Origin of the sequence: Streptomyces sp. NPDC046977, assembly GCF_040644455.1 — a bacterium.
Lineage (GTDB): Bacteria > Actinomycetota > Actinomycetes > Streptomycetales > Streptomycetaceae > Actinacidiphila.
The window spans coordinates 55,239-110,929 of sequence record NZ_JBEYWO010000029.1 but is presented as its reverse complement, the minus strand read 5'-3'; the positions used below and the strand labels follow the sequence as shown (position 1 = coordinate 110,929).

Sequence of the window (55,691 nt, the reverse complement as noted above, 5' to 3'; positions counted from 1 at the left end):
GATGACAAGGTCGCGGATCGACCACTTGTTGGCGGCGGCCAGCTCCCGCCACTCGCGTGCGGTGGCCAGCGGATCGCGGTACATGCGGACCTGCGCGCGCCCCCGGGAGACGGTGTGCTCGCCGGGGTCGGGGTCGATGTCCGGCAGCGGGCCGTCGGGGTCGTAGCCGGACAGATCGCGGTTCCAGACGAATTCCAGGTGCTTGATCGCGGTTGCCCCGCTGACCTGGCGGCGGCGCACCTCGTGGGCGATCTCCGCGGCTTCGGCGTCGGTGTCGCCGAGCACGAAGGTCGCGGCGGGCAGGATCAGCAACTGCTCAGGGCTGCGGCCGTACTTGGGCAGGCGGCCCTTGACGTCCCGGTAGAAGGCCCGGCCCTCGTTCAGCGTGCTGTACCGGCTGAAGATCGCGTCCGCGCCGGACGCGGCGAACTCGCGGCCCTGTTCGGAGTCGCCGGCCTGGAAGATCACGGGCCGCCCTTGGGGACTGCGCGGGACATTGAACCGGCCCTGGATGTCGAAGTGCTGCCCCTTGTGCACGAAGGCCCCGGCCCCGGCGTCGCTCAGGAAGACGCCCGCCGCCTGGTCGGCGACGACCTCGTCGCCGCGCCAGGAGTCGAAGAGTTCACCGGCGGTGGCGAGGAACTCCCGGGCACGCGAGTAGCGCTCCGTCTGGGGGAGGAAGCCGCCGCGGCGGAAGTTCTCGCCGGTGAAGGCGTCCCAGGAGGTGACGACGTTCCAGGCGGCACGCCCGTCCGACAGGTGGTCGAGGCTCGCGAACTGGCGCGCCACCTCGTAGGGCTCGTTGAAGGTGGAGTTGATCGTGCCGGTCAGACCGAGGCGTTCGGTGACGGCGGCGAGCGCGGCCAGGACGGTGAAGGTGTCGGGGCGGCCGACCACGTCCAGGTCGTGGATCCGCCCGCCCTGTTCCCGCAGGCGCAGCCCCTCGGCGAGGAACAGGAAGTCGAACTTGGCCCGCTCCGCGGTCCGCGCGAAGTGTGCGAAGGAGTTGAACTCGATGTGGCTGCCGGCCTCCGGGTCGCTCCACACCGTGGTGTTGTTGACACCGGGGAAGTGCGCGGCCAGATGGATCTGCTTCAGCGGCTTGCTCATGGCGTACAGGTCCTCCCGGTCAGGCGGTCGCGGCGGCGTAGCGGTTGGCGGGGCGGGCCAGACCCAGCAGGCCGCGCAGGGTGTCGGCCTCGTACCGGACGCGGAAGGCGCCGCGGTGCTGGAGTTCGGGGACGAGGCCCCGGGTGATCGCCGGCAGGTCGTGGCCGATCACGGCGGGGCGCAGCCGGTAACCGGTGAGTCCGGCGCCCTGCCACTCCAGCAGGAGGTCCGCGAGCGCGCCGGGGGTGCCCGTGAAGATCTTCGCGTCGCTGGTGTACGGGGACCCGGCGAGGCCGTCCAGGCGTTCCCTGCGGGCCCGGGCCGCGGCGGGGTCGTCGTCGAGGAGTACCACGAGGTCGCCGAAGATGTGCAAGGGCTCCCGCCCCCGGCCGGCCGCCTCCTGTTCGGCACGGATCTCCGCGACGACCGCCCGGGCCTGGTCGCCGTCGTGCGGGGTCACGTAGCCGATGTCCGCGGAGCGCGCCACGAGGCGGAACGGCACGGTGCGATGGGCGAGAGCGCTGACGACGGGCTGGCCCTGGGGCGGCCGGGGAGTGATGGAGGGTCCCTTGACGCTGAAGTGCGGGCCCTCGAAGTCGATGTAGTGCAGCTTGCTCGCGTCGATGAAGCGACCGGTGGCGACGTCGCGGATCTCCGCGTCGTCCTCCCAGCTGTCCCAGAGCCGGCGGAGCACTTCGACGTAGTCGGCGGCCTCGTCGAAGAGGTCGGTGAGCAGTGCGTCGACGGCCGGGGTGCCGGGGCCGCCGGTGCCGAGGGCCGGGATCGTGCGCCGGCCGAAGTGCGCGGCCTCGTCGGGCCGTGCCGAGACCTGGACGCGCAGGCCGGCGCGGCCGGAGCTCACGTAGTCCAGCGTGGCGATGGCCTTGGAGAGGTGGAAGGGCTCGGTGTGGGTGGCGACCACGGTCGGGACGAGGCCGATGTGCCGGGTCACGGGGGCGACGCGGGCGGCGACGAGGACGGCGTCGAGGCGGCCGCGTACCTGGTCGGTGCGTGTGTCCGGCTCGGTGGGGTGGGAGGACTGCGGGCCGAGGGAGTCCTCGATCGTCACGAAGTCCAGCAGTCCGCGTTCGGACTCGGTGACGACGTCGTGCCAGTAGCGGGCGGTGAGCAGTTCCCGGGGGCGGGACTCGGGCTCACGCCAGGCGGCCGGGTGCCAGCCGGCACCGTCGAGGGCCACGGCCAGGTGGAGTGGGTTGTCCGGGAGGGAGGACGCGGGGTACGGCGGGGAGAAGTCCGAGGACACGGAGGGAGCCTTCCTGATCGACCACATGTCTCACCGGCCCTCGTCCGGAGGGCCGACGGCGGAGAAGGGGGTCAGGAACTACAGAGGGAGCCGGCGACGCGCTGCAGATCGATGTGCGCCCGGGAGTAGAGATGGACCCGGTGGATCCGGCGGGGTGAGGTGGGGACCGTGGCGGGCACTCGGTTCGCTGTGGGCACGGTCGTCACCTCCGCCGTGTACGGTCCGGGCAGGCGTCGGTGCGCCTGCGGCTCTCCTTTCAGCACAACAGCGCTCATGCCCGGCTCTGTTCCCCCGGAGCGCCCGGAGTGCGGACGATCAGGAACGTCGTGCGGCGGCGCAGAGTGAATCCGATGGACTCGTAGAGCCCGATCGCACCGGAGTTGACGGCCGCAGCGTGCAGGAACGGGGTGTCCCCGCGGTCCCTGATGCCCGCGGCGACGGCCCGTACCAGCCGGGTCGCCAGGCCCCGGCCGCGTCGCGACGGGTGCGTGCAGACGGCGCTGATCTCCGTCCATCCCGGGGTCCGCAGCCGTTCGCCGGCCATGGCGACCAGCCGTCCGTGCTCCCGGATGCCGAGGTAGGCCCCGAGCTCCACGGTCCGGGGAAGGAAGGGGCCCGGCTTGGTCAGGCCGACGAGGTCCAGGATCTCGGGCACGTCGGTGGGGCCGAGGGCTACCGCCTCCGGCGCCGGCTCGGCGCGCAGCGAGGTGTCGACGAGCTGGACGCCTTCGCCGCTCTCGACGAGCTCCCACCCGTCGGGGACCGTGCGCGCCCCGCTGACCGCGACAGCGGCGCCCCGGCCGGCCAGGAGGGCCAGATCCTCCCAGGCCCGCGGATCGGCCGGGTCGGACAGCGCGGTGAACGGGGAGACGTCCGCGGGGTAGCGGGCGGCCAGGCCGACGCGTTCGGCGAACCGGGCGTGCGGACCGGTCAGCGCCGCCCATGCGGGGTTGTCGAGGACGTGCGGTGGCGCGGCCGGGCGCTGGGCGCGGTCCGCGGGGATGCTGAGGGACATGGCTGCCGGATCTCCGTACGGTCGTGCGGCGGACGGGGCGTCAGGAGTTGTCGAGCGGCAGACCGGGCGGATCGACCTCCGAGGTGGCGACGGCCTCGTTGGACAGGTTCCAGGCGGCGAGCCACTTCGCGTACTGGCCGTTCTCGATCAGGTGGTTGATCGCGGCCGCGATCGGCTTCGCGAGGCCGCTGTCCTTCTTCGCGGTCGCGGCGATCAGGCCCTGCAGATTCGCGCCGGCGCCGGAGTACTTGCCCGCGTTGCGGGTGGGGTTCGGCGTGCCGGCGTCCTGGGTGATGTGGTAAGCGATGCCGGGATTGGGGCCGAAGTAGGCGTCGATCTTCTTGCCGCTGAGCGCCAGATAGGTGCTGTTGTTGTCGGGGAAGTACTTGACGGTCAGGTCCTTGCCCTCGCCCTGGAGCTTCTTGCGCCACTCGAGGAGGATCTTCTCCTGATTGGTGCCGGCGCCGACGGCGACCGTCCTGCCCGCGAGGTTCCGGTAGTCGTCCGCGAAGTCCCAGGTGCTGCTCTTCAGGACCTCGAAGGCCAGATTGTCCTGGCGGTAGGAGGCGAACTCGTACTTGCGCTTGCGCTCCTCGGTGTCGGTGACGTTGGAGAACGCCACGTCGACCTTGCCGCTGTCGATGCCGACGAAGAGGTTCTCCCAGGTGGAGTTCTTCACCACGGGCTTGAGCCCGAGGACCGCGGCCACCAGCCGGCCGAGGTCGGGTTCCGCTCCGGTGAGGGTCCGCTGGTCGCTGCCGACGTACGCCAGCGGCGGGAATCCGGCCGGCAGCGCGCCGATGCCGACGACCAGCTCCCCCTTGGCCGCGATCTCCTTGGGCAGACCGGCGCTGATGGATGCCACCTCGGGCACCTTCAGCGTGGTCTCCTGGGCGGCGCCGTTGGACAGGCTGCCGACGGTGACCGTACCGGCGGACGAGGAGCCCGAGCCGGTGGTGACGGACGTACCGCTGTCGTTCCCGCACGCGGCGAGTCCGCCGGTGAGGAGGGCGAGAACGCCGGCGGCCGTGACGGTACGGATGAGTCTGCCGCGAGGGCGGGGAAGGGTGTGCATGACCGTCCTTGGTCGTGGGTCGCAAGTGGGCGGGAAGAAGCCGCGGATCAGAGCACCTTGCTCAGGAACTCACGGGTCCGCTCGTGTTCGGGGTGGTTCAGCACCTGTTCGGGCGGGCCCTGTTCGACGATCCGTCCGTTGTCGAGGAAGACGATCCGGTCCGCGACCTCGCGGGCGAAGCCGATCTCGTGCGTCACGACCAGGAGGGTGGTGCCGCCGGTGGCCAGGTCCTTGATGACGGACAGCACCTCGCCGACCAGCTCGGGGTCCAGCGCGGACGTGGGCTCGTCGAAGAGGATGACGCCGGGACGGAGCGCCAGGGCCCGGGCGATGGCCACCCGCTGCTGCTGCCCGCCCGACAACTGCCTGGGGTACGCGTCGGCCTTGTCGGCGAGCCCCACCCGGCCGAGCAGGGTGCGGGCCAGTTCGCGGGCCTGCGGCCTGCGCAGCCTTCCGGTCGCCACGGGGGCGGCGGCCACGTTGTCCACCACGGTCAGATGCGGGAAGAGGTTGAAGTTCTGGAAGACGAAGCCGATCCGGCTGCGCTGGGTGAGGATGACCCGCTCGCTCAGCTCCCGGAGCCGCTCGCCGTGCCTGCGGACGCCGATCAGCTCGCCGTTCAGGCTGACGTGGCCGATCTCGGGCTTCTCCAGATGGTTGATCACACGCAGCAGGGTGGACTTTCCGGAGCCGGAGGGCCCCAGGACGACAGTGACCTCTCCCGGACGCACCGTCAGACTGACCCCGTCCAGCACCTGGTGGGCGCCGTACCACTTGTGGACGTCGTGGACCTCGACCGCGGCCGGCCGGATGTCGGTGCTCATGGAGTGGCCCCCGTCCGGATCCGGGCCGGCAGGTGGCGGAGCGCGGCACGGAGTTTCTGCACGGGAGTCGCGGGAACGATGCGCAGAGCGCCGCGCGAGTAGTACCGCTCGACGTAGAACTGGACGACGGAGACGACGCTGGTGAGGATCACGTACCAGACGGTGGCTACCAGCAGCAGCGGCACGATGTCGCCCGGGTAGGTGCTGCCCATGCTCTGCACCGAGCCGAAGAGGTCGAGCAGCGAGACGTAGAAGACCAGCGAGGTCCCCTTGATCAGGCCGATCAGCTGGTTGACGTAGGTGGGGACGACGGACCGCAGCGCCTGGGGAAGGACGATCCTGGCGAACTGGTAGCGCTGGGGCAGACCGAGCGCCGCGGCCGCCTCGTGCTGGCCCTGGTCCACCGAGAGGATGCCGGCGCGCACCACTTCCGAGGCGTAGGCCGCTTCGTTGAGGCTCAGCCCGATGACGGCGACCACCATGTCGGTGGCGAGCCTGGACTCGTCGAAGGTGAGGAAGGCCGGGCCGAAGGGCACGCCGAGGCTCAACGTACGGTACAGAGCGCTGAAGTTGTACAGGAACAGCAGCACGACGATCAGCGGGACCGACCGGAACAACCAGGTGTAGGTCCAGCTGACGGCCCGCAGTACGGGACTGCCGGAGAGCCTGGCCAGCGCCAGCACGATGCCTCCGAGAAGACCGAGCACCGCGCTGTACGCCGCCACCTCCAAGGTGATGAGCAGTCCGTCGAGGATCACCGGGCGCACGAACCAGTACCCGAAGCGGTCCCATTGGAAGAAGGGGTTGCTCAGCAGGCCGTGCCCGATCTGGGCGGCCAGGACGAGCACGACCGCCGTGGCGATCCACCGGCCGGGGCGGCGCAGGGGCAGCACCCGCTGCTCCGCCGGCGGTCGCGGTGCGGGACCACGCACGTCACCGGGCTCTTTCGCGGGCGCCCGGGCCGGGGGCGCCGAGCGGTCGGACACAGCGGTGCCAGGGGGTTCACTCATCGGGGACTCCAGCGGACGGGTGCACCCGGTCGCGCAGGCGACGGCCGACCGCAGGGCGAACGACACCTCGGCGGTACGGAGTGCACGGGGAGACGAGCGGAACGGGGCAGAACAGGCGGGCACACCCACCGCGTCAGCGGGAGGTGCCGGCGTTCAGGGAGTGGTCGTCAGCCTTGACAGCGCGCGCGACAGGGCGCGGAACACAGGCGACACAGGGCACTGCTGACGCGGGCCAGACCGACGGGCCGCTGCGTGTACGCCGGGACGAGGCCGTGGCGCCGCCACGCTGCCGTCCCCGGGGTCGCGTACATCGCGTCACCGCCACCGTTCCGCCCCGCTCGGGGCCTCGCGCCTGCCGAAAAGTCGTCGGGACAGCCCGGACAACCTTCCGCCTGGGAGGCGTTGGCGCGGCCGGCCTGAGCCTGCCGCCGACGTCCGGGACCGTTCTGCGGCGTAAGTTAGACACGGGCCGAAGAGAATGTCAACGACGCTGTCTCGCATGCCGGATGCCGCGGTGAGACGCCCCTCGCCTTCTTGACGCGCCGCGTCCGGCGGCCCAACACTGGTGCCGACGGTCACGATTGTCAGCGCCCGTGGTGCCGTGTCGCGGCTCCCACGGGTCATCGGCCCCGGCCCGCTGACCGGCAACCCTCACATCGCGGTGGGGTGCCCCGGGTGACGACCGGGTGCCGCCGGCGCGGCGGGACAAGCGCGGTCCCGCGTCACGCGGGCCCCGAGCCGGGGAGGCGGACATGTCCAGAGCACGGTCCGCGCTGCTCACCCGCCGGCTGCACATCGACTTCCTGCGTGTCTGCAGCGCGTTCGGCACGACCGGCTGACCTCGGCGAGTCCTCACGCAGTACCGACTCAGGGGCCGGGTGCGAGCACGCACCGGCCGTCAGCCGTCCCGCCCGCCGCTGCCCGAGGGCAACCGGGGGCCGCCACGCCCTGGAGAGCGCATGCCCGAGACGACGATCTCACGTGATCCCGGTTCCCCCGCGTCCTGTACCGCGCTGCCCCGCACGCCCCGTCCGGACCGCTTCCGCAGCCGGATCGGTGCCGACGCCGCCGGCGGCTTCTACCCGGCTCCGCGCCGCTACGAGCTGTTCCTTTCGGCGCGAGGCCCGCAATCGCGGCGGGTCGCCGTCACCCTCGACCTCCTCGGCCTCCGGGACACCGTCTTCACAACGGTCGTTCCGGCGGCGCCGCACGAAGCGGCCGCGCCCGCGGCGTTGCGCGCGGCGTACGAGGCCACCTGGCACGGCTACGACGGACCGCTGACCGTACCCGCCCTGTGCGACCGGTGGACCGGACGAGTCGTCAGCAACCACACCCCGGACATCCTCCGCGACCTCGCGGGCCGCCTCGGGGACGCGGCACGCCTGTGTCCCCTGGACCTTGCGACCGAGATCGGGACCGTTCGGGACCTGGTGGAGCAGGACATCGCGCGCCCGGCGGAAGAGGCGGCCACGGCAGCACCGGCCGACCGTGCCAAGGCCCTGGAACAACTGCTCACCGCGCTCAACCTGCTGGACCGCCGACTGGCATGCGCACCGGGCCCCTACGCCCTGGGCGAGCGGCTGACCGCGGCGGACGTCGACCTGTGGGTCGCCCTGTCGGACCTCCCGGACGGCGTGCTCTCCCCGTACCGGCACCTCGCGGCCTACGTCCGCCGCCTCCCACGGCAGTACGCGGCTTTCGGGTTTCCCCGGCCGGAGGAACGTACAACCCAGGGAGGCTGATGCCGCTCCCGAAGCACCTTCCGGACGGGCACCACTAGGGTGCTGGGTTCACGAGACCGCCAATGTCCCACGGGAGATCCACGATGCCGAACCCCATGGGGTCGACGTACGCCACCGTCCGACCGCGGGCGAAAGCCGCCGAGGGAGCGGGCAGCAGGGCCACCGGTCCGGCCGTGGTGTTCAAGCCGGTTGAGCCCGCCCCGGCGGTGGCGGCATGACCCGGCCGGCGGGCGGGATGCTGCACCACGTCGAGATCTGGGTGCCCGACCTGGAGCGGGCCGTCGCCTCCATGGGCTGGCTGCTGGAAGCCCTGGGATACACGCTTTTCCAGAGCTGGGACGAGGGCCGCAGTTGGCGGCTCGGAGCGACCTACCTGGTATTCGAGGAGTCCCCCGCCCTGACCGCCGTCCGGCACGACCGGTGCCGGCCCGGACTGAACCATCTGGCGTTCCACGTCGAAGACCACCACACCGTGGAGAATCTGGCCTCCGAGGCAACGCGGCACGGCTGGAGCCTGTTGTTTCCCGACCGCCACCCGCACGCCGGCGGCGAGCGGGCCTACGCCGCCTACCTGGAGAACACCGACGATTTTGAGGTCGAGCTCGTCGCCATCGACCCGTCGGAGCCGGACTGACGACGCCCCCCAGTACCGCAGGGACGTCAGCGCAACGGCAGGAAGATCGCCAGTGCGACAGAGGAGCCGATCAGGAACCCGACGACGGTCTGCGCAACCGTGTGGTCGCGCAGCACCACCCGGGACCAGCCGACCGCTATCACGGCAAAGAGGAGGGGCACCATCGGGGCGCCGTAGACGGCGGTGAGTATGGCCCCGGCCGCCCCGACCGCCGCGGTGTGCCCCGACACCTTCCACCAGATCGTCACCAGGCCGCCGACCGTGAGTCCACTGAGGATGGCCACGACGAGCGCGGTGAGTTCACGCGGTGCGCCCAGCAGAGCGAGAACGACCACGCTGAGCACGGCGCAGGCGATCGCGGTCGCCAACGGGATCGCGCGCTGACGCCGGATCCGCACATGTACGTCCGTGAACCGTCCGGCCCGCACCCCGAGGACGACCACGGTCATCGGCACCCCGACGGCGCCCGCCGCCGCCCCCGCCGCCCAGGCGAGCCCGGCGCCGTGCCCGCTGTGCCACCCCACCGCGAGCAGCATCACGGTGAGGAGGTACGCGGGTGCCAGGACGTCCGTGATGAGCTTGGCCAGGGACCGCACGGCGGGTCGCGGGGACGCGGGCCCTTCCTGCTCGAGGCGGACGGCACGGTCCCGTTCACGGATGATCACACCCGGCATTGTCGTACAGCGGGAATACCGCGCTTCAGCCGGGCCGCCCGCTGCTGGGGCGCTCCACTCGGCGAACGAGCGTGACCGCCGGATTCCTCACTGAGGACCGCTCGCGTCAGGAAACGCGCGCTCGGGGTGGCAGCGGGGGCAGGGCGTGATGTCGGGCATCGCCAAAGCGATGCCGAGTTCGTTCTGGGAGAGCCAGCCGCCGGCCGCGTCCGGGCAGTCCCCCCGGTGGAGCACCGCACGGACGGAGCCGCCCTCGCCGTCCGGGAGATGCTGCAGGCGCCAGCCGGCCGAGCCCTCGGCGTTCGGGCCCGCGCGGCGGGACGTAGCCGAAGGGGCAGCGGGTGGTGACGGCCCTTCGATCTCGCGGATCCTCGCATCGACCGCGTCGAGCTGCAGTTGCAGGTACACACGGATGACCCGCAGCCGGTCCAGATCCGGAGGGAGGTCGCCCATGCGTTCGACGGTACGTTCGGCGGGCGTGTCCGGCCAGCCAGGCGCCCCCCCTCAGCTCCGCTGAGCGGGACCGCCCTCGAGGTGTGCCCGACGCCCCGCCGCGCCCGTGCCCGGCACCCGGGGTGACATCCCGCCGCGAACGGCGGACATCGCCTGGGGCCCTGTTTGTGCGAAAGGGGCACCGGTTACCCGGAGGCGACGGAGCTGCACGAAGACGAAGCTGGAGACATGCCATGGCCGATGAGCCGGGCCCTGTGAAGAAGATCGTCGACAAGGTGACGGAGGTGGCCGCCGAGCTCACCCCTGCGGGGCGCGCGGAGATCCCGGGGGTTCCGGCGAGCATGCCCCCCACGGTGGAAGAACCGGTCACCCCTCACGATCCGCTGCCGGCCAAGCCCGACCAGGCCGTTCCGACACCGCTCAGCGCGACGGGCCGCCCGGACGGACCCTCCAGGACGGTAAGGGCCCAGGACGGGCCGTTCCTCACGAACGCGCAGGGCGCCCGTCTGCCGGACAGCGACCACTCGCTCAAGGCCGGACCGCGCGGCCCGGTGCTGCTCCAGGACCACCACCTGCGCGAGAAGGTCATGCACTTCGACCACGAGCGCATCCCGGAGCGGGTGGTGCACGCCCGGGGCGCCGCCGCGCACGGGGTCTTCCGCGGCTACGGCACAGCGGCCGAGGTGTGCAAGGCGGCCTTCCTCGCCAAGGACGTCGACACGCCCGTGTTCGTGCGGTTCTCCACCGTCCTGGGCTCGCGCGGCTCGGCCGACACCGTGCGCGACACCCGGGGATTCGCCACCAAGTTCTACACGTCAGAGGGTGTCTTCGACCTGGTCGGCAACAACATCCCGGTGTTCTTCATCCAGGACGCGATCAAGTTCCCCGACGTCATCCACGCCGGCAAACCGCATCCGGACCGGGAGATCCCGCAGGCCCAGAGCGCCCACGACACGTTCTGGGACTTCGTGTCCCTGCACACCGAGGCCGCCCATCACACCATCTGGGCCATGTCCGACCGCGGCATCCCGCGGTCGTTCCGCACCATGGAAGGCTTCGGCATCCACACCTTCCGCCTGGTGAACGCCGACGGCGCCACGACGCTGGTGAAGTTCCACTGGAAGCCGAAGGCCGGTGTGCACTCCCTGGTGTGGGAGGAGGCACAGATGATCGGCGGCATGGACCCCGACTTCCACCGCCGCGACCTCGCCGACGCCATCGAGGCGGGCGCCTTCCCGCAGTGGGAGATGGGGATCCAGACCTTCCCCGACACCCCGGAGCAGACCTTCCAGGGGATCGACCTGCTGGATCCGACGAAGATCGTCCCCGAGGAGCTGGCACCGGTGCAGCCCGTCGGGCTGCTCACCCTGAACGCCAACCCCACCAACTTCTTCGCCGAGACGGAGCAGGTCGCCTTCCACGTCGGTCACCTGGTGCCCGGTATCGACATCACCGACGACCCACTGATGGCCGGACGTCTCTTCTCCTACCTCGACACCCAGATCACCCGGCTCGGCGGGCCGAACTTCGCGCAGATCCCGATCAACCGGCCGCACGCCCCGGTCAACGACATGCTGCGCGACGGCTTCCACCAGGACGCGGTGCACGTCGGTGCGGCTCCCTGCAAGCCCAACTCCCTCGACGGTGGCTGCCCGTTCTTCGCCGGAGCCGAGGACCGCGGCTACATCGAGCACCCCACGCCGATCGCGGCGAGCGCCAAGGTGCGCGAGGCTCCGGCCTCGTTCGACGACCACTTCAGCCAGCCCCGGCTGTTCTGGCACAGCCTGAGCGCCGTCGAACGCGAGCACACCATCGCCGGCTTCACCTTCGAGCTCGGCAAGTGCTACGAGCAGGCCATCAGGGAACGCGCCCTGAAGATGCTGGCCCGCATCGATCCCTACCTGTGTCGGCAGGTCGCACAGGGACTGGGCCTGCCCGCCCCGCAGGCCGCGGAACCGCTCGCCGATGTCCGGCCCAGCCCCGCGCTGTCGCAGGTCGGCCACACCTGGCCGACCGCAGGCCGGGTCATCGGCATCGTCGCCGACGGTGCGGCCGACCTGGGCGCCGTGGAAGCCGTCCGCCGCTCCGTACTGGCCAACAGCATGGTCCCGCTGATCATCGGGCCCACCTGCGGCACTCTCACGCGAGAGGGTGCCGACTCCGTCACGGTGCAGCGCAGCTTCGCCACGGCGCGTTCCGTGGAGTTCGACGCCCTGCTGCTGGCCGAAGCTCCCGGCCCGGCGGCCGATGCCCTGGGCAGCCGTGACGCGAAGGCGGGCGGCCCGTCTCCTGTCAGCGCCCCCGTTGACCCGCGCGTCGTGCTGATGCTGCAGGAGGCCTATCGGCACGCCAAGCCGATCGGCGGCTGGGGCGCCTCGGACCCCGCCCTGCAGGCCGCCGGGATCGCCGTCGGCTCGGCCGGGGTCGTCACCGGCTCCGACGGCGAAGCGGTGCTGCGCGAGATCACCACACTGCTGGGTGCCCATCGTGTCTGGGAGCGATTCCCGGTCCCCTCGGATTCCGGGGCTGCCTGAGCACTCCGTCCCACCCCTCACAGCGGCGTCCTACCGCCCGGCACTCGCCGGCCGTAGGACGCCGCTGTAGGACTGCGGGCCGGCGACCGGCACTCTCAGCGGAGGGGGGTCTGACGCCCGCGACGGCCCCGCGCGACGATGTAGACGAAATCGAGCACCAGCACCACGATGCCGATGATCAAGAGGTAGAACAGTCCGTGGGTGACCGCGCCGATCAGGCCCAGGACGACTGCCACGATGATGAGGAACAGGAAAAGCGCCATGCCAGTGCACCTCCTGGGCGCGGCGAATGCTGATCAGCGGCGGGCGAGCTTTCGTTCGCCGCCGGCGCCGGGCTGGTAGGCCATCTCGTAGTACCGGAAGATCTCGATCTCCTGTTCCGCCGGCAGGATCTCGTCCGTCCCGATCGACGGGGCCTTCTTCACCAGCCCCTTGGAGAGTGCGACCCTGACATAGCCGGGTCCCACGGTCACCTCGTCCAGGGGGACGAAGACCAGACGCTGCCGTGTGGGCAGGCCGGTACGGACCGTCGCCATGGCCGGTTCGTCGGTGGCCGTGTCCACATAGACGGCCTCCAGCGCGCCGATCTTGTGACCCTTCGGGTCGACGACGTCGCGGTCGCGCCACTCGCGAATATCGGCTGAATGGATCATGTGCTGCTCCTTGCGGCCGCTTCCACCCGCAGCCCTATGAGGCCGCCGGACCGATTTCCCCCTTCTTTGACAGTTCGGTCAAAAAATCGTGACAGCGGGCGGCTCGCCGGGAGTCTTCCTGCCTCACGCCTTCGAAGAAGTCCGCGATATCCGTTTCCCCGGCGTTTTTCGCGTCGCGGACGTACTGACCGTAGTCATGTCCCGCTTTCAGTGAGTGGTACTGCAAGGACACCAGGTCGTACGCCACATCCTTGAAGCCCGTCTCGCCTGTCGCCATCGTCCGCCTCCGTTTCCTCACGACACTCTTCGCCTACCCCGGACACGGGCGACAAACAGGCCATTCCACATCGAACCCGACGGGGTCACGGCCGCTTGACCTGCCGGAGCTCGGTCCACAACGCCACGACGGGACCGACGGCTGCCGCCGCATACCCACCCGGGCGGAGACCGGAAGCCGGTCCCGCCTCGCGGTTGGGCCAGGAGCCTGCCCAACTCCCCCACCGCGGCGCATGATTGCCCATGACGTCAGCCATCCGCAGGGGGACATCATGCGCCGCTCCACGGTCACTGCCCTGGCCGCCATCCTCGTCGCCGGGGCCGCCGTCGGCTGTACGGACAGCGGCGACGGACGGAACGTCAGCAAGAGGGAGAGATTCCTCGACGCCGCGCATGCGGCGCACTTCGAGAGCTGGGCGGAGAAGGGGCCCCCTGACGACGAGCTGGCCCCGTTCCCGCAGAAATGGTGCGATGCGCTGGCCGCCGGCCGCGGCACCGATGACATCCTCAATCCAAGAGTTCTGTATCCCTACGGGCCGCAGTGGGGCACGAAGCTGGAGGACGCGAAGAAGTTGCTGGTCCTCGGAGTCGGCGTGAACTGCCCGGAGATGAAGGACCGGGTGGTGGAGGAGCTGGGGCCGGAGGACACGTCGTCACCGGTGGGCTGACGTCGGCGTGCGGGGCGGCGAGGCGCGGTCATGCCCGTCGGACGACCAGCACGGCGAGGTCGTCGAGGCGGTGCATCGCGATCGCGTCGTCGAGGATGCGGCCGGCCGTCTCGTCACAGCTGAGTCCGTCGCGGAGGGCCTGGGCGGCAAGGGTCCCGGTGCGCTTCAGTCCGTCGTCGAGCGTGAGGTCCGGCGCTTCGACCACGCCGTCGGTGACCAGGACGAGCGCGGTGTCCTCGTCCAGGGTGAAGATCTCCTGCGGGTAGTCGGCGTCCGGCATGATTCCCAGCACCGGTCCCACGGGCAGCGGGTGGATGTCAAAGCTTCCGTCGTCGTGCGCCCGCAGCAGGGGTACATGGCCGGCGCTGGCGCCCGTCACCTGCCCGTCGTGGGGATCGATGTGCAGGATCGTGCAGCTCGCGAACCGTGACGCGCCCATCTCCACCAGCAGTTCGTTGGTGCGCGCCAGCACGGTGCCGGGGGCGGACTCGTGGGAGGCGATCGCGCGCATGGAGCCGCAGATCCGGCCCATGCAGGCGGCCGCGTCCGCGTCGTGCCCCTGGGCGTCGCCGATCTCCAGGGTCACGGTGCCGTCCGCCACGGCGAAGACGTCGTACCAGTCACCCCCGACGTCGAGGCCCTCACTGCAGGGCCGGTAGCGGGCGGCCACTTCGAGGCCGGGCAGACGCTCGGGCAGCTTCGGCAGCATGGTGCGCTGGACCGCCGAGGCCAGATCCACGCGGGCCTTCTGCGACCGGATCCGTTCCAGCGCCTGGCCCGCGAGCTCGGCCAGCGTGACCATGAAGGCACGCTCGTCAGGAGTGGGGTGGTGCCCCTTTCCGTACGCCACCAGCCACGCTCCGAGCGGCCGCTCGCCGCCGGGCCCGAGGGGTGTGATCGACACGGCGAAGTCGGGGCCGGGCCAGTGCAGGGCCGCGTCGCCGGGAGAGGAGAGGCGGAGGTACGCGTCCTGGTCGGGGATGAACACCGGCGTGCCGGTACGCAGCGCCCGCGCCAGTGGGAGCCGGTCGTCCAGCGACACGTACTGCGAGGGAGCCGCGGACCGCCATGCCGGCAACCCCGCATCCGTGCAGAGCCTGATGTGACGGTCGTCGACGAGCGCGAGCGCGGCGCCGGCACCGTTGAAGGTCGCGGCGAGCCGGGTCAGCACGACCCGCCGCAGGTCCTGCTCGGTGGCCGCGGCGACGAGCGCGGAGGCGAACTCGCGGATGCCGTCCGCGCGGCGGCGTTCCGCGCCCACCGCGGCCAGCATCTCCTGGCGGAGGGCTTCCTGGCGGGTGTCGTCGCGGATCGTGCCGAAGACCTGCTCCGGGCCGTCGAACCCCAACTGGATCCTGCGCGTCTGGCAGGCGAGGTCGTGCCAGTCACCCGCCGCGCTCCGGAACCGCAGCGGGGTCCAGGGGTGGGTGTGCGCGTCCAGCAGCCGCCGCAGGGCACCCCAGTCCCCGGGGTGCACATGACGCACCACCCAGGGCAGCGACACCGAACCGTCCGGGATCAGCGCGCCGACGGCGTCCGCCCCTCCCGTCCACTCGATCCGGCCCGCCTCGGGCAGATACGCGCACAGCCCCAGGCCGGCGGCCTTGGCCGACACCCCGTAGGGGATGAGCAGACTGCCGAGATCGTGGTGAACGTTGAGCGAGTGCATCCACACCAGGGGTTCGCCACCGGCCGCGGTCGTCAGCCGCGCCTCGACGAGGGTCACCACGGACACATTGCCGGGCCTGGGCAGCTCCAGCACCCGCATCGCCAGTCGCTGGTCCTTCGCGTGCTCGACCAGCCGGTGGACCGCACTGCGCTGGCTCGCCGGCACCAGCTCCCACATGCGACGGCCCACGATCCGGTCCACCGGCTTGCCGAGTGCTTTGGCCATCGGGTCGTTCAGGAAGCGGACGACACCGTCCTGGCACAGCAGCGCCGAGGCTTCCGCCCTCCGCAGGAGTTCGTCCGAGGCGTCCACCAGTGGCTCCCCGTGATCATCACGCGATCACTGCACGGCTCTGGGTGCGTTCATGCTCCTCACTATTGTCCCAGAAGAGTGACGCGGGTCACATCCGCACGGAAGGGCCTCGGACGGCTACGGTCGGTCACGGGCCGGACCCGGGACGAGGATCAGGGCGCGACGTGCGCACAGATGACACAGGCCACCACTTTGTGCCCTGCCGTGCCCCACCGTATTGGCGCCCACGGTCCAGTCCGTCGGGGTCGGCGACCCGGACGGCGGGCTTTCCGCTGACATCAAGAAGCGTCCGCCCGGCAGGGCGGTGAAGGCCCCCCGTACGGACCGGAAATGGTTCGGAGTCAAGAAAGGGCTCCCGTCCCGTCAGGGATACGTCAGGGGATCTCGCGTCCGGCTGGGGCGTGGACTTCAATGAATCCGCTCGGTCCCGATCTCGGTACCGAACGTCAATACCGGTGCCGGTGAGGTCAATTGACCGTACCCACGCACCAGGAAAGGGGTGGGCATGAAGATGATCCAGGCGATGGTGAAGAAGCTGAAGCCGGCCGAGAAGCTGGCGCGCAACGCGTGGCCCTACCACGTCATCTGATCCATCACCGCCGGTGGCGGGCCGATCCAGGGTTCGGCCCGACACCGGCGGCGCCATGTCGGGCCCCACTTTTGCCGACCGGCCCCGAGTTCTCTGCTTTTCGTGGGGAACGCATTCCCCTCGCCACCCCACCCACAAGGAAGCGGATTTCTCATGGAAGAAACGGTGACCACTGCGGCACGCGACCATGCGGTCGTGTACGCGCCGCAGATTCAGGAGCTGTTGGCGAGAAAAGAAAAGGTCTTCCGGATCGACGCGACGACGGTGGGCGTGTCGGACGTGCAGCTGATCGCCGCCGTCGTCGCCGCGCGGCCCGTACTGGCCCCGGAGCGCTCGGTGTTCAAGCCCGCCGCGGGCGCGGACATCGACCACGACAGCGCGACGCGGACGATCCGTGCCCTCGGGCAGGACGTCACCACGGCTCTCCAGGCCCCCGCTCCCCCGGCGCACCGGCTGTCCGGGCCGTGGCCCGACGCCGCCACCGCGTATCTGCGGCAATGGCTGTTCTCCTCGGACCCGCTGCCGGTCTCGCTGCTGTCCAAGCGCGGCGTCACCCGTTCCGACACGCTGTCCCGGATCGCCGACCGGGCCGTCACCGCCTGGCCGGGCGCCGACGGCGGAGGCACGGCGCTGGCCCGGCAGATCCGGACCGCGCCGAGCGTCCAGGACAAGCGGCAGGCCGTCGCGCTGTACCGCCGTGCCTCCGCCACGCTCAGCGACGGTGTCGCGGCGCTGGCGACGAACGCCCTGTGGCTCATGAACCGCGCGGACGCCGAGGAGGTCGCCCGGTGCGGCCGCACCGCGGTGCTGTGGGAGACCCTTCGCCTCCTGCCGCCCGCGTGGATGCTCTTCCGTACCGGCGGCGACGCCTATGCGGGGCTGCACCCCGCCATCGGCCCGCAGGACGACATCGCCCTCTTCCCACTGCTGATGCACCGCGACCCGGAGTACTGGACGGACCCGCTGGTGTTCCGGCCCCAGCGATGGTCAGGGGTGGACGAGCCCGAGCGGACCCCGGGGTTCATGCCCTTCGGCTTCGACGGTGCGCGCTGCTGGGCGCGGCACATGGTCGTGCCCCTGGCCGAACGGCTGCTGGACGTCGCCCTGGAGCAGGGGATCGCGATCCGCGGCGCACAGCGGGGAACGCACGTTCCGCTGCGCTCGCTGCTGTCCGTCAGGTTCGAGGCGGGTGCCGCCCTATGAGCACGCCCTCATCCACGCTGGCACGCTGGGTCGGCGACGTCGGGACGTTCACCAGGGAGCGGTGGCAGCGCGGGCCCGCGGTCTTCACGCCGCAGAACGTCGTAGCGCCTTTCGGCCTCGATGAGTTGGACGCCGCCTTCGACGGCGGGCTCCTGCGTACGCCGTACCTGGAGATGGTGCGCTCCGACAAGGTCGTCGTCCCGCCCGCCGCGTACACCGCGCCCCGCGTGGTGCACGGCGCGACGTACGACGGCTTCGCCGACCGGGCCAAGGTCCTCTCCCTGCTGCGCGACGGGGCGACACTGCTGCTGCGGCGCGTCGACCAGTGGCACCCCGCGACGGGCGAGCTGGTGGCCCGGCTGTCCGGGGAACTCGACCGCCGGGTCGAGGCGTTCTTCTTCGTCACCCCCCTCGGCGGTCAGGGGCTGGCGGTCCACCGGGACGATGCCGACGTGTTCGTCCTCCAGGTCGCCGGACGCAAGACCTGGTACGTCCACGACGCGCCGGCCGGGCCCGACTGGGCCCCCGGGGAACTCGCCGACGACGAGCACTCCCCACGGCTGCTCCGCGGCGTCCTGGCTCCCGGCGACGTGCTGTACGTACCGCGGGGCTTCGCCCACCGGGCCGTGGGAGCCGCCGGACTGTCGGCCCACCTGTCGCTCACCGTCCGCGACATCAGTCTGAGGGACCTGCGGTCGGCATTGGAGCGGCTGGTGACCGAGGGGCTCGATGTCCCGGCACTGCCGCTGGGCGAGACCGCGATAGCCGACGCCTGCGAGGCGCTGCTCGCCCACTACCGGGCCAGGCTCGGAGCCGTCAGCGCGCAGGACGTGCGCGCCGCGGCGCGGGCACAGCAGGCACTCCCCCTGACGGGAACCGCCGTGCACGCCGCGCCGGAAACCCTCGTCGAGGCGGCCCGCACCTGGGAGACCGCACCCGCGGAGACCCGGGTGGGCCTGGGATCCGTCGGCCGCACGTGGCGCAAGCTGCGGGACGCCGCGAACGCCGAACGCTGAAGCGCCGCCGGCCCACGCGCCGGCAGCCCCTCTCATCTCCGGAGACCCCATGCCCGTCCATGTCACCGCGCTCACCGACCCCCACGCGACCGCCACCAGTCACCGCCTGGTGTGGCTGGCCTCCGACGACGACGGCATGCCCCTCGGTACGGCCTTCCTGCGCCTGTTCACACGGACCGGGCAGGAGCAGCTCGCCGATCTGCAACTGCACGTCCACGCCCAGGAGCAGTGCGACGAGACCGGCATGCTCCTGCTGGACCCGGCCCTTTCCGCCGCCCGCAAGCACGGCCGTCGCCGCGTGATCAGCCACGTCAGAGCGGACTCCCGCAGCGAACGGCTGCTGACCGCCCGTGACTTCCGCAGGGTGCTCGCGCTGACCTCCGCCCGCCTGCGCCTCCCCGTGGCGGATCCCGCCGCCCTGACCCGCATCACCGAGGAGCCGCACCCGGGCTATCGCCTCGCGTCCTGGGACGGCATGGTCCCGGACCACTTGGCCGAGACGTTCGTCGCGTCACGCCACGCCATGAACGACACCCCCACCGGCGGGGTCGACTTCAGCGCCGCGCCGTGGAATCGCGAACGCGTGCGGGCCGCGGTCGACGCCGTGACCAAGCGCGGGGACGTGCTGCACACGGTCGTCGCGGTCCACGTGGCCGACGGAACGATCGCCGGCTTCACCGAACTCGCCGTTCCCGGCGACGGCAAGGGCGACGCGCGGCACTACGGAACCGCCGTCCTCCCCTCGCACCGCGGCCGCGGCCTGAGCCGGTGGATGAAGGCCGCCTCCATCCGCCACGCCGGCCTGCGGTACCCGCACCTCGGCGGCCTGCTGACCGACACGGCCGACACCAACCCGTACATCCGGCGCGTCAACGACCTGCTCGGGTACCGGGCCACGCACACGACGTACGAGTACCAACTCGACCTTTGATGAAGGCACCGCGAGGTCTACCCAGGGGCGGTACGAGATGAACGGGTCATTGTGGGCATACCGTTGACGTCAGGTCCCGCGCGCAAGGCGGATCAGGGGGTCACGGTGACAAAGGTGTCCGCGATGCGGTCGGCGTCGGTCGGGTGGGAGGCGATGGCGATGATGCGCCAGGTACCGGCGGCGTGACGCCGGACCTCGAAGTGGACTCCGAGACGCTCGATCTCGGTGTTGTCGGCAGTACGGCGCGACCAGATCACGTCGATCCCTGCGGAGTGCGAGCTGTAGGCGGTCACCCGGCTGTCGGGAACATCGGTGTGGGTGTATCCGGCAGCCCGCAACGGCTCCTGCTGCGAGGCAAGGTAGACCAGTACCGATTCCGGGTCGGGACACCAGTCGTACAGGGCGCGGGCCGGGTCGGGGTCGTCCCTTGAGACGCTGAGCGGAGGGACCCAGAAGTCCAGAACGACCCGGGGATCGGCGGACGGGTCCGCAGCCACGGCGGTCCATGCCGGGAGGTACTGGTGGAAGAACCAGTCACAGGCCTCCTCGGCCGCACGCGCCACGTTGTCCTTGTACTGCTGGAGGTCCACTTTCGTTCCCTCGCCTTCCTCGCACCCCGGGCACGAGCGTTGCCCGGGCCCGCGATTGCCCCGACGCCATTCTGACGAAACGTCAGACGATAGGAACCCGACCCGCCGACCCACACCGGGAGCGGCCGCCCCACCGGCCGCACGCCCGCGTCATCCCCTGGACGTCATCGTCAGTGCAGGCCGGCCCTCGGGGCGTGCGCGGGCATCCGGTGCGACGGCCCGTCGCCGGTTCACCGAGTGGACGAAGGCGAGGGCACGGCGCCGCGGCCCGGGGTGTCGGGGCCGGGGCGCCGCGCGGGCAGGCCCACGCCGTCCGGCGTCACGCCACCGGGGCGTGGAAGTCGATCGGGTACTGGAACTGCCAGGCGTTCTTCTCGGGCTTCATCAGCTTGAACATCGTCGGCAGCAGCGCGTCGCGGACCACCCGGCCGACCGGGCCCGCGGCCTTGCGGGCGTTGGTGCGGGCGGTCTCCTTGATGATGCGCTCGACCCGGGGCCGGCGCAGTTCCTCGTAGCGGGTCAGTGCCTGGGGGAGGGGCAGGTCGCGCAGGCAGCGGGCGAGTTCGACGGCGCTCTCCGCGGCGAGCGAGGCGCCCTGGCCGGAGCTGGAGGAGGGCGCGTGGGCCGCGTCGCCGGTGAGGACCATCCGGCCGCGGCTCCAGCGGACCGACTTCGGCATGTTCTCCGTGCTGCCGGCGAAGAGCATCGTCTTGGGGTCGGTGGCCGCGAGCAGCGGCCCGGCAGGGGTGGCGTCGCCGTCGCAGACCTCCGCCAGGTGCGCGAGCCAGTAGGCGCCGCCGCGCTCGCGCTGGTCGTTGACCGAGAGCGGTTGGGGCACCGGCAGGTTGATGAACCAGATGCCCGTGCCGTCGGCGAGGACCTGCCAGGCGAAGAAGCACCGCTTGCCGAAGGTCATGTGCATCCTGCCGTCGGTGGGCGCGAGCCCCGTGTCGGCGACCATCGCGCCGAACCCCGCGGTGCCCGCGAACTGCGGTGCGGAGGCGGCGGGGTCGATCAGGCGGCGGACCGTGGAGCGCAGTCCGTCCGCGCCGATCAGTACGTCCGCCCTCGCCGTGCCGCCGTCCTCGAAGTGCGCGGTGACGCCGTCGGCGTCCTCGGCCGCGTCGACGATGCGTTTGCCGTAGACGGTGGTCACGCCCCGCTCCTCGGCCGCTTCGCGCAGGGTGCGGAACAGTTCCGCGCGGATCACGAAGCGCGTGGGGTCGATTCCGGGCAGCGTGCCGAATTCGGCAAGCTTCTTGCCGTTCCAGCTCTGCAGCACGATGCCGTCCATCTCGGTGCTGACCGCGCGGATCGCGTCGCCCACGCCGATCGCGTCGAACGCCTGGAATCCGTTGGGCGCGAGGCCCATGCCGCCGCCGACCTCGTCGGCCGGGCCGTCGTACGCCTCGAAGACCGTTGCCTCGATGCCCGCCTGATGCAGCGCCATCGCGGTGACGGGGCCGGCGACACCGCCGCCGATGACCAGTGCGGAGCGGGCCTTGCCGTTCGTCGTGCCAGTCGAGTTCGTCATGGATCGATAGTTGCACTGCAACTAGTCGCTAGTCAACTAGTTCGACCGTGGGTAGCATCGAGCCATGAGTACAGCGCCCCGGAGTTCCCCCCTCGCCCTGACCGTCCTGGCCCTGCTGCACTACAAGCCGCTGCACCCCTACGGCGTCCAGCGCCTGCTGAAGGAGTGGGGCAAGGACCAGGTCGTCAACGTCGGCCAGCGCGCCGGCCTGTACCGGACCATGGACCGGCTGCTCGGCGCCGGACTGATCGCCGTCCGCGAGACCGGCCGGGACGCGCAGTACCCGGAGCGCACGGTCTACGAGGTCACCGACGCGGGCAGCGAGACGGCACACCGCTGGCTCGACGAGATGCTCTCCACACCGAAGCAGGAGTTCCCCGAGTTCCCCGCCGCACTGTCGCTGCTGATGATGCTGACGCCGCAGGCGCTCCGCGACGCCCTGAGCCGCCGCGCCGAGGCCCTGGAGGCGGCCGTCGCCCGGTACGAAGCGGACCTCGCCCGGGAGGCGGACAGCGGGCTGCCGCGGATCGCGACGCTGGAGCTGGGGTACGTGCACACGATGGCGGCCGCGGAACTGGCATGGGTCCGCGGTGTGCTGGCCGATTTCGCGGACGGACGCCTGGACTGGTCACCCGAGGAACTGCTCGCGCACGCGGGCGAGGACGGGTGACCCCGGCCGTCAGTGGGACGGCGGGGCGGCGTCCCGATCACCTACGATCGGCAGTCAGCAAACCCGATATACGCCTCACAGTGTGATGAACGGCGCTCTCGGGAGGCGACGCCACCGCCGGTCCGCGATCGAGCTGCGGACCGGCGCAGCAAAGGAGTGACTCCATGACCCGCAGGCGTTTTTTCATCACGGGCGCTTCCAAAGGCATCGGCCGGGCCCTCGCCGAGCAGCTGGCCGAAGAGGGCCACACCCCGGTGGGCATCGCCCGCAGCGCACCGAGCTCCTTTCCCGGCGAGTTCCACGCGGCGGACCTCGCCGACCGCGCGGTCACCGATCGGGTCCTGGCGGAGGTGCTGGGTACGGGACCGGTCGACGGCGTGGTCAACAACGTGGCCGCGGTGCGGCCCGCGCCCATCGGGAAGGTCGAGCTGCCCGACCTCGACGCGGTGCTCGACCTGAATGTGCGCACCGCGGTCCAGATCGTGCAGGCCGCCCTTCCCGGGATGATCGAACGGTCGTGGGGCCGCGTCGTCAACATCACCAGCCTGGTCACCCTGGGCCTGCCCGACCGCACCTCGTACGGTGCGGCCAAGGGCGCGATGGAGTTCCTGACGCGAGGGTGGGCCGGCGAGCTGGCCGCGCGCGGGATCACCGTGAACGCCGTCGCGCCCGGCCCCACCGAGACCGAGCTGTTCCAGGAGACCAACCCGCCCGGGTCGGTCTCGGCCGCCCGCTACCTGGCGACCGTGCCCATGGGGCGGCTGGGGCGCCCGGAGGAGCTCGCGGCCGCGATCGCCTTCCTGCTCTCCGAGAGGGCGGGCTTCGTCACCGGCCAGATCCTGCGCGTCGACGGCGGTGCCAGTCTCGGGCGCAATCGCGCCTGAGAACGGCCGCGGCCGGGGCACTGGAGCCGCCCGCGGCGGCGTACAGCTGCCAGGCGGCGACCGGCGCGCCGAGGCCGTCGGGAATGCGTCCGGGGACATCCTTGATCAGCCCCGCGGCGCAGGCGAAGCCGGTCGCCGCGGCGCAGCCGAGCACGGCCGCCCGGGCCGCACGGCGCGCGCCCGGCGAGCCACAGGACGGCCGCCCGCACGGCCGGCGGTGGGCGGGCTCCGCTCAAGGGTGCGGCACCCGCCCCGGCGCTGTCACAGAACCGGCCGCTCCCCGGTCTTTCGGTGCAAAGGCGGACAACCCTCCGCCGTCATACCGCCGACTCCCCAGACCTCCGAGGGCAGCACTCGATGACCATGATGAGCAGCCGCGACGCAGTGACACTCGGTAAGCAGTTGAGCGCGTCCGACGACTTCGACACGGCCATCGCGCTGCTCGACGAGCAAGGGACAGTCGCCGCATGGACCCACCCCGCCGAACAGCTCGTCGGGTACTCCGCCGGGGACGTCGTCGGCCGGTCCGCGGCACTCGTCCTGCCGTCCTTCACGGAAGCGACGACGACCGCGGCCTTCGTCGAGCGCTGCCGTGCCGAGAACGGCTGGTCAGGGACGACGGCGGTGCGCCATCGGGACGGCCGTGTGCTCGACGTCAGCGTGCGGATCACGATGGTGCGCGGACAAAAGGGGACAGCGCGGTGGCTCGCGTCCATGACCGAGACCGTGCCGTTGTCCGGCGACGCCGTGGACGGAACGGTGCGCGGGCCGCTGCTGGCCCGCGCACCGATCGCTGTCGGTATTCGCGACCGTCACCTGCGCTGCACCTACGTGAACGACGTCGCCGAGAGCCACGACGGAGTCTCCCCCGGCCGGCGGCTCGGACGCCGGTTCACCGAAGCCATGCCCGGTGCCAATGCCGAGGCGATCGAGGCGGTGATGCGGCAGGTCGTCCAGGGCAGCGACGCCAGGATCCACGAGTACCGGACATGGGAGGAGACCCGCGAGGGCTCGGGCTCCCAGTACGCGGCCTCGTTCCAGTGCCTCCAGGGCGCCGACGGCGAATCGCTGGGGCTGTGTGTGATCAGCGCCGACGTCGCCGCGAGCCGGCAGATCCGCGACCGGCTCGCCGTCCTCAGCCGGGCCAGCGCGCGACTGGGCAGCACCCTCGACGCGATGCAGGCGGGTCAGGAGCTGGCCGACCTCTCCGTGCCGCTGCTCGCCGACTACGTCGCCGTGGACCTGGAGCACTCGGTCTCGTTCGGGGAGGATCCCCCGGTCGGCGTCGCCCCGGTCGGCAAGCTGCCCACATTCCGGCGGGCAGGGCTGGCTTCCCTGGCCCACGGCGTACCGGAATCCCCTTGGGCGCGAGGCGAGTTGATCGAGCTGACGGCCGATTCGCCCTTCACCGCGGCCGTGCGCGCCGGGAAGTCGCACATACAACCGGTCCTGGCCACCGCTGCCGGCACATGGTCCGACGCCGTGCCGGACCTGGCTCACGGAGTCCGCGACCACGGTATGCACTCGATCATGGTCGTGCCCATCCAGGGCCGGCACACCCTGCTGGGCGTGGCACTGTTCGTCCGCACGACGGATCCCGCGCCCTTCGACCATGTCGATCTGCTGCTGGCCGAGGAACTCGTCGGCCGGACCGCCCGGACGCTGGACGCCGCCCGTCGGTACGCCAGCCGGCACACCCTCGCCCTCACGCTCCAACGCCACCTGCTGCCGCGCCACTTGGCGGGTGGCACGGCGGTCGACGTGGCGTCGCGCTACCTGCCCGCGGACATCGAGCACGGTGTCGGTGGCGACTGGTTCGACGTGATCCCGCTGTCGGGCGCCCGGGTGGCGCTGGTTGTCGGCGACGTGGTGGGGCACGGTCTCCAGGCCGCGGCGGCCATGGGCCGGCTCCGTACCGCCGTCCACACCCTCGCCGGCATGGAACTGCCGCCGGAGGAACTGCTGGCCCACCTCGACGACACGGTCCAGCGGCTGACCGAGCAGGACGGCGATTTCGTGGACGGGGCCACCCCGGTGGGGGGCGTCGCCACCTGCCTGTACGCCGTCTACGACCCGTCCACCCGCCGCTGCACCATGGCATCGGCGGGACACCCCCCGCCAGTGGTCGTCGACCCGCAGGGGCGCTTCTCCTATCCCGACCTGCCCACCGGAGCGCCTTTGGGCGTCGGTCTGGGCGACCCCTTCGAGTCGGTGGAGCTGGAACTGGAGGAGGGAAGTCTCCTCGCCCTGTACACCGACGGCCTGATCGAAGCCCGCGGCCACGACATCGACGAGGGCATGCACCGGCTCGGCACCGCTCTCGCGCAACCGGGCCGAACCCTGGAGGACCTCTGCGACACCGCGACGCGGAGCGTGCCCGGCCGGACGCCGGGCGACGACGTCACGCTCCTCCTCGTCAGGACCGGTTCGCTCAGCCCGAGCCGGGTGCTTTCCACGGCGCTGCCCAGTGACCAGTCGGCCGTGCGCAGCGCCCGCGACCTGGCGGCACGTCAACTGGCGGAATGGGGCTTGGGGGATCTCGAGGACGCGACGAAACTGATCGTCAGCGAGCTCGTCACCAACGCGATTCGCCACACCACCGGGCACATCGAGCTGAGGCTCATCCAGCACCAGGTCCTGACCTGCGAGGTGTCCGACGCCGGTCCGTGCATCCCGCGCCCGCGCCAGGCACGCACCATGGACGAGCACGGCCGCGGCCTGTCCCTCGTCACCAGCCTGTCCCGCAAGTGGGGCTCCCGCCCCGTCCCCGGCGGCAAGGTGGTCTGGGTCGACCAGGACCTCCCCGTCCCCGACGCACGGCAGGCGGGTCTCGGCTGCTGACGGGGCTTTGGAGCCACTGATGTATTTGCTTTCCCCAACAGAGGAAGTAAATTCGGGCAGTTTTGCCGAAATGCGAAGGGATTGATAGAAGAGTAGTCTTTTTCGACGGCGCCAACACCGTGGATACACAGTGCGTTGCGACAGTCACCGCTCGCAAGATCCGTCGAGAGGGGCCCTGGATGAGCATGACGGAGATGCTCAGGTTCCGACGCGATCCGTTGGGGTATATCGAGGAATTCTCTCACCGCAGTCCATCGGGAGTGTTCCGTCTCCCATGGGGCACCTGGTGTGTGGGCGATTCGGACCTGGCGCTCCTGGTGCTCCGCGACCCGGTCTTCAACGCGGAGAGGTCCACCTTCTTCGGGGACCTGCTGCCCTCGAGGTCAGCCCAGACCGAGTTCGGCCGCGCCGTACGAAAACTGATGCGGGCGCGTTTGCCCGAATACCGGGAGAACGTGGCCAGGGCCGTGGCGGGACTGCCCGAGACCAGTCATTGGCCGGCAGCCGGAACCAGGTTGGCGTACCAGTGCACTGCGGACATGCTCCTGCACCCTCATGTCTCACCACCGTTGCACCGGTTGATGGATCAAGCCGTACGCGTCGGCATATTGCTGCGCGCGCCCCGCCTGACGCAACGGGCACGGGTGGAACTGCTGCGTCCGAAGCTGAAGCGGGCCTTGACCGAGCACGTGACGCTTCGCCGGGAAGAGGGCATCCGCGCCGACGAACCGCGCGACCTGCTGGACACGGCGATCGGCGCATGCCCCACCGAAGTCACCAGCCGCGCCCTGGCCGAGCTGTACTTGCAGATGTACTCGGCAATCGTCGAGACCGTCGGCCACGCGGTGGCGTGGTCACTGCTGCTGGCCTGCCTCCACAACACACCGGGTTACCCGTCGCCATGGCCCGCCGACTGGATCGCCCGCGAGGCCGCACGACATCGTCCGGTCGTCTGGATGGTCGGCCGCCCGGTCCCCCACCCCATCGAATTCGGTGGGATCCCCTTCCAGACCGGCACGGTCCTGTCTGTCAGCCCCTACCTCTTGCACCATGACAAAAGCCGCTGGGCCCAGCCCGACATGTTCCGACCGCAACGCTGGGCCGAAACAGACGAACACGGCCCCTACCTGCCCTACAGCGCCGGCCCGTTCATCTGCGCCGGAGCGGCGGTCGCGCACACCATGATCGTCGACACAGTGACCGCCCTCATGAGCGACGCGCATCTCACCGTCGCAGGCGGCAACTTGTCCCCGTTCGTGACCAACGCCGCGATCTGCCGCCCCTTCGCCCTCCACCGAACCACCAAGGCCCCGGCTCACACGCTCGAAAGGAGGTGAACAACCATGATCGCTGCTCTCCGGCGCATCATCAGGAACACCCCCGTCTCCAACTGGGACCCGTCGTGGGGGTGACCTGGCCGAGTGGCCTGCACGTCGAACGAAAGCGCGTGCAGGCCACTCGCCTTGTGCTGGGCCAACTCGCCGGATCTCGCGCTGGTCTAGGGTCGGCCGCATGGCTGAGCCCACCTATCTGACCGCCGTCCGCGCGTCGTACGACACGGTCGCCGCCGCTTACGGCGAACGCGTGCCGCCTCCGGGCGCGATGGACCCGCTGTCGCGCGCGATGCTGGCGGGGTTCGCCGAACTCGTACGGACGGCCGCTCTGGGGCCGGTCGCGGACCTGGGATGCGGGCCCGGCCGTGTGACGGCGCACCTGGCCGGGCTGGGAGTGTCCGCCTTCGGCGTCGATCTGTCACCGAAGATGATCGAGCTGGCCCGCCACGCCTATCCGGACCTGCGGTTCACCGAGGGCTCGATGACCGCCCTGGAGACGGGGGACGACGAGCTCGGCGGCATCCTGGCCTGGTACTCCACCCACCACACGCCTCCGCAGTGGCTCCCGGCGGTGTTCGCCGAGTTCCACCGCACGCTCGCGCCCGGTGGCCACCTGCTCTGGGGAGACTACGTCGGCGATGAGCTGCTGCGGCGGACCCACGGTTACGGCCATCCCGTGTCCTTCGAGTCGCATCTGCTGCCCCTGAACCACATGACCGGCCTGCTGGAACAGGCCGGACTCGTCGTCACCGCGAAACTGGAACAGGAGCCCGGCGGACGGGTGAACAGACCGCACGCCTGCCTCCTGGCCCGCAAGCCGGAAAAGCCCTGACGGGCCCGTTCCGGCGGCGAGGAAGGCGTGGGGGGCCGGCCAGGGTCACCCACTTCACACGGCCTTTCCCCAACCGGTGGGGTGCACCAGGTCGCGCTGGTACCAGGTGCCCGCCTTGCCGCCGAGGTGGGCCGGGTCGACGGGGCCGACGGGGACGAACCCCGCTTTGCTCAACACCGCTTGAGACGCGGCATTCTGGAGGACGGTGGCCGCTCGCAGTGTGCGCAACCCGTACTCGGCCGCCGCCAGTTGGCACAGTTCCCGGACGGTCGTGGTCGCCACGCCCCGGCCCGCGATGTGCTGCGCGACCCGGTAGCCGAGTTCCGCGGTGCGGTCCTCGATGTCGACCAGGTTGAACCTGCCGAGCACCGAGCCGTCCTCGGCGGCGAGCACGTGGAAGGCGCAGATGCCGGCCTCCTGCTCGGCCAGCAACGCGTTGAACCGGTCGGTGAACCGGTCGAAGAAGTCGTCGCCGCGGTCGGGGACCGAGGCAGCGAAGTAGGCGCGGTTCGCCAGCTCGAAGGCGAGGACCGCCGGGGCATGGCGGGCATGCAACCGCTGCAACTCGGGCATTGCCCGACCCTACCCGGGTGGTGCGCCGAGGCCACCCGGTTTTCTCCCGCCGCAGACAGCCTCACGGCCCCCGCACAATTCCGCCGCCAAGATGCGCGTCCGAGGCATGCGTACCTACGATCGAAGAAGGGCACGTGGGGGGTCGCTGACCAGGTCCGATGTCACCTCTCACAGGACCCCGTACCCCGGCGGACGGCCGGCGCGGGGCCGGCAGGGAAGGCCGATGATGATCGACTTGCATGGCCGCAGCGCCTTGGTCACGGGATCGACCTCGGGAATCGGTGAGGCCATCGCCCGGAAGCTCGGCGATGCCGGAGCCGATGTGGTGGTCAACGGGCGCAAGGCCGACCGGGTGGACGAGGTGGCGAAGGACCTGGGCGCCCGTGGCATCACCGGGGATGTCGGCACCGCACAGGGGGTCGCGGATCTGCTGGATCAGCTGCCGGACGTCGACATTCTCGTGAACAGCGCCGGCGTCTTCGGCACCACGCCCGTATTCGAGATCGAGGACGACGACTGGCTGCGGCTGTTCGAAGTCAATGTGCTTTCCGGTGTACGGCTGACGCGGCATTACGCGCCGCGGATGGTGGCCCGGGGCTGGGGTCGTGTCATTTTCGTGAGCAGCGAGGCGGGGGTGCAGACCCCGACGGAGATGGTGCACTACGGCGTGACGAAGTCCGCGCAATTGGCGTTGTCGCGGGGCACCGCTCAGGAGGTTGCCGGGACCGGTGTCACGGTGAACTGCGTGCTTCCGGGGCCGACCCTGACCAGGGGGGTGGAGTCGATGCTGGCGCAGCTGTATCCGGATCTGTCCGACGAGGACCGCGAGCGCCGGTACGTGGCCGGTGGCCGGGCGTCGACGTCCCTGCTCAAGCGTTTGATACGTCCTGAGGAGATAGCCAGCCTCGTCACCTACGTGGCGTCTGACGAAGCGTCGGCCACCACTGGGGCCGCCTTGAGCGTGGACGGCGGTCTGGTGCCCACCATTTTCCCCTGAATATTCCCCCTGACCTGCGCGGTCGAAGTCCGCGCCATCAGAAGGGACACGCTGTGAAACTCGAACAGATCCTCCCGGCGCACCTGGGATTCGGATGTGCGCCGCTGGGAAACATGTTCCGTTCGGTTCCCGAGGACGAGGCCGCCGCCACCGTCGACGCGGCCTGGGACCAGGGCACCCGGTACTTCGACACCGCGCCGTTCTACGGCTCCGGACTGTCGGAAATACGCCTGGGCAAGGCCTTGTCCGGTCGCCCGCGCGACGACTACGTGCTCAGCACCAAGGTCGGCCGCGTCATCCTGGACGAGAAGGAGGACCCGAGCGCACGTGATCTCGGCGAGAAGGGCAACCTCTTCGCCCACGGACGCCCGAACAAGATGCTTCACGTATGGACCGCGGACGCCACGAAACGCTCCATCGAAGACAGCCTGAAGCGCCTGCAAACCGACCGCCTGGACATCGTGTGGGTGCACGACATCGCCCAGGACTTCCACGGCGACATGTGGCTGCAGAAAATCGAGGAAGCCCGCACGGGCGCCTTCCGTGTCCTCACGAAGTTGCGCGACGAGGGCGTCATCAAGGCCTGGGGACTCGGCGTCAACCGCACCGAACCCATCGAGATCACCCTCGCCCTCGAAGAACCCCAGCCCGACGGGTTCCTGCTCGCCGGCCGCTACTCGCTGCTCGACCACGCACACGCCCTGCAGCGACTGCTGCCCATGGCCGAGGAACAGGGCGTCGGCATGGTCGTCGGAGGCCCCTACAGCTCCGGCATCCTCGCCGGTGGCACCCACTTCGAATACGTCACCGCCCCACCCGACATCGTGGCCAAGGTCGCGCGGCTCAAAGAACTCACCGACAGGCACGGCATCAGCATCAAGGCCGCCGCCCTGCACTTCTCCCTCGCACACCCCGTCGCCAGAGCCGCCATCCCCGGCGCGACCCAGCCCGCCCACACGATCGAGGACCACGCCGCACTCGACGAAAAGGTACCGGCCGGCTTCTGGACCGACCTGCGCGCTTCCGGCCTGGTCAGCCCCGCGGCCCCCCTGCCCGGCGGAGCGTGAGCGACCCCCGCCCCACGATTCCGGAGGAGAAGCCATGGCATCGACATCCGTCAGCAGGGTCGTCCCGGCCACTCCCGCACGCGTGTGGGAACTCGTCGGCGGCTTCGGCTCCCTGCCCGACTGGCTGCCCTACATCCCCGAGAGCTCCTTCTCGGAGGGCGGCCGCGTACGGCACCTGAAGAACCCCGACGGCGAGCCCATCGTGGAGCGCCTGATGGCGTTCGACGAGGAACACCGCTACTACAGCTACCACATCGTGCAGGCACCGTTCCCCGTCGTCGACTACCTGTCCACCCTGCGGGTCCACGAGATCAGCGGCGACGAGAACGCGGCCGAGGTCCAGTGGTCCGGCCGCTTCGTCCCCAAAGCCGGCGCCACGGAGGACGAGGTCGTCGACCTCTTCACCGGCATCTACCGAGACGGCCTGGAAGCCCTGCACAAGACGCTCGGCGGCTGAGGGCCGTCCCACCGCCGGCCACGACTGGACGGTCTGGCACGATCGCCGCTGTGACCGTACGCATGGACACCGCGGACTGGGCCGGGCTGTTCCACGCCCTGGGGCCCGCGTCCGACACGCCACGGCATCTGGAAGCGCTCCTCGGCGATGACCCAAAAGCGTTCGTCGACGGGTACACACACCTTTGGTCGACGACGATTCGTCGCGACAGCAGGGTGTGGCCCGCGACGGCGCCGACCGCGTTGCTGGTCAGCCGGTTCCTGGACGATGCGTCGCTGTGGCCGGACGATCCTTCGATGCCGGATGCCATGCTCGCCTACCTGTACAAAGTCGGCGTCGCCGCCGATCTCGGCGACCGGGCCGCAGAGATCCGGGCCCAAGTGGCGGGCCGCGTGTCCGATCTGCGGGACTGGACGGCCGTCCATCTGTCAGCTGATGCCGATGGCCGGGCCCGGATGTGGGAGGACGGCACAGGGCTGGGCGGGCTCGTTCTCGACCAGGCGGCGGTCGCCTGCTTCGACGTGGTTCCCGAGATCCTGGCACGAGTGCTGCCGCACCTGGCTTCGGGACGTACCAGGCGCAGGACGTGCGCAGCCGTTGCCGTCGGTGCGCCGGCCCGGCATCCCTCGGCATCGGCGCAGCGGCCGGCGCTCGTGGAGCAGTTGGCTTCGTTGAGCCGGGCCGCCGATTCCCCCTACGACGTGGCTACCGTTGTGATCGCCATCGGCCAACTCGGCGGCGACACACGGGGCTGGCTCGGGCATCCGCATCCGGGTGTTCGAGGCTGCGCCGCCCTGGCGCCCGGGCTTGCGGGCGACGAGACGGCGGCGCAGGTCCTGCGGGAACTGGCGCGGTCACCCGGGGCGTTCACCGAGTCGTTCGGCGACATGGCCCCGCCCTTGCAATTCCAGTCCGGGCCGTACCAGGACCTGCTCGCGCAGGGGTTCTTTCGCCCGGGTTGAGGCGCCGGCGGGCCTCCCGGCGCGCGCTCGCCGCGACCCGGGCCGGGGCCGGGGCTCACGGCCGGGGGCCGTGGCCGCCCCGGGCCGAAACGGGGCTCGGTGCAGGCAACTTGGGCACAAGCGCACATCATGTCGGAAACAACTCCGCGGCGTTGCGGATCCTGGCGACTTCCCGTCGTGTGTCGTATTCACGCCCACAATACTTTCCGTGAACATTCATAGGCCACGGAAATCTGGTGTTCACGTAACGAACACGTGAAGACACGCATTCCGCCGCGAACCTTCAGAAATCCCAGCTCACGCGACCCGTTACAGCAACGGTTCCCTCACGCACCGTCACCAACCCCGCCCAGCCTCCCCATTGACATGGACAGGACCGATCTCGCTAATGGGCCCGGGTGAACGCCACGGCGTTCACCGCCGCCCGCGAGCCGTACACGGCTCGATCCCAGCAAGCACGCATGGGAGTCACGTTGAGACCAGCGAGAACCAGAAACCCTGTCCGCCGGACGGTGACCAGGGGCCTGGCCGTCCTCGGCGCCGCCGCCATGGCGGTGCTCGGAGTGCAGGCACCGGCATTAGCCACGGGTGTCGCGGACACACACTCCGCCACCCCGGCCGCCGCCGGCCGCGCGTCCTTCGAACCGACCTGTGACACACCCAAGCCCGGCCAGTTCAGCTGCTTCGCCCTGCGCCGCACCGATGTGAAGGCGTCCAAGGGCCTGATGCCAGCGGCGGAGACGCCCGCCGGCTACGGTGCCGCCGATCTGCAGAGCGCCTACGACCTGCCGTCCGACGGCGGTGGCGGCCAGACCGTCGCCATCGTGGACGCCTTCGACGACCCGACCGCCGAGGCGGACCTCGCCGTCTACCGTGCGCAGTTCGGGCTGCCCGCCTGCACCACGGACAACGGCTGCTTCCGCAAGGTGGACCAGCGCGGGGGCACCGACTACCCGGCGCCGGACCCCGGCTGGGCCGGTGAGATCTCGCTCGACCTCGACATGGTCTCCGCGATCGCGCCCAACGCGCACATCCTGCTGGTCGAGGCCGACGACAACAGCTTCGAGAGCCTGTCGGCCGCCGTCGACCAGGCCGTCGCCCTCGGCGCGAAGTACGTCTCGAACTCCTACGGCACGGACTACCGCGGCGGGAACGGCGAGGACCCGTCCGAGACCACGGACCTGGACGCGCACTACAACCACCCCGGCGTCGCGATCACCGCGTCCACCGGTGACTACGGCTACGGTGTGAGCTACCCGGCCGCCTCGCAGTACGTCACCGCGGTCGGCGGCACCACGCTGACCCGCGCGCCGTCCACGACCCGCGGCTGGACCGAGGCCGCCTGGAACCTCGCCGGTTCGGGCTGCTCGCTGTACGAGCCCAAGCCCGCCTTCCAGCACGACACCGGCTGCGACAACCGCGCGCTGGCCGACGTCTCCGCCGTCGCGGAGGACGTCGCGGTCTACCAGACCTACGGCCACAACGGCTGGGCGGTCTACGGCGGCACCAGCGTCTCGTCGCCGATCATCGCCTCGGTGTACGCGGCCGCCGGCACCCCGGTCGCCGGCTCGTACCCGAACGCCTACCCGTACGCCGCGGGCACCGGGATCAACGACATCACCACCGGCAGCAACGGCAACTGCTCCCCGGCGTACCTCTGCACCGGCGGTGCCGGCTACGACGGCCCGACCGGTCTCGGCACCCCGGCCGGTCTGTCGGCGTTCCGCAGCGGCCCGCACGGCGTCATCACCGGCAGCGTGACCGACAGCGCCACCGGCAAGGCGATCTCCGGCGCGACCGTCACCGCGGGCGACAGCGTCGCCCACACCGACGCCACGGGCGCGTACTCCCTGACCGTTGCCACCGGCACCTACGACATCTCCGTCGAGGCGTTCGGCTACTCCGACGGCTCGGCCGACGACGTCGCGGTCGACGACGACGCCACGGTGACCAAGAACTTCACCCTCGCCGCGGTGCCCAGCCAGACGATCGCCGGCAAGGTCACCGACGGCTCCGGCCACGGCTGGCCGCTGTACGCCAAGATCACCGCGGACGGCGTCCCCGGCGCGGTCTGGACCGACCCGGCCACCGGTTCGTACAGCCTGGAACTGCCCCAGGGGCACTCCTACACGCTGCACGTCGCGTCGGCCACAGCCGGATACCAGGCCGTCAGCAAGACCGTCACCGTCGGCGGCTCCGCGCAGACGGTGGGCATCTCGGTCCCGGTCGACTCCTGGACGGCAACCCCGCCCGGCTACCGGATCGACGTGACCGGCACCAACGAGCCGTTCGACGCCACCGACGCCCCGCCCGCCGGCTGGAAGGTGGAGAACGCCGAGGGCACCACGGGCGGCTGGGAGTTCGACGACCCGGGCAGCCGCGGCAACCGCACCGGCGGTGACGGCGCGTTCGCCGTCGCCGACAGCGACCACTTCGGCGGCGGGGCCACGCAGGACTCCTCGCTGCTCAGCCCGGTCTACGACTTCACCGGCAAGAACGACCCCGAGGTGGCCTTCAGCACCGAGTACAAGTCGTACAACGGCCAGTCGGCGACAGTCGAGGCGACGGCCGACGGCGGCAAGACCTGGAGCAAGATCTGGTCTGCCGGTCCGGACGTCACCGGTGACCGGATCGAGGCCTCGCTGGCCGACTTCGCCGGCAAGCCGGCGGTGCAGCTGCGCTTCCACTTCACCAGCAGCTTCGGATGGTGGTGGTCCGTCGACAACGTTTTCGTCGGCAACCGTCAGCTCACTCCCGTCCCCGCCGGCCTGGTCGTGGGCAACGTGACCGACGCCAACAGCGGTGACGGCATCGTCGGAGCCACCGTCACCAGCCAGGACAAGCCGTCCGAGAAGGCCATCACGGTCGCCACGCCGGACGACCCGAACCTGCCCGACGGCTTCTACTCGTTCGTCTCCACCGCCTTCGGCAGCCACCCCTTCACGGCGGCCAAGGCCAAGTACACCTCGCTGACCAAGAACGCCAAGACCGGGGCCGACAGCGCCGTCCAGGCGAACTTCAAGCTCAAGGCCGGCAAGGTCACGATCACGCCCGCCTCCGTCTCGGCGTCCGTCGCCTGGGGCGGCTCCGCTTCGCAGAAGCTGACCGTCAAGAACACCGGTGGCGCGGCCGCCACGGTCAAGCTCGGCGAGCAGTCCGGCGGCTTCACCCAGCAGGACAAGGGCGCCGCCCTGCGCACCGTCAAGGGTGACTACACCGCACTGTCCAGCAAGGCCCACGCGTCGTCCGCCAAGGCCGCGCCGTCCGCCGCGACCCCGGCCGACGACGCTTGGCAGACGGCCCCGGACCTCCCGACCGCCCTCATGGACAACGCCGTCGACACCCTCGACGGCAAGGTCTACTCGGCCTTCGGGTACAACGGTTCGACCGACGTCAAGGACCTGTACGTCCTCGACCCGGTCGCCGGCAGCTGGACGAAGCTCGCGAGCGCGTCCGACACCCGTGAGGACCCCGCGCACGGCTTCATCGACGGCAAGCTCTACGCCGTCGGCGGCTGGGGCCCGAGCGGCGCCCCGGACGCGAAGCTGGAGATCTACAACCCGCAGTCGAACAGCTGGACCACCGGTGCGTCCGCGCCCAAGCCGTACGCCGGCTCCGGCACGGCCGTCCTCGACGGCAAGCTGTACATGATCGGTGGCTGCGGCGCCGACTTCTGCGGCACCACGGACGCCAGCGTCTACGACGCGAGCACCGACAGCTGGTCCCAGATCGCCGCCTACCCCGAGGCCATCTCGTGGGAGGCGTGCGGCGCCATCGACGGCCAGATCTACTGCGCCGGTGGTCTGGGCGGCAACGAGAACGACGTCGTCCACACCTACTCCTACGACCCGGGCGCCAACAGCTGGACGCAGCTCGCCGACGTCCCGGCCGCCCAGTGGGGTACCTCGTACGCCGCTGCCAACGGCCGTCTGATCCTGGTCGGCGGTGTCGGCAACAACGCCCTGACCAACCGGAGCCAGGCCTTCGACCCGAAGTCCGGCACCTGGGGCACCCTGCCCAACGCCAACGTCGCCACCTACCGCGGCGGCGGCGCGCCCGGCTTCTACAAGGCCGGCGGCGGCAACGCCCCCGGCTCGCCGATCAGCAAGGTCGAGGTGCTGCCCGGCTACGACCAGGGCGGGGCGAGCGACGTCGACTGGCTCGCCGAGAGCGTCCAGCAGCTCACCCTGCAGCCCGGCGCCAGCGCGGTCGTCACTGTCACGCTCGACGCCACGGCCGCCTCGATCACCCAGCCCGGTGACCTGACCGCCGGCCTGAGCGTGGGCACCGACACGCCGTACTCCGTGCCGCGCATCCCGGTCGCCCTGCATGTCGCACCGCCCAAGACCTGGGGGAAGATCGCCGGTCTCGTCCTGGGCAACACGGCCACCGGTGGCACCGCGCCGCTGGCCGGGGCGACCGTCCAGATCGACAGCTGGGCCTCGTCCTACACGCTCACCACGGCCGCGGACGGCACGTACGGACTGTGGCTCGACGTCCGCAACAACCCGCTCACCGTCATCGTCGCCAAGGACGGCTACCAGCCGACCGTCACGACGATCAAGCTGAAGAAGGGGGAGACGGTCACCGGCAACTTCACGCTGAAGCGCAAGTAGCCGGAGGAAGCGTCGGAAACCGCGCCGGCGGCACCAGGAACGGGCCGCCGGCGCACCCCGGACGCGAACCCCGTTGAGGCAGGAGGGCCGGCCCCGAAGGGCCGGCCCTCTCGCGTGGGCGAACCACTCCCGCGACGGGTCGTTTGAGACGGGACACCATCACTCCCGGAGCGCAGGTCGAGTGGTCAGACCGCCGCTCCCAGCAACTCCCGGAACGCCTCGGTCCCTTCGGGCGTCACCTTCACCGCCCGCCCGGAACCGACGCGCCGCACCCACGTCCGTTCCAACGCCGTGGTGCACAGGGCCGCGCCCAGCGCTCCCGCGAGGTGGGGTCGGCGCTCGGTCCAGTCCAGGCAGCTTCGCACCAGAGGCCGCCGGGCACCTGGAGGTTGCTCGAAGCCGAGATGCTCGCTCAGCCATGCCCGGCCCGCCGGGGTGACGGCGAGCCCGGAGTCGGCGGCGACCAGGTCTCGGGCGATCATCGCATCCGCCAGGGCAACGCCCAGCTGCCCCGCCAGGTGGTCGTAGCAGGTGCGGGCCCGGGCTTCGGCACTGAGCCGCACCGATTCCCGCAGATTCTGCGGGCACGGGGTGTCCGATGCGTACGAGGCGAGGGCTTCGACGAGGGCGGCCGTCTCCGGGTCGGCCAGCCGGACATAGCGGTGCCGGCCCTGGCGTTCCTCGGTCAGCACTCCGCCGGCGATGAGGCGGGAAAGCTGCTCGCTGGCGGTGGAGGCCCGCACCCCCGCGTACCGGGCGAGCTCGCCTGCGGTCCAGGCGCGGCCGTCGAGCAGCGCCTGGCAGAAGGCGGCCCGGGTGCGGTCGGCGAACAAGGCGGCGGTCTCGGCGAGTGGGGGCACAAGGTCATGATGCCGCAGGGACGGTTCGGGGAGCGGCGAACTGTCCCGGCCCTAGCGTCAGGGCCATGACGTCGACGATCCATGAGTTCAACCGCTATGAGGACGTGCGAGCGGCGCTTGCCGACCCGGCACTGGTCCCGGAGCTGCCTGCTGCCGACGACGGTCCCGTCGGGGCGAGTGTCGCGTGGCTGCGTGCCACCGTGGCCCGATTCAGCTCCGGTGAGCAGCACCGGCGGCGGCGCGCTCTGGTGGAGGCCGAACTGTCCCGGCTGGAGCCTGCCTCACTACGGCGGGCGGTGGCGGCGGGGCCGGAAGGGCAGGTACGCGTGCGGGTGGTGCAAACTCTCGCCGAGGCCCTGGGGATGCCGGAACCCAGGATGGTCGCGGAGGCGGTGACCGTCATTGCCGGGACCTACTTCGGGGGTACGGACGCAGCCGCCGACGAGGCGGTGGCCCACCTCATGGCGCGGCTGGCGCCACGGAACGCGGATGAGGACGGCTTGGAGGCCGCTGCCAACCGCATCGGGCTGCTGGTGCAGGCCTGCGCGGCGACGGCTGCCCTGGTGGAGACCGCGGCCGACAGCGACGTACCGCTGGCCCGGGTGCTCCGGGAGGCTTCGCCGGTATCGGTGATGCGCCGGGTCGCCACGCGTTCCACCCGGGTCGCCGGTCGTGAGATCGCCGAGGGCGATGTGGTTCTCCTGGATCTCGCGGCCGCCCATCGTGTGCACCCCGTGCCGCTCGCCTTCGGCGCACCACCGCGGGTCTGTCCCGGCCGGGCCCATGCACTTGCTCTGGCCGACGGACTGCGCCGACGCCCGCTGACCGACTTCGCCCGCCTGCATCACCAGGCCACCCCGCTGCTGCTTCCCAACGCCTGGGACCACGCCTCTGCGGCCGCTCTGGCGGCGCAGGGCTTCGCGGCGATCGGCACCACGAGCCTGGGCGTGGCGGCAGCCGCCGGTCTGACGGACGGGGCGGCCGCGACCGCCGAAGCGACCTCGGCCCTGGCCCGCCGACTCGGACGCGGCTCCTTTCTGTTCACCGTCGATGCCGAAGGGGGCTTCAGCGAGGACCCGGAGGAGGTGGCTGAGCTGGCCCGGAGGCTCCACGAGGCGGGAGCCGCAGGCATCAACCTCGAGGACGGCCGCCCGGACGGCACCCTCGCCCCCGTGGAGTCGCACGCCGCGAAGATCGCCGCCGTCAAGGCCGCCGTGCCGGAGCTGTTCGTGAACGCCCGCACCGACACCTACTGGCTCGGACGCCAGGAGGAGGAGACGGCGGCGCGCCTCGCGGTCTACGAACAGGCCGGTGCGGACGGGGTGTTCGTGCCGGGGCTGTCGGACCCGGACGAAATGGCCGCGCTGACGGCAACCCTCGTCGTCCCGCTGAACATTCTGTACTCGCCGACCGGACCCGCCCTCGCCGACCTGGCCGCACTGGGTGTGCGCAGGATCAGCCTCGGCTCGATGCTCTACCGCAGGGCCCTGGCCGCGGCGGTGAGCACCGCGACGGCCATCCGCGACGGCCGGCCGGCGGACCTCACAACCCTCTCCTACGCACAGGTGCAAGCATGGGGAGAGCCTTCCCCTCACTTTTTCTCGTGAGATGCGGCTCTACAGCGATGCGCTGAACAGGCCCCACCTCACGGCTGCCGCCTTCTGCCGCCTTCACCGGACCGGACGGTGCGACTCTGGGACCCGGGCACCGGCCGGTGCGTGCTGACGATCCCGGTCCACCACGAGGTGCTCGGCAGCGCTCACACCGGCGGCGGGCTGCCGGCGGTCGCCGTGCCCTCCGGAGTCCTGGCGTACCGGATTCGGGCGCGATGACGGCGCCGGTACGACCGGCTGCCGGCGGGGTCCGGCGATTGAGGCGATTCGGCCGCGTCCGAGGCGCTCGGCGTCGCAAGGCGAATTCCGCGCGCCCCGCTCCTTTCCACCGGGCCGGCGCCGGCCGCGTCAACCGGCACGTAATCCCGCCCCCGAAGGGGTCAGTAAGGCTTTCCCCGGGCGGATTTGCTGCCCGGGTCCGGGTCTGGGATCTTGTCCGGGGCGGCGACGTCGAGCGACGCACCCCCGGCCGGCACCACTTGACCCCGAGGTCACCGCCGGGCCGACAGGTGGGTCGCGGCCGGGCCGCGAAGAGCGGCCCGCCGCCCTGTCCTTGGCTGTACGGAGAAGGGAAACAGCGTGAATACCGAGAAGGTTGTGGCCCGGCGTCTCACCTCGGAAGAGGTCGCCGAGCTGAGCCACCAGGACGCGATATTCGTCTCGGCATCGACGGAAGACCTCGCACTCGACTGCTACGCCCCGGCTTTCCTTGTGAAGCCGGGCAAGAGCTTCGAGGGTGGCTCCTTCACCGCGAGGACGATCTTCGGTGAGGAAGTGCACGTTCTTCCGGACAATGCCGAGGAGCGCGGCATCCGGGTCGCCGACGAGGCCGGGGAGGAAATCGAGGTTCTCCAGAGTGCCGGTGTCCTGCTGAACCTGGCCCTCTTTGTGCCCGACGGGACCAAGGAATCCCTGGAGGCGCTCTACAACGCCGCGCGGGAGGCATTCGGCGCGGGAATCGTCCAGCGCTGGAGCGAGGAAGTCGTCGCGGTGCCGGACGTCAAGGTCGACCTGTTCGAAGAGCCGGCGCGCGGGCGCAAGAGCACGAACAACCAGAACCGTGACCGCCGCGCCCTGGACATCTACCCCACCCGAGTGCGCTTCATGGAGCCCAGCGCCGGCTGGAGGTTCATCCTCGAACCGCACCAGGAGACCGTCGACGACATCCCGACGATCTGAGCTCACGGCGGCCCCGATGGGGCGGCTCCGCGGCAGAAGGCCCCCTCGGACACGCAAGGCCGGAGGGGGCCTTCGCGTTTCCGCGCGTCAGGCGCCCGTCCCCGTGGCCGTGTTCGCGGCGTGGGAGGTGTCCCAGTCGATGCCGGTCAGCTGCTGCGAGCGCTCCCACAGGCGGCGTCCGAGCTCCGGGTCCTGAGCCGCCGCCGACAACGGCACCGGGTGGGGGTGCCCCGACCGTCCGCCCCGGCCGTCGGGCCCGATGTAGGTGCCGGCGGCGAGACCGGGCTCGGTCGCCGCGTACAGCTGCGGCAGGGCTCCCATCTGCGGGCTCTGCGCGAAGAGTCGGCCGGACAGACGCATGAGCAGTCCCGTGATCCCGGTGCCCTTGCTCTGCATCGGCGTGTTGCTGTAGCCCGGGTGCGCGAGAACGCTGGTGATCGGCGACGGCACCGCCTGCTCACGCCGGGCCAGCTCCACAGCGAAGGCCGCGTTCGCCAGCTTCGATGCCGAATAGGCCGCGAGGGGCGTGTACGCGCGCGTCCACGCGACATCGTCCAGATCGAGTTCGCCCTTCTCGTGCAGGTACGAGGTCACGGTGACGACCCGCGGCGACGGCGAGCGTCGCAGCACCGGTGCCATCAGCGCCGTGAGCGCGAAGTGGCCGAGGTGATTCGCCGCGAAATGACGCTCCGCGCCCTGCGCGGTGACACCGTGCCCGACCATGGAGACGCCCGCGTTGTTGATCAGCGCGTCGACGGACTCCTCCCGGCCGATCTCCTCCGCCGCCCGGTGGATCGAGTCCAGGTCCAGCAGATCGACCTGCCGCACCTCCGCCTCGGCCCCCGGGTACGCGCTGCGCAGTGCGGACGCCACCTGCTCTCCCCGTGCCGCGTCGCGCACGGCCAGCAGTACCCGGCCGCCGTGCGCCGCGAGCTCGCGCGCCGTCACCAGCCCGAGTCCGCTCGTCGCACCCGTCACGACGAAGGTCCGGCCCTTCTGCCCGGCCATGCGCTCCGCGGTCCATCCGCCGCCGCCCGGCTTGCCCTTGTCCGTCCTGGAACCCGTCGTCGTCATGTCGCGATCTCGCATTTCTCCTCGAAGCGGCCTCGGTCAACGCGCCTGAGCAGGGCTGGGCCGTGGAAAAAAGCTAAACCTTTCCATTAATGTGAAGGTCAAGCCGGCGGCGGCGCGATCGCCCGCCGACACCACGAAGGAGAGTGCATGAAGATCGGAGACCTTGCCGCGAGGACGGGCGTCGCACCGCGGCTGCTGCGCTACTACGAGGAGGTCGGCATCCTGCACCCCTTCCGGGGCGCCAACGGATACCGCACCTACGGCGAACCGGCCATCGACCGCGTCCTGCAGATCCGCGAACTCCTCGAGGCCGGCCTCACGACGGACATGATCCGCGAGGTGCTCCCCTGCCTCGATGCCGGGAAGGAGAGGACCGACACCTCAAACTGCCCGGCGGCCAAGGACCTGGACGGACTGCGCCGCCAGCTCAGCAGCATCGAACGCCGCATCGACGTCCTGCAACGCAACCGGCAGGCGATCCAGAGGTACCTGAGCGCCTGCGCGGACTACGCCGTCGCCGCACCCGCGTCCGCCGCCGGAACCCCGGAGCCGGCCGCGGGCTGAGCAGGCTCGACGGGGACGCCCAGCCGCCCGGCCACGGTGGTGAGCGCCGTCCCCAGCGGGAGCGCGACCCGGGTGAGCGCGTGGCGGTCGCCGCGGGTCGCGTCCCGGTTGACGATCAGCACCGGCTTCCCGGCCTGGGCCGCCTGGCGGACGAACCGGAGCCCGGACATCACCGTCAGTGAGGAACCCAGCACCAGCAGCGAGGCCGCCTCGCCCACCAGCGCGCGACACTCCTCGACCCGCTGCTGCGGCACGGCCTCGCCGAAGAAGACCACGTAGGGCTTGAGGACACCGCCGCAGACCACGCAGGGCACCACGTGGAAGTCCCCCACCTGCTCGTCGGTGAGGTCGGCGTCGCCGTCCGGGTTGATCGCCGCGGCCACCGGCTCGAAGCCCCGGTTGGCCTCCTCCAGCCGCCGGGCGAGCTCGCCGCGCGGGCTGAACGCGCCGCAGGAGAGGCAGACCACCCGGGCCAGGCTTCCGTGGAGTTCGACGACCCCCTCACTGCCGGCGGCCTGGTGCAGGCCGTCCACGTTCTGGGTGATCACACCGGACAGCAGGCCGCGCCGCCCGAACGCGGCCACGGCGCGGTGACCCGCGTTGGGCCGGGCGCGGCCGAAGGTGCGCCACCCGAGATGGCTGCGCGCCCAGTACCGGCGCCGCGCTTGGGCGTCCCCGGTGAAGTCCTGGTAGGTCATCGGGGTGTGCCGGCTCAGGCTGCCGCCCTCGCCGCGGTAGTCCGGGATGCCCGACTCCGTGGAGATGCCGGCCCCGCTGAGCACCAGCACACCGCCGGCGCCCAGCGCGTCGGCGACCGGCTCCAGATCCGTGGTGGCCGCAGGCAGGTCCTCGGTGGGGGTCCAGCTCAAGGTGGGGCGCATACGCATGCCGCCAGGGTACGGAACCGACGCCCGCCGGCGGCTGCCGCCCCGGTACGCCGGCCGGTCAGGGGACGACGATGACCGGCCGCTGGGCGCGGTGTGCCAGGGTGCGGGAGATCGAGCCGAAAAGCCTGCTGCCGGGCCCCCGCGACTGCCCCACGATGATGGCGCGTGCCCGGTACTTGCGGCCGGCCGTCTCCAGCTCGTCGGCGATGACGCCGCTGCGCCGGACCAGGGTCCAGGGCAGATCCGCCAGGTGTTCCTCGCGGGCGAGCCGGCGCGCCAGCGCGCGCATCCCGTCACGCCCGCCCCGCTGGACGCGCGGCGCCTCGAACCCGAGGAAGGACGCGAGTGCGTTCTGCCTCGTGACATGGACGACGATGAGCACGGTGCCGGCACGCCGCGCCATCCCGGCCGCGTAGGACAGCGCCCTCCTGCTGGACACGGAGCCGCTGTAGCCGACCACGACGCCGTACCTGTCCACGGTCGTGTGAACGCCGTCGAAGCCGAACGCCTGCTCCCAGGCACCGGCCGACCACGGGAACGGGCCGTCGCCGTCACGTTCGGGAGCATCATGGCCTGCCATGAGAAACCTTTCCGGGAACGTCGTCCGGGACGAAGCGCGACTGCTTCGCCGTCCTCAGGCACGACCGGGAACGCCGGTGATCCGTGACAACCGCCCGCCGGGGACGCGCGGCCGTACGGGCACCCGGACGCCTCGGCGCAAGAAGGCCGCGGGAGTTGAACGCCCGGTGCGACCCCTGTGATCCATCGGTGACACTCGGTTGCCGGCCTGTGACAGCGATCCGCAACCCGCCCCGCCAGGGGTGACGTCTTCTTGATCGAGAGCGCGGGTCGCGTCGGCGGACCGGACACACGCACCGCGGACCGTGTCCACCGAGGGCCGCGCTCCATCCGTTGCACCACGATCGGAGGACAACAGTGAAGTCTTCACCCCTGGCGATTGCCGGCCTCGTGCTCCTCGCCGCGACGGTCACCGCCTGCGGCTCGTCGGACACTTCTTCCTCGGCCTCGGGCACCTCCGCCCCGGCGACCGGAGCGGCCTCGGGCAAGGACTCCTCGCAGGGCGGCAAGAAGGTCGACGCGTGCACACTGCTCGAGCCCGACGAGATCACGCCGATCATCGGCGAGAACGACGGCGGCCACCCCGATGCCGGGGTGGGCGAGAGCGTGTGCAACTGGGAGAACCCCGACACCTACCAGTCCGTGACGCTGAGCATCGGCTCCCCGAACACGGCCGGTTCGGAGCAGATCGACAACTCGATGATGACGGGGTTCACCCTCGGCGACCGCCTCTGCACCATCCAGGTCGTCACCCTCAAGCGGGACGCGGACAAGAAGACCGAGGCGAAGCTCATCGCGCTGCTCCAGGACCGCATATGAGCCCCTGATGCCGAGGCCGCGCCGACAGTCGTCGGCGCCGAACACCTTTGACATGACAGGAGCGGATCGGCCGGGTACGGCCATCGCGCCGTACCGGGCCGATCCGTCGTCCGGCACGCCGCGCTTCACGCCCGCCCGGCGTCCTGCTCCCGCCCGGACGTGGCGGACCAGGCCGCGAGCAGCTTCAGGCCGTCCGCCGCGGCGGTTCCGGGCGGCGCGCTGTAGACGACGACGCTGAGGCCGCTGTCGTCCGGCAGGCTCATGGTCTCCTGGTCGAGCTCCAGGTCACCGACGAGCGGATGGTGGAGACGTTTCGTGGTGTCGCGGAAGACATGCACGCTGTGGGACCCCCACAGCACCCGGAACGCGTCGCTGCGGGTGGACAGTTCACCGATCAGGTTCGACAGCTCGCGGTCGTGGGGGCTCCTGCCCGCCTCGACGCGCAGCGCGCCGACGGCGAAACGGGCCATGCGCTCCCAGTCGACGTAGAACCGCGTGGCAGCGGCGTTGAGGAACGCGAACCGGGCGACGTTCGCCCCGCACGCCGGGTCGGCGAACATCTCCGCGTACAGAGCCCGGCCCAGCGGGTTGGCGGCCAGCGTGTCCAGCCGGTTGTTCATCACGTACGCCGGCAGCTCCGGCATCCCCTCGACGATCCGCGCCACGCCGGGCCGCACCGCCGGACGGGTCTCCCGCCGCGGGGACCGCGCCTGGGGCGCCGGGCCCGCGGCGCGGGCGAGGTCGCGCAGGTACATGCGCTCGGTGTCGTCGAGCCGCAGCGCCCGGGCGAGGGCGTCCAGCACGCTGTCGGAGACACCTTTCAGATTCCCGCGCTCCAGGCGTGTGTAGTACTCGACGCTCACCCCGGCGAGCGCGGCGACCTCGCCCCTGCGCAGTCCGGCCACCCGCCGCTGCCCGTACACCGGCAGACCCGCCTGCTCGGGCGTGATGCTGTCGCGTCGGGAACGGAGGAATGCGCTGACTGCGTCCCGGTTGTCCATGAGGACAGGGTAGGCAGGCGGCGCGAGGGGTGGGGGACCCTGCCAGTACCCCTCACGGCAAGGACTCCCCCGTCGCCGCCGTCCGGCGTTGCATGGTGCGTGCCCCGATCCTCCGGGGCCCGAGTGAGAGGACGCACAAGATGAACGAGCGGACCGAGGCCGTGACGGACCCCGCGGACGTCGTGCGCGGGCTGTACGACGCGTTGAGCAAGGGGGATGTGGCGGGTGTGCTGGCCAGGCTCGCCCCCGAGGTGATCGTCGACGAGCCGGCCCCACTCCCGTACGGCGGTGTCCACCGGGGCCGCGAGGCCTTCGCGCAGTCGGTCCTGGGCGCGATGACGGCCCACGCCGACGTCGCCATCACCGACGCCCAGGTGTTCCAGGGCCCGGCCGGCGTGGTCGGGACACTCACGGGGACCCTCACGGCCCACACCACCGGCGAGGTGTTCCCGCTGACCATGGTGGAGATCCACCAGGTCGCGGGCGGCGTGGTGCACAAGATCGACGTCTACACCAAGAACCCCCACGAGCTCGCGGCGTTCTACGAGCGCGCCGCGGCGTCCACCCGCACCCCGGCCCGCTGACCCGGCCGCCCCGGAGCCGCCTTCGGCCTCGGCTCCGGGGCATCCCTGCGCGGAGTTCGTTCTCCCCTCCGGGCCGGCCGGAACGGTCAGTCGCGGGGTATCGGTGCCAGGCCCTCGATGAACTCGGTGGTCGTCAGCAACTCCGGAGTGAGCCGGATCCCGGTGACGCGTTCGGCGAGAGCGAAGGTGGCGGCGGTGACCACGTCCAGATCATCGATGGCGCCTTCCTCCGTCGCAAAGCCCACTTCGCGCATGGCTGCCACCAAGCAGTCGGGGTCGCTGCCACCCCGGTCCCAGGCAAACAGCGGCTCAAAGTGCAGTTTCGGCTTCCCGTCCTCGAACCAGTCGAAATGATCGACCGCGTTGACATTCCGATAGTGGGACACGGCCGTGCGCCCGACCGACAGACGCGACAGGACTCCGTCGAGCGTCCCGATGTAGCCGTTGGGCTCCACCAACACCGACCAGTCGTGGAGGGGCGCCACACCGAGATAACCATGGGTCCCCTCATGCACCTGGGCCGTTTCGTAGGCGTGCTCGTCCAGCGCCACCACGCCTGTGCTGTGCCCCTGCACCTCGGCCCTGAGGATCCGAAGCACCTCCGGTGGTGTGATTCCGCGGACCAGCGTGATGCAGTACGCCTCGGCAAGACGGGCGAAATCCGCCTCGAACCAGCGGTAGTCGTCGGCGGTGGCATGCGTCATCGCGCAAGCGTCCCACCCTCCGATCCGCACATCCCGGCCGGGTCAGGTCCGCCCCGTGCAGACGTGAAGTCAGTGAGGCTTTCTCCATCAAGATCACCACAAGTACGCTGTGTGCGACTTCGCGAGAATGATGCGGTCGCGGACGGGTGACGGCTCGCCAGTGATCGCAGGCCGTGTGACCACGGGAGAAACATGCCCTTCTTCAAAGCCGTTCTACTCGACTGGGTCGGAACACTCATCGTTCCCAAGTGGGGTCCCACCCGGACGGGGCACAGGGGGGCTTCGTGGATCCAGCACTCATTGCGGCAGCTCGGGCGTGACTCGTCCGAGGCGGAGGTCCAGCGGATCAGTACAGCCCTGAGTGTCTCGGGCGAGCTCCCCCATGTCGTGCAGGGCTGGGCGGGAGCGGACTTGTCGGCCGCAGCACACCGTGACAGCTACGAACGCTGGATCAATGCCGCAGAAGTGGACTCGGTCCTGGCCGACGAAATGTACGCGGCACTATCCGATGCGGTCGGCAACGCCTTCGCCTCCGATGTCGAACCCACGCTCGCGGCGCTCAAGGCAGCTCAACTGAAGGTGGCCATCATCAGCGACATCCATGTCGACATCCGCCCGGCTTTCTCGGAGCGCGGTCTTGACGTGTACGTCGACGAGTTCGTCTTGTCCTTCGAACACGGCGTGTCCAAGCCGGACCCCGCCATCTTCCGCGTCGCCCTCGGACTCCTCGGGGTAGAGCCCGAAGAGGCACTGATGGTCGGCGATCGCTCCAGCCATGACGGCGCAGCCGTCGAAGCCGGGATCGCCACCCTGCTCGTCCCGCCGTTGACGAAGGTGACCGAGGAACGACTGCACCTCGCGCTGGCCGCCTGCGGCATCCCCGCGTGCTGACGGCTTGACCCGCGAGATGCCCTCGCTGTTGATCGATCACGGTATGCCGGGGACACAAGCACACGCGAAGCCCCTGCGCGCCGGATTGGCGACATCGTCGGCGCCACTCTTGTCCTCCCCGCTGAGGAAAAACCATCGACTGCACCGCTCGCTAACCCACCTCGGGCCGGCGGCCTGTTCTCGACCTGTCTGTGCTTCGCGCGGTGTCTGATGTACTGCCTTCCGAAGAACTGAATGGCGGGAGCGCAGCGTTGGGTGTTCTGACTGACTACTTCCGCGCGGTAGATGCCGCATCGGTGGTGCGGGCGCTGGAGCAGACGAAGGGTGGTTCCCCACCCATCGGGTCGGGGCACCCCGTGTTCGACGGGGTCGAGGCCAAGCGCGTGGACCCGGCGGTGATCCTGGGACAGCTGATCGCTGCCATTCATCGGGTTCCCTGGCGAGTGGCCTGGTGGAGGAGGCGCCCGTGTGGCCGGTCTCCCCAACTCCCGGCCCGGACGACCTCGAAGACGAGGACAACCCGTGGCTGACGGGTCCTGGGTATCAGAACTCCATCGCCAACTGCGTCGCCAGGTGGGTGCAAGCGGAGGAACTGTACGGAGCGGGCGTGGAGGCCCTGCAGCCGCTGGCCGAAGAGCTCATCCTGCTCGCCAGGCGGGCTCGCCAAGCCTGGTGAACAAATTTACTGCTGGACATCTTTGTGAGGCCGCCGAGCCGGAAGAGGAATGCACTACCGTCACGAGGATGAAGGTGCGGCACAGAGTTCGCGCGGTTCTCCTTGAACACGATCATCTGGTGTTCCTGCGACGCGGATGGCCGGGCGGGGGCGTCTACTACACAACTGTGGGCGGGGGCGTCGAACCCGGCGATGACAGCCTCGACGGCGCTCTGCGTCGCGAGGTCATGGAGGAAATCGGGGCCACCATCGGCCCGGCCGCCGAGTTCCTGACCACGACCGAGCCTGGTGAGCGGATCACCGTCGTCCAGCACTATTTCCGTGCCGACCTCGTAGACATGGACGTGACCCGCCGCAACGGCCCCGAGCTGGACGACCCGGACACGGGAGACTTCTCGCCCGTGCGCGTCGCGTTGGACGTGGCAGCCCTGGCGGCGCTCGACCTTCAACCGATCGAGCTCGCGGATTACTTGCGGGACAACCTCACGTCGTGGAGCGTCTGACCGCCGCCTCTCTGGACGATCACCCCGGTGCGCGGTCCCGGTTGTCGGCGATGGTCGTTTCTGCAAACCCCTACTGTGCACGGCTCGATGAATATCGAAAGCAGGTCACGATCTCTCAGCCGTTGATCAACAACCGCCGCCGGAAGTCGTCGACAAACACTGTCGCTTGAAGTCAACGAAGCAACTCAGTCCAGGCACTCCGCCGGCCGTCACCGCGTCGGCCCTGGCGCTGTGGGTGGTCCCGAATGCCGCCTGTTTCCCCGCTCCTGACCCTTCCGCCAGAGGCCGGGACGTCACGGCCGAGGGGCCGCGCCCCGGTCGCGCTGCGCCGCATGTGAAACCACAGTCCTCCTCCGGTGTCCGGGCCTGTTCATAACCGAGCTGAAGAAAGGCCGCTCGGAGCTTTGCCGCGGCTTCATCCGAAGCTGATTGATCCCCTTCCCCCTGGCCTTACTGAACTCGAAGTCGGACATCTCCCAAAGCTGCGCAAAACCGGTTGCTGCCCAGGCTGCCCGTCGGCTCCGCCGCACGCCGCACGGACACAGGTCGCCCCCAAAAAATCGCTGGCGCCGCATCCCCTCGCCGTGGAGGATCCGCAGGGCCGGGGGCGTCACTGCGATGAACCCGCCCCTCCGCCCGCCTGAGAGGACGTTGTGATGACCGTTGCCGAGTCCGGCCCGTCCGGGTCGCGGCCCGAGGTTCTCGCGGTGGGTGGGAGGCTGCGCGGGAGCCGGGAGGCGGGCGTGGCGGTGTTCCGGGGCATCCCGTTCGCCGAGGCCCCGGTCGGCGCGCTGCGCCTGGGCGCGCCGCGACCGGCGGAGGGGTGGAACGGGGTGCGGGAGGCGGTCTCGTACGGTCCGCCGCCCCCGCAGGGCGGCCACTTCGGCATGGACGCGCTCTCGGGGGACGCCGCGGGCGGCGACTGGCTGACCGTCAACGTCTGGTCGCCCGAGCCCGATCCCGGGGCGGACCTGCCGGTGATGGTGTGGATCCAGGGCGGCGGCTATGTGTTCGGCATGTCCGGCCTCCCCGAGTACGACGGCGGCCGGCTCGCACGCGACGGCGGTGTCGTCGTCGTGACGTTCAACTACCGCGTGGGGATCGAGGGCTTCGCGCAGATCGAGGGGGCGCCCGCCAACCGGGGCCTGCTCGATCAGGTCGCGGCACTGGAGTGGGTGCGCGACAACATCCGGGCCTTCGGCGGCGACCCGGGCCGGGTCACCGTCTTCGGCGAGTCGGCGGGCGGTGGGTCGGTCGCGGCGCTGCTGGCCATGGACCGTGCGGCCGGGCTCTTCCAGCGGGCCGTCGCGCAGAGTGTGCCCGGCACGTTCTTCTCGCCGGAGCTCGCCGCGGACATCACCGCGGCCTGTGCCGCCGAGCTCGGGCTGCGGCCCACAGTGGCCGATCTGTCCGGCGTCGCGCCGGACCGGCTGTCCTCCGCCGGTGACGCGGTCGGCGCCAAGATGGGCCAGCGGACGTCGCGTTGGGGCCTGCCCGCCCATCGGGCGATCGCCTTCTCCCCTGTCGTCGACGGCGACGTCCTGGCCGTCACACCGTGGCAGGCCCTCGCCGCCGGTGCAGGCCGCGGGATCGAACTCCTCGTCGGCCACACCCGCGACGAGCACCGCCTGTTCACCCTCCTCGGCGGTCTGCTCGGCGAGGTGGACGAGGAGCAGGCCGCCGACGCGCTCCGCGTCTTCGCGCCCGGGCCCGACGGCGCGCGGCGTTATCGCGACGCCTTCCCCGCGGCGGGTCCGGACGAGCTGTACGAACTCGTCCACTCCGACTGGCTGTTCCGCATGCCGTCGCTGCACCTCGCCGAGGCGCAGTCGGCCGCCGGCGGCCGCGCGCACGTCTACGAGCTGGTGTGGCCCGCCCCCGGCATGGGCGGCATGCTCGGCGCCTGCCACGGCCTGGACGTACCGCTCGTCTTCGGCAACCTGGACCGCGGACAGCCCGCCATGCTGATCGGTGAGGCGCCCTCCCCGGAGGCGGAGGAGCTGTCCGGCCGGATGCGGACGGCCTGGACGTCGTTCGCCGCCCACGGCGACCCCGGATGGCCCGCGTACGACAGCGAGCAGCGCCGCGTGCGGCTCTTCGGCAGTGAGCCGGCCGTCGCCGCGTACCCGGAAGAGGCGTCCCGCCTCATCTGGCAGGACCACACCTTCCCCGCGCTGCCGCTGCTCAGCCGATGACGCCGCCGGCCCGGCCGGGCGCGGGGCCCGGTCCTCCTTCGGCTTCGCGCCGGAAACCGGCCAGGGCATGGACCGTGTCACGGGTCGCCGGATACAGGTCCCGGTACAGGCGGTGCAGCCTGTCGTACACGGCTCCCGCCTCCGGGTCCGGCATGCGCCGCTCCCGGACCGGATTCCACGTCACGGTGTCCGCGTCGCCGGACAGTCCGGCGGCCAGCCGGGCGGCCCCGTAGGCGGCGCCGACCGTGATCGTGGGGATGTCCTGGGGCAGCCCGGTGACGTCGGAGACGATCCGCGTCCACAACTCGCCCTGTGTACCCCCGCCCACCGCGACGACCCGCCGGATCCCCGCGCCCGCCTGCCGCATGGCCTCGACGTTGTGGCGCACTCCGTGCGCGGTCGCCTCCAGCGCGGCCCGGTAGAGGTCGCCGCGTGTGTGCTCGACGGTGAGACCGGCGATCACCCCACGGGCGTCGGGGTCGGCGATCGGGGTGCGCTCCCCGGCGAGGTACGGGAGCATCGCGAGGCCGCGCGCACCGACGCCGCTGTCCGCGGCCTCCGCCAGCAGGGCAGCGCGGCCGGGCGACCCGAACAGGCCCCGCAGCCACTCGGTCACCGCTCCGGACGTGGCCATGCCGCCGGCGAGCGAGCGGGTGCCGGGGAAGGCGCCGACGGTGCTCCACAGTTCGGGCACGCGCAACTGCCCGGTGACGGTGGCGACCAGGAACATCGTCGTGCCGTACATGAGCATCAGGTCGCCCGGGTGTGTCGCGTCGACGCTGACGGCCTCGGTCCAGGCGTCGATGGTTCCCGTGATGACGGGCGTGCCCGGCCGGAGCCCGGTGGCCGCCGCCGCCCCGGCCGTCACCGTTCCGGCCTGTTCCCCGGGCCAGCGCAGTTCGGGCAGCTCCGCGTGCGGCCATACGGCGTCGACCCAGGGGCGGTACCAGTCCTGCGCCCGCGCGTCGTAGAACGGGACGGACTGGCTGGCCGAGTGGTGGTCGAGCACGTAGGCGCCGGTAAGCCGGTGGGCGAGAAGGGAGGCCGGCATGAGCAGGCGGCGCGCGGCCGCGAACACCTCCGGCTCGTGCTCGGCGACCCACGCCACCTTGGGCCCCACCGCCTGCGTGGACAGCACACTGCCGCACCGGTCGAGGACGGCCTCCCGGCCGAGCTCGGCGTCGAGCCGGGCGATCTGCGCGACGGCCCGCGTGTCCACCCCGTAGAGCACGGCCGGGCGCAACGGCCGGCCGGCGGTGTCGGCGAGGCAGACGCACGGGCCCATGCCGCTGACGCCGACCGCCTCCACCCGTACGCCGCCGGTCAGGAGCTCGCGTGTGATGCCGCGGAACTCCTGCCACCACACCTCGGCGTCCATCTCGGCGTGTCCCGGCCTCGGGCGGGAGACGGCGTGCTCGCGCACCGCGGTCGCGCGCACCGCGCCCGAGGCGTCGACCAGGACGCCCTTGCTGCTGGATGTGCCGATGTCGACACCGAGAAAGGCCATACCTGCATGTCCCCGCGCGGGTGGGCCGTCACTCCGGGGACGCTGTCACGCTCCGCGGACGGCGTGCGCCGGCCGCGGGCGGTTCCCCGCCCCCCGCAGGACGGGAATACGGGCCCGCGTTTGGCCTTTGAAGGTGGTGGCACAGTCAGCGCCGGCTTTCCCGGCGCCCGGCCGGCAGGTCTTGTCCGGACGAGAGAGTGCGGTGGTCACGCGATGCGGGCGGTGCGGTTTCACGAGTACGGCGGGATCGATGTGCTGCGGGTGGAGGAGGTCGAGCGGCCGGTGCCCGGGCCCGGGCAGGTGCTGGTCGAGGTCCGCGCGGCCGGGATCCAGCCCGGCGAGGCGCACATCCGCGCGGGCGCGCTGCACGCCCGCTGGCCGGCGGCGTTCCCGTCGGGGCAGGGCAGCGATCTGGCCGGTGTCGTGGTGGAGGCGGGCCCGCACGTCCGGGGCTTCGCCGTGGGCGAGGAGGTTCTCGGCTTCACTCACCGGCGGGCCAGCCACGCGCAGTTCGTCGTGGTCGACGACGTGCACCTGGTGTCCCGTCCGGCGGGGCTGGCCTGGGAGGTGGCCGGGGCGCTGTACGTGGCCGGCACGACCGCCTACGCCACCGTGTTCGCGGTGGACCCCGGCCCGGAGGACACCGTCGTCGTCTCCGGTGCGGCGGGCGGTGTCGGATCGCTGGCCGTCCAGCTCGCGCGGCGGCGCGGCGCCACAGTGATCGGCCTGGCGAGCGAGCGGAACCACGCGTGGCTGAGGGACCACGGTGTCCTGCCGGTCGCGTACGGACCCGGTGTCGCCGAGCGGATCGGACAGGCGGCCGGCGGCAAGGTCGACGCGTTCATCGACACCTTCGGCAGCGGCTACGTGGCACTGGCGGTCGAGCTGGGCGTGCGGCCCGAGCGGATCAACACCATCAGCGACTGGCAGGCCGCGGCCGAGGTCGGCGCGCGGACGTACGGAGAGGGTGCGGCGGCGTCCGCGGTCGTACTGGGCGAGCTGGCCCGGCTGGCCGCGTCCGGCGGGCTGGAGGTGCCGATCGCCCGCACGTACCCGCTGGACCAGGTGCGGGACGCCTTCGCCGAGCTGGAGCAGCAGCACACCCACGGCAAGATCGTGCTCCTGCCCTGACCACGCGCACGCCGGCCACGGTGGCTCCGCCGCGACGGGGGAGACACGGCGGAGCCACCACGGCCAGTGTGCGACGGGGACCGCGACGGCGAGTCCGATTCGGCCAAGTGCCTGGTCACGGCGGTGCAGCAAGTTGACGCTGGGCACATCCCGCCCTTCTCGGAGCAGAAGCCGACAGAAGAGTGACAGAGGGGGCAGACCACCCGCCGTCGAAGGCGCATGCTGAAGGTGCGGCCCCGCTCGCGCTTGCCGGGTCTCCATGCCCACCGCAGCGGGGTCGCCCGCCGCGACCGGCTTCGCCAGTGCGTCACCGCGTAGGCGGGCCCCTCCAGTCCAGGCAGAGGATCGTGGCGTCGTCCCGCAGGTGCCCCAGGCACGCCTCCAGCACGGCGGCGGTGGCGGTGGTGACCACTTCGCGGGGGTGCTCCGCGGCGGTGTCGCGGATCAGCGCCGCCAGGTCGACCACGCCGGCCCCGCGTTCCTGCATGCCGTCCGTGTAGAGGACCAGCCGGTCGCCGGCCCGCAGGTCGAGGGGCTGGACGAGGAAGGGCGTACGGGCGGGCACGCCGAAGGGCAGGTGGACGTCGACACGGACCTCCTCGACCGTGCCGTCACGCAGCCGCAGCGGCCACGGATGGCCCGCGTTGACCAGTTGCGCGCCGGTGCCGTCCATGGCGATCCGGATGAGCTGGCCGGTGGCGAAGCCGCTGCGGCTGTGGTCCAGGAGCGTCCGGTGCACCCGGTACGCCTGCTCGGCCAGGTCGCAACCCGCCCGGCGGGCGCCCCGGGAGGCGTTGACCAGGAGCGTGGCCAGCAGCGCGGACTCGACGTCGTGACCCATCGCGTCGGTGATGGAGACGTGCAGGATGTCGTGCTCGACCGCGTAGTCGTACGTGTCGCCCCCGATGGAGTCGGCGGGCACGAGCGCCCCCGCCAGGGCGAACCGGTCCCCGTCGCAGCTGGCGGCCGAGGGCAGCAGCCCGTGCTGGATCTCGGCGGCCAGGCTGATGGACGTGGTGCGCCCGGCCCAGTGGTAGAGGTCGGTGAAGCGCCGGTCGGTGACGATGAGGTACGCAAGCGCGTGAGCGGCCTCGCCGACCTGTGCCAGGACGTCCGCGTCGGCGTCGGGGAGCGTCAGTTCCAGCAGGCCGAGGGCTTCGCCCCGGTGGCTGACCGGCACGACCAGGCGCAGGCCCTGCCCGTTGCCCGGGCGCCGCACGATCCGCTGCCCGCGCAGCGCCTCCTCGTACGGGGTGCCGGACAGCGGGATCTGCTCCGCGCCGCGGCCTCGCCGCGACTGGCCGCCGTCGCCGATCCGCACCAGCTTCCAGCCGATGACGTCGGCGAGGAGGAACGACACGGAACACGCCCCGAACCGGTCCCGCAGGTTGCGGCCGATGATCTCGACGGAGTCGGCCGGCGCGGCCGCCTCGGCCGCCGCGAGGACCTCGCCGAGTCGGAGCTGCTCGTGGGTCACAACGGTCTCCCTGCTGCCGGGGCCTTCGGCCACCCGCCCCGACGTCCCTGCCCGCGGCCCACCGTCTACGGCCCATGCTGGCACGGCGCGGGCGTCCGCGCCGACGCGAAGCCGGTGCCGGGCGGGCTCACGCGCCGGGCCCCTTCACCGGCGCGCCGGGGCGGTCACGGTGGGTGAGCACGGGCTATGTGACCGTGACGGAACGACTCGTCCCCGTCGGGCCGCGGGCTCATGACCGGTCGCGGCGCGGGTCCTGCGGCGGCGCCTCCGTCGCGTCGCCGGCAGCGTGCGAGCCGAAGTTGCCGAACCCCTTCATGGAGTGCTGACGGCGGCGGAACCCCGGCTCGGACCACTCGTCCGGCTCGCGCCGCTGCCGGATGCCGTGGCGGATGCCGTCCTGGTGCCCGGGACCGTGGTCCGGCGACCGGCCCGTCTCGT

Annotated in this window: 53 protein-coding genes and 1 riboswitch (2 of these 54 cut by a window edge); of the genes, 28 read left to right on the top strand and 25 right to left on the bottom strand. The window is 71.2% G+C overall.

All coding sequences use genetic code 11. The features are described 5' to 3' along the window. The 7 genes in view from ABZ883_RS33885 to ABZ883_RS33855 are tightly spaced (at most 47 nt apart) and all read right to left on the bottom strand, a layout consistent with a single transcriptional unit that may run on beyond the window. On the bottom strand, positions 1-1,110 hold the 5' portion of the coding sequence (locus ABZ883_RS33885; protein WP_360913108.1) for an NtaA/DmoA family FMN-dependent monooxygenase. Its footprint begins 264 nt before the window's first position; 1,110 of the gene's 1,374 nt are visible here — the first part of the coding sequence; the start codon lies at positions 1,108-1,110; the stop codon falls past the left edge of the window. A gap of 19 nt (positions 1,111-1,129) precedes the next feature. Continuing rightward, positions 1,130-2,401, bottom strand: a complete 1,272-nt coding sequence (locus tag ABZ883_RS33880; RefSeq protein ID WP_360913106.1) for an LLM class flavin-dependent oxidoreductase — start codon at positions 2,399-2,401, stop codon at positions 1,130-1,132. A 44-nt stretch (positions 2,402-2,445) separates the two neighbouring features. Next, on the bottom strand, positions 2,446-2,649 hold the full coding sequence (locus tag ABZ883_RS33875; RefSeq protein WP_360913104.1) for a putative leader peptide: 204 nt from the start codon (positions 2,647-2,649) through the stop codon (positions 2,446-2,448). Beyond that, positions 2,646-3,389, bottom strand: coding sequence for a GNAT family N-acetyltransferase (locus ABZ883_RS33870; protein WP_360913102.1), 744 nt, complete (start codon positions 3,387-3,389; stop codon positions 2,646-2,648). Before ABZ883_RS33870 ends, ABZ883_RS33875 begins: the two co-directional genes overlap by 4 nt. 40 nt (positions 3,390-3,429) lie before the next feature. Beyond that, entirely contained in the window at positions 3,430-4,464 is a 1,035-nt protein-coding gene (locus ABZ883_RS33865) for a transporter substrate-binding domain-containing protein (RefSeq protein ID WP_360913100.1), read from the bottom strand. Between the two features lie 47 nt (positions 4,465-4,511). Continuing rightward, positions 4,512-5,288 (bottom strand): amino acid ABC transporter ATP-binding protein, encoded by a 777-nt coding sequence (locus tag ABZ883_RS33860; RefSeq protein ID WP_360913098.1) that lies wholly within the window; start codon positions 5,286-5,288, stop codon positions 4,512-4,514. Beyond that, on the bottom strand, positions 5,285-6,298 hold the full coding sequence (locus ABZ883_RS33855) for an amino acid ABC transporter permease (protein WP_360913096.1): 1,014 nt from the start codon (positions 6,296-6,298) through the stop codon (positions 5,285-5,287). Before ABZ883_RS33855 ends, ABZ883_RS33860 begins: the two co-directional genes overlap by 4 nt. Before the next feature lie 609 nt (positions 6,299-6,907). Continuing rightward, positions 6,908-7,016, top strand: a riboswitch (SAM riboswitch). A gap of 241 nt (positions 7,017-7,257) precedes the next feature. On the opposite strand from ABZ883_RS33855, the gene ABZ883_RS33850 reads away from it, so the two are divergent. Further along, entirely contained in the window at positions 7,258-8,040 is a 783-nt protein-coding gene (locus ABZ883_RS33850) for a glutathione S-transferase C-terminal domain-containing protein (RefSeq protein ID WP_360913095.1), read from the top strand. 214 nt (positions 8,041-8,254) lie between these two features. Beyond that, positions 8,255-8,674 (top strand): VOC family protein, encoded by a 420-nt coding sequence (locus ABZ883_RS33845; protein ID WP_360913094.1) that lies wholly within the window; start codon positions 8,255-8,257, stop codon positions 8,672-8,674. 26 nt (positions 8,675-8,700) lie between these two features. Here the strand turns inward: ABZ883_RS33845 and ABZ883_RS33840 are convergent, their stop codons facing one another. Together ABZ883_RS33840 and ABZ883_RS33835 are read right to left on the bottom strand one after the other, a co-directional pair. After that, complete coding sequence (locus ABZ883_RS33840; protein ID WP_360913092.1) at positions 8,701-9,339, bottom strand: phosphatase PAP2 family protein; 639 nt, start codon at positions 9,337-9,339, stop codon at positions 8,701-8,703. Between the two features lie 96 nt (positions 9,340-9,435). Further along, on the bottom strand, positions 9,436-9,801 hold the full coding sequence (locus tag ABZ883_RS33835) for a DUF6233 domain-containing protein (RefSeq protein WP_360913090.1): 366 nt from the start codon (positions 9,799-9,801) through the stop codon (positions 9,436-9,438). Positions 9,802-10,034: 233 nt separating this feature from the next. On the opposite strand from ABZ883_RS33835, the gene ABZ883_RS33830 reads away from it, so the two are divergent. After that, entirely contained in the window at positions 10,035-12,335 is a 2,301-nt protein-coding gene (locus tag ABZ883_RS33830; protein ID WP_360913088.1) for a catalase, read from the top strand. A gap of 95 nt (positions 12,336-12,430) precedes the next feature. Here the strand turns inward: ABZ883_RS33830 and ABZ883_RS33825 are convergent, their stop codons facing one another. The 3 genes from ABZ883_RS33825 to ABZ883_RS33815 are packed head-to-tail and all read right to left on the bottom strand — an operon-like array spanning position 12,431 to position 13,265. After that, the gene (locus ABZ883_RS33825; protein ID WP_360913086.1) at positions 12,431-12,598 is read right to left on the bottom strand and encodes a hypothetical protein; all 168 of its coding nucleotides are present in this window, start codon (positions 12,596-12,598) and stop codon (positions 12,431-12,433) included. Between the two features lie 33 nt (positions 12,599-12,631). Further along, positions 12,632-12,988 carry a PRC-barrel domain-containing protein gene (locus ABZ883_RS33820; RefSeq protein WP_360913084.1) on the bottom strand — a complete coding sequence of 119 codons (357 nt, stop codon included), beginning with the start codon at positions 12,986-12,988 and terminating at the stop codon, positions 12,632-12,634. 34 nt (positions 12,989-13,022) lie between these two features. Further along, positions 13,023-13,265 carry an acyl carrier protein gene (locus tag ABZ883_RS33815; RefSeq protein WP_360913081.1) on the bottom strand — a complete coding sequence of 81 codons (243 nt, stop codon included), beginning with the start codon at positions 13,263-13,265 and terminating at the stop codon, positions 13,023-13,025. 271 nt (positions 13,266-13,536) lie between these two features. Here ABZ883_RS33815 and ABZ883_RS33810 point away from each other — a divergent pair, with 271 nt between their 5' ends. Then, a complete protein-coding gene (locus tag ABZ883_RS33810; protein WP_360913079.1) occupies positions 13,537-13,932 on the top strand; it encodes a hypothetical protein in 396 nt (131 codons plus the stop codon). Between the two features lie 28 nt (positions 13,933-13,960). Here ABZ883_RS33810 and ABZ883_RS33805 read toward each other — a convergent pair whose 3' ends face one another. Next, positions 13,961-15,913, bottom strand: a complete 1,953-nt coding sequence (locus ABZ883_RS33805; protein ID WP_360913077.1) for a SpoIIE family protein phosphatase — start codon at positions 15,911-15,913, stop codon at positions 13,961-13,963. A 742-nt stretch (positions 15,914-16,655) separates the two neighbouring features. Between ABZ883_RS33805 and ABZ883_RS33800 the strand changes: the two genes are divergently transcribed. The 3 genes from ABZ883_RS33800 to ABZ883_RS33790 are packed head-to-tail and all read left to right on the top strand — an operon-like array spanning position 16,656 to position 19,652. Beyond that, positions 16,656-17,705, top strand: coding sequence for a cytochrome P450 (locus tag ABZ883_RS33800; RefSeq protein WP_360913075.1), 1,050 nt, complete (start codon positions 16,656-16,658; stop codon positions 17,703-17,705). Then, on the top strand, positions 17,702-18,721 hold the full coding sequence (locus ABZ883_RS33795; RefSeq protein ID WP_360913073.1) for a cupin domain-containing protein: 1,020 nt from the start codon (positions 17,702-17,704) through the stop codon (positions 18,719-18,721). The genes ABZ883_RS33800 and ABZ883_RS33795 overlap by 4 nt, the downstream gene beginning before the upstream one ends. A 49-nt stretch (positions 18,722-18,770) precedes the next feature. Beyond that, positions 18,771-19,652, top strand: a complete 882-nt coding sequence (locus tag ABZ883_RS33790; protein ID WP_360913071.1) for a GNAT family N-acetyltransferase — start codon at positions 18,771-18,773, stop codon at positions 19,650-19,652. A gap of 92 nt (positions 19,653-19,744) precedes the next feature. Here ABZ883_RS33790 and ABZ883_RS33785 read toward each other — a convergent pair whose 3' ends face one another. Both ABZ883_RS33785 and ABZ883_RS33780 read right to left on the bottom strand, forming a co-directional pair. Continuing rightward, on the bottom strand, positions 19,745-20,242 hold the full coding sequence (locus ABZ883_RS33785; protein WP_360913069.1) for a hypothetical protein: 498 nt from the start codon (positions 20,240-20,242) through the stop codon (positions 19,745-19,747). A 319-nt stretch (positions 20,243-20,561) separates the two neighbouring features. Beyond that, positions 20,562-21,776 (bottom strand): NAD(P)/FAD-dependent oxidoreductase, encoded by a 1,215-nt coding sequence (locus ABZ883_RS33780; protein ID WP_360913067.1) that lies wholly within the window; start codon positions 21,774-21,776, stop codon positions 20,562-20,564. 64 nt (positions 21,777-21,840) lie between these two features. Between ABZ883_RS33780 and ABZ883_RS33775 the strand changes: the two genes are divergently transcribed. The 5 genes from ABZ883_RS33775 (at position 21,841) to ABZ883_RS33755 (ending at position 28,337) form a co-directional block, all read left to right on the top strand. Next, positions 21,841-22,446 (top strand): PadR family transcriptional regulator, encoded by a 606-nt coding sequence (locus ABZ883_RS33775; protein WP_360913065.1) that lies wholly within the window; start codon positions 21,841-21,843, stop codon positions 22,444-22,446. Between the two features lie 164 nt (positions 22,447-22,610). After that, positions 22,611-23,330 (top strand): SDR family oxidoreductase, encoded by a 720-nt coding sequence (locus tag ABZ883_RS33770; protein WP_360913063.1) that lies wholly within the window; start codon positions 22,611-22,613, stop codon positions 23,328-23,330. A 357-nt stretch (positions 23,331-23,687) separates the two neighbouring features. Next, positions 23,688-26,171 carry a SpoIIE family protein phosphatase gene (locus ABZ883_RS33765; RefSeq protein WP_360913061.1) on the top strand — a complete coding sequence of 828 codons (2,484 nt, stop codon included), beginning with the start codon at positions 23,688-23,690 and terminating at the stop codon, positions 26,169-26,171. Positions 26,172-26,350: 179 nt separating this feature from the next. After that, positions 26,351-27,508: a cytochrome P450 gene (locus tag ABZ883_RS33760; RefSeq protein ID WP_360913059.1), complete on the top strand. Its 1,158-nt coding sequence runs from the start codon at positions 26,351-26,353 to the stop codon at positions 27,506-27,508. A 175-nt stretch (positions 27,509-27,683) separates the two neighbouring features. Further along, positions 27,684-28,337 (top strand): class I SAM-dependent methyltransferase, encoded by a 654-nt coding sequence (locus tag ABZ883_RS33755; RefSeq protein ID WP_360913057.1) that lies wholly within the window; start codon positions 27,684-27,686, stop codon positions 28,335-28,337. Positions 28,338-28,391: 54 nt separating this feature from the next. Here ABZ883_RS33755 and ABZ883_RS33750 read toward each other — a convergent pair whose 3' ends face one another. After that, positions 28,392-28,910, bottom strand: a complete 519-nt coding sequence (locus tag ABZ883_RS33750; RefSeq protein WP_360913055.1) for a GNAT family protein — start codon at positions 28,908-28,910, stop codon at positions 28,392-28,394. A 223-nt stretch (positions 28,911-29,133) separates the two neighbouring features. Here ABZ883_RS33750 and ABZ883_RS33745 point away from each other — a divergent pair, with 223 nt between their 5' ends. The 5 genes from ABZ883_RS33745 to ABZ883_RS33725 all read left to right on the top strand — a co-directional run bounded on the left by ABZ883_RS33745 (position 29,134) and on the right by ABZ883_RS33725 (position 37,009). Then, positions 29,134-29,907: an SDR family oxidoreductase gene (locus ABZ883_RS33745; RefSeq protein ID WP_360913053.1), complete on the top strand. Its 774-nt coding sequence runs from the start codon at positions 29,134-29,136 to the stop codon at positions 29,905-29,907. Between the two features lie 53 nt (positions 29,908-29,960). Further along, positions 29,961-30,974: an aldo/keto reductase gene (locus ABZ883_RS33740; RefSeq protein ID WP_360913051.1), complete on the top strand. Its 1,014-nt coding sequence runs from the start codon at positions 29,961-29,963 to the stop codon at positions 30,972-30,974. A 34-nt stretch (positions 30,975-31,008) separates the two neighbouring features. Further along, the gene (locus tag ABZ883_RS33735) at positions 31,009-31,431 is read left to right on the top strand and encodes an SRPBCC family protein (RefSeq protein ID WP_360913049.1); all 423 of its coding nucleotides are present in this window, start codon (positions 31,009-31,011) and stop codon (positions 31,429-31,431) included. 50 nt (positions 31,432-31,481) lie between these two features. Further along, a complete protein-coding gene (locus ABZ883_RS33730) occupies positions 31,482-32,393 on the top strand; it encodes a HEAT repeat domain-containing protein (RefSeq protein ID WP_360913047.1) in 912 nt (303 codons plus the stop codon). 548 nt (positions 32,394-32,941) lie between these two features. Continuing rightward, complete coding sequence (locus ABZ883_RS33725) at positions 32,942-37,009, top strand: carboxypeptidase regulatory-like domain-containing protein (RefSeq protein WP_360913131.1); 4,068 nt, start codon at positions 32,942-32,944, stop codon at positions 37,007-37,009. A gap of 185 nt (positions 37,010-37,194) precedes the next feature. Here ABZ883_RS33725 and ABZ883_RS33720 read toward each other — a convergent pair whose 3' ends face one another. Further along, positions 37,195-37,869 carry a winged helix-turn-helix domain-containing protein gene (locus ABZ883_RS33720; RefSeq protein ID WP_360913045.1) on the bottom strand — a complete coding sequence of 225 codons (675 nt, stop codon included), beginning with the start codon at positions 37,867-37,869 and terminating at the stop codon, positions 37,195-37,197. A 65-nt stretch (positions 37,870-37,934) separates the two neighbouring features. On the opposite strand from ABZ883_RS33720, the gene ABZ883_RS33715 reads away from it, so the two are divergent. The 3 genes from ABZ883_RS33715 to ABZ883_RS33705 all read left to right on the top strand — a co-directional run bounded on the left by ABZ883_RS33715 (position 37,935) and on the right by ABZ883_RS33705 (position 40,661). After that, positions 37,935-39,476: an isocitrate lyase/phosphoenolpyruvate mutase family protein gene (locus ABZ883_RS33715; RefSeq protein ID WP_360913043.1), complete on the top strand. Its 1,542-nt coding sequence runs from the start codon at positions 37,935-37,937 to the stop codon at positions 39,474-39,476. 78 nt (positions 39,477-39,554) lie between these two features. Next, on the top strand, positions 39,555-39,701 hold the full coding sequence (locus ABZ883_RS33710) for a hypothetical protein (RefSeq protein WP_360913041.1): 147 nt from the start codon (positions 39,555-39,557) through the stop codon (positions 39,699-39,701). 360 nt (positions 39,702-40,061) lie between these two features. Beyond that, the gene (locus ABZ883_RS33705; protein ID WP_360913039.1) at positions 40,062-40,661 is read left to right on the top strand and encodes a hypothetical protein; all 600 of its coding nucleotides are present in this window, start codon (positions 40,062-40,064) and stop codon (positions 40,659-40,661) included. Positions 40,662-40,748: 87 nt separating this feature from the next. Here ABZ883_RS33705 and ABZ883_RS33700 read toward each other — a convergent pair whose 3' ends face one another. Continuing rightward, a complete protein-coding gene (locus ABZ883_RS33700; protein ID WP_360913037.1) occupies positions 40,749-41,750 on the bottom strand; it encodes an oxidoreductase in 1,002 nt (333 codons plus the stop codon). Between the two features lie 132 nt (positions 41,751-41,882). Between ABZ883_RS33700 and ABZ883_RS33695 the strand changes: the two genes are divergently transcribed. Continuing rightward, on the top strand, positions 41,883-42,299 hold the full coding sequence (locus ABZ883_RS33695) for a MerR family transcriptional regulator (protein WP_360913035.1): 417 nt from the start codon (positions 41,883-41,885) through the stop codon (positions 42,297-42,299). On the opposite strand, the gene ABZ883_RS33690 is transcribed toward ABZ883_RS33695, so the two are convergent. Further along, on the bottom strand, positions 42,242-43,186 hold the full coding sequence (locus tag ABZ883_RS33690) for an NAD-dependent protein deacetylase (RefSeq protein WP_360913033.1): 945 nt from the start codon (positions 43,184-43,186) through the stop codon (positions 42,242-42,244). The two genes, ABZ883_RS33695 and ABZ883_RS33690, sit on opposite strands and share 58 nt — an antisense overlap. 58 nt (positions 43,187-43,244) lie before the next feature. Continuing rightward, a complete protein-coding gene (locus ABZ883_RS33685; protein WP_360913031.1) occupies positions 43,245-43,766 on the bottom strand; it encodes a universal stress protein in 522 nt (173 codons plus the stop codon). 356 nt (positions 43,767-44,122) lie between these two features. On the opposite strand from ABZ883_RS33685, the gene ABZ883_RS33680 reads away from it, so the two are divergent. Further along, positions 44,123-44,584 (top strand): DUF3558 family protein, encoded by a 462-nt coding sequence (locus tag ABZ883_RS33680; RefSeq protein WP_360913029.1) that lies wholly within the window; start codon positions 44,123-44,125, stop codon positions 44,582-44,584. Positions 44,585-44,709: 125 nt separating this feature from the next. Here ABZ883_RS33680 and ABZ883_RS33675 read toward each other — a convergent pair whose 3' ends face one another. Continuing rightward, positions 44,710-45,585 carry a helix-turn-helix transcriptional regulator gene (locus ABZ883_RS33675; protein WP_360913026.1) on the bottom strand — a complete coding sequence of 292 codons (876 nt, stop codon included), beginning with the start codon at positions 45,583-45,585 and terminating at the stop codon, positions 44,710-44,712. Positions 45,586-45,725: 140 nt separating this feature from the next. Here ABZ883_RS33675 and ABZ883_RS33670 point away from each other — a divergent pair, with 140 nt between their 5' ends. Then, entirely contained in the window at positions 45,726-46,169 is a 444-nt protein-coding gene (locus tag ABZ883_RS33670) for a nuclear transport factor 2 family protein (protein WP_360913024.1), read from the top strand. A gap of 86 nt (positions 46,170-46,255) precedes the next feature. On the opposite strand, the gene ABZ883_RS33665 is transcribed toward ABZ883_RS33670, so the two are convergent. Next, positions 46,256-46,873: a DUF6461 domain-containing protein gene (locus ABZ883_RS33665; RefSeq protein ID WP_360913022.1), complete on the bottom strand. Its 618-nt coding sequence runs from the start codon at positions 46,871-46,873 to the stop codon at positions 46,256-46,258. Between the two features lie 192 nt (positions 46,874-47,065). Between ABZ883_RS33665 and ABZ883_RS33660 the strand changes: the two genes are divergently transcribed. The 4 genes from ABZ883_RS33660 (at position 47,066) to ABZ883_RS33645 (ending at position 51,138) form a co-directional block, all read left to right on the top strand. Next, positions 47,066-47,764, top strand: coding sequence for an HAD family hydrolase (locus tag ABZ883_RS33660; protein WP_360913020.1), 699 nt, complete (start codon positions 47,066-47,068; stop codon positions 47,762-47,764). Positions 47,765-48,230: 466 nt separating this feature from the next. Beyond that, on the top strand, positions 48,231-48,440 hold the full coding sequence (locus tag ABZ883_RS33655; RefSeq protein ID WP_360913018.1) for a hypothetical protein: 210 nt from the start codon (positions 48,231-48,233) through the stop codon (positions 48,438-48,440). A gap of 68 nt (positions 48,441-48,508) precedes the next feature. After that, the gene (locus ABZ883_RS33650) at positions 48,509-48,943 is read left to right on the top strand and encodes an NUDIX hydrolase (RefSeq protein ID WP_360913016.1); all 435 of its coding nucleotides are present in this window, start codon (positions 48,509-48,511) and stop codon (positions 48,941-48,943) included. Positions 48,944-49,599: 656 nt separating this feature from the next. Next, positions 49,600-51,138: a carboxylesterase family protein gene (locus tag ABZ883_RS33645; protein ID WP_360913014.1), complete on the top strand. Its 1,539-nt coding sequence runs from the start codon at positions 49,600-49,602 to the stop codon at positions 51,136-51,138. Here ABZ883_RS33645 and ABZ883_RS33640 read toward each other — a convergent pair. Next, on the bottom strand, positions 51,128-52,645 hold the full coding sequence (locus ABZ883_RS33640) for an FGGY family carbohydrate kinase (RefSeq protein WP_360913012.1): 1,518 nt from the start codon (positions 52,643-52,645) through the stop codon (positions 51,128-51,130). The genes ABZ883_RS33645 and ABZ883_RS33640 overlap by 11 nt on opposite strands. 213 nt (positions 52,646-52,858) lie before the next feature. On the opposite strand from ABZ883_RS33640, the gene ABZ883_RS33635 reads away from it, so the two are divergent. Beyond that, entirely contained in the window at positions 52,859-53,776 is a 918-nt protein-coding gene (locus ABZ883_RS33635) for an NADP-dependent oxidoreductase (RefSeq protein WP_360913010.1), read from the top strand. A 307-nt stretch (positions 53,777-54,083) separates the two neighbouring features. Here the strand turns inward: ABZ883_RS33635 and ABZ883_RS33630 are convergent, their stop codons facing one another. Together ABZ883_RS33630 and ABZ883_RS33625 are read right to left on the bottom strand one after the other, a co-directional pair. Next, the gene (locus tag ABZ883_RS33630) at positions 54,084-55,253 is read right to left on the bottom strand and encodes a PP2C family protein-serine/threonine phosphatase (RefSeq protein ID WP_360913008.1); all 1,170 of its coding nucleotides are present in this window, start codon (positions 55,251-55,253) and stop codon (positions 54,084-54,086) included. Positions 55,254-55,482: 229 nt separating this feature from the next. Continuing rightward, positions 55,483-55,691 carry the 3' portion of a DUF6479 family protein gene (locus ABZ883_RS33625; RefSeq protein ID WP_360913006.1) on the bottom strand. 187 nt of this gene lie beyond the right edge of the window, so the window shows 209 of its 396 coding nt (coding positions 188-396); its start codon lies beyond the right edge, outside the window; its stop codon occupies positions 55,483-55,485.

Excerpts from the sequence above, each read along its gene's own strand:
- ABZ883_RS33640 (WP_360913012.1), bottom strand. The coding sequence starts at position 52,645 with ATGGCCTTTCTCGGTGTCGACATCGGCACATCCAGCAGCAAGGGCGTC.
- ABZ883_RS33810 (WP_360913079.1), top strand. The coding sequence starts at position 13,537 with ATGCGCCGCTCCACGGTCACTGCCCTGGCCGCCATCCTCGTCGCCGGG.
- ABZ883_RS33690 (WP_360913033.1), bottom strand. The coding sequence starts at position 43,186 with ATGCGTATGCGCCCCACCTTGAGCTGGACCCCCACCGAGGACCTGCCT.
- ABZ883_RS33850 (WP_360913095.1), top strand. The coding sequence starts at position 7,258 with ATGCCCGAGACGACGATCTCACGTGATCCCGGTTCCCCCGCGTCCTGT.
- ABZ883_RS33855 (WP_360913096.1), bottom strand. The coding sequence starts at position 6,298 with ATGAGTGAACCCCCTGGCACCGCTGTGTCCGACCGCTCGGCGCCCCCG.
- ABZ883_RS33830 (WP_360913088.1), top strand. The coding sequence starts at position 10,035 with ATGGCCGATGAGCCGGGCCCTGTGAAGAAGATCGTCGACAAGGTGACG.
- ABZ883_RS33750 (WP_360913055.1), bottom strand. The coding sequence starts at position 28,910 with ATGCCCGAGTTGCAGCGGTTGCATGCCCGCCATGCCCCGGCGGTCCTC.
- ABZ883_RS33735 (WP_360913049.1), top strand. The coding sequence starts at position 31,009 with ATGGCATCGACATCCGTCAGCAGGGTCGTCCCGGCCACTCCCGCACGC.
- ABZ883_RS33775 (WP_360913065.1), top strand. The coding sequence starts at position 21,841 with ATGAGTACAGCGCCCCGGAGTTCCCCCCTCGCCCTGACCGTCCTGGCC.
- ABZ883_RS33700 (WP_360913037.1), bottom strand. The coding sequence starts at position 41,750 with ATGCGAGATCGCGACATGACGACGACGGGTTCCAGGACGGACAAGGGC.
- ABZ883_RS33660 (WP_360913020.1), top strand. The coding sequence starts at position 47,066 with ATGCCCTTCTTCAAAGCCGTTCTACTCGACTGGGTCGGAACACTCATC.
- ABZ883_RS33675 (WP_360913026.1), bottom strand. The coding sequence starts at position 45,585 with ATGGACAACCGGGACGCAGTCAGCGCATTCCTCCGTTCCCGACGCGAC.
- ABZ883_RS33670 (WP_360913024.1), top strand. The coding sequence starts at position 45,726 with ATGAACGAGCGGACCGAGGCCGTGACGGACCCCGCGGACGTCGTGCGC.
- ABZ883_RS33880 (WP_360913106.1), bottom strand. The coding sequence starts at position 2,401 with ATGTGGTCGATCAGGAAGGCTCCCTCCGTGTCCTCGGACTTCTCCCCG.
- ABZ883_RS33835 (WP_360913090.1), bottom strand. The coding sequence starts at position 9,801 with ATGGGCGACCTCCCTCCGGATCTGGACCGGCTGCGGGTCATCCGTGTG.
- ABZ883_RS33695 (WP_360913035.1), top strand. The coding sequence starts at position 41,883 with ATGAAGATCGGAGACCTTGCCGCGAGGACGGGCGTCGCACCGCGGCTG.
- ABZ883_RS33795 (WP_360913073.1), top strand. The coding sequence starts at position 17,702 with ATGAGCACGCCCTCATCCACGCTGGCACGCTGGGTCGGCGACGTCGGG.
- ABZ883_RS33875 (WP_360913104.1), bottom strand. The coding sequence starts at position 2,649 with ATGAGCGCTGTTGTGCTGAAAGGAGAGCCGCAGGCGCACCGACGCCTG.
- ABZ883_RS33645 (WP_360913014.1), top strand. The coding sequence starts at position 49,600 with ATGACCGTTGCCGAGTCCGGCCCGTCCGGGTCGCGGCCCGAGGTTCTC.
- ABZ883_RS33790 (WP_360913071.1), top strand. The coding sequence starts at position 18,771 with ATGCCCGTCCATGTCACCGCGCTCACCGACCCCCACGCGACCGCCACC.
- ABZ883_RS33820 (WP_360913084.1), bottom strand. The coding sequence starts at position 12,988 with ATGATCCATTCAGCCGATATTCGCGAGTGGCGCGACCGCGACGTCGTC.
- ABZ883_RS33685 (WP_360913031.1), bottom strand. The coding sequence starts at position 43,766 with ATGGCAGGCCATGATGCTCCCGAACGTGACGGCGACGGCCCGTTCCCG.
- ABZ883_RS33870 (WP_360913102.1), bottom strand. The coding sequence starts at position 3,389 with ATGTCCCTCAGCATCCCCGCGGACCGCGCCCAGCGCCCGGCCGCGCCA.
- ABZ883_RS33865 (WP_360913100.1), bottom strand. The coding sequence starts at position 4,464 with ATGCACACCCTTCCCCGCCCTCGCGGCAGACTCATCCGTACCGTCACG.
- ABZ883_RS33725 (WP_360913131.1), top strand. The coding sequence starts at position 32,942 with ATGGCGGTGCTCGGAGTGCAGGCACCGGCATTAGCCACGGGTGTCGCG.
- ABZ883_RS33635 (WP_360913010.1), top strand. The coding sequence starts at position 52,859 with ATGCGGGCGGTGCGGTTTCACGAGTACGGCGGGATCGATGTGCTGCGG.
- ABZ883_RS33770 (WP_360913063.1), top strand. The coding sequence starts at position 22,611 with ATGACCCGCAGGCGTTTTTTCATCACGGGCGCTTCCAAAGGCATCGGC.
- ABZ883_RS33745 (WP_360913053.1), top strand. The coding sequence starts at position 29,134 with ATGATGATCGACTTGCATGGCCGCAGCGCCTTGGTCACGGGATCGACC.
- ABZ883_RS33845 (WP_360913094.1), top strand. The coding sequence starts at position 8,255 with ATGACCCGGCCGGCGGGCGGGATGCTGCACCACGTCGAGATCTGGGTG.
- ABZ883_RS33765 (WP_360913061.1), top strand. The coding sequence starts at position 23,688 with ATGACCATGATGAGCAGCCGCGACGCAGTGACACTCGGTAAGCAGTTG.
- ABZ883_RS33815 (WP_360913081.1), bottom strand. The coding sequence starts at position 13,265 with ATGGCGACAGGCGAGACGGGCTTCAAGGATGTGGCGTACGACCTGGTG.
- ABZ883_RS33860 (WP_360913098.1), bottom strand. The coding sequence starts at position 5,288 with ATGAGCACCGACATCCGGCCGGCCGCGGTCGAGGTCCACGACGTCCAC.
- ABZ883_RS33755 (WP_360913057.1), top strand. The coding sequence starts at position 27,684 with ATGGCTGAGCCCACCTATCTGACCGCCGTCCGCGCGTCGTACGACACG.
- ABZ883_RS33780 (WP_360913067.1), bottom strand. The coding sequence starts at position 21,776 with ATGACGAACTCGACTGGCACGACGAACGGCAAGGCCCGCTCCGCACTG.
- ABZ883_RS33825 (WP_360913086.1), bottom strand. The coding sequence starts at position 12,598 with ATGGCGCTTTTCCTGTTCCTCATCATCGTGGCAGTCGTCCTGGGCCTG.
- ABZ883_RS33665 (WP_360913022.1), bottom strand. The coding sequence starts at position 46,873 with ATGACGCATGCCACCGCCGACGACTACCGCTGGTTCGAGGCGGATTTC.
- ABZ883_RS33650 (WP_360913016.1), top strand. The coding sequence starts at position 48,509 with ATGAAGGTGCGGCACAGAGTTCGCGCGGTTCTCCTTGAACACGATCAT.
- ABZ883_RS33715 (WP_360913043.1), top strand. The coding sequence starts at position 37,935 with ATGACGTCGACGATCCATGAGTTCAACCGCTATGAGGACGTGCGAGCG.
- ABZ883_RS33760 (WP_360913059.1), top strand. The coding sequence starts at position 26,351 with ATGAGCATGACGGAGATGCTCAGGTTCCGACGCGATCCGTTGGGGTAT.
- ABZ883_RS33800 (WP_360913075.1), top strand. The coding sequence starts at position 16,656 with ATGGAAGAAACGGTGACCACTGCGGCACGCGACCATGCGGTCGTGTAC.